Below are 57,671 nucleotides of genomic sequence, written 5' to 3'. Positions count from 1 at the left end.
TGCATTCTTTGTATTTTTATCTAATAGTAGTGAGAATGTTGCAAGAGCTATGGAAAGAATACCTGTTATAGGAAAGACAGTGAATGTAATTACATTTGGAAGATTTGATTTTAATGATGAAAATCACCATGCAAGTGTAGTCACACCACAGATTAAAGTAGAAGACGACAAATCTATGACAGAAGGCATAAAAATCACTAATGAAAAAGCTAAAGAGTATACATCAATGCTTATTAATAAATTTGATAAAGACATAGAAACAAAAGGTGGAAAGCAAGGACTTGATGTATCTTATGATGTTGTTACGGATAATGAAAATTGGTTTACACTTTGTATCAATGTATCTGAAACAGAAGCTAGTGGAAATCAGTATTCTAAATACTATAATATAGATAAGAGAACTGGTGATATTGTAGAACTTAAGGATATATTTAAGAAGGATACTAATTATATAGATATAATAACTAAAGACATAAAAAATCAGATGAATGAGCAAATGAATGATAATTCTAGTGTGTCTTACTTTATAAATGATCCGGTTGATAATAGTGCCAATTTCGAATCTATTAAAAAAGATCAAAATTTCTACATGGATAAAAATGGGAAACTAGTAATTGTGTTTGATGAGTATGAAGTAGCGCCAGGATCTATGGGATGCCCACAGTTTACAATAAATGATAAAGCAATAAAAGATATACTTAAGTAATAGTTTATAAGTATAAGAATATGCCTTATAGTAGAGGGTTTTAATAGTTTAAATAACTATACCTTTACTATAAGGTGTTTTTTTTATAATAATTAGGAAATTTGTATAGTATATAGAAAGAGTTTTGTATTGATGGGTTGTGTTTATTAAACATATGTATGGTAAAATATAAAATAATATTTCTATTTATGAAATATACTGAAATAAAGTTATCACGATTGATAATTTATCACTGAAAAGGGGGAATAGTGTTTTGAAAAATATAGAATATAGTACTTATTTATTTGACTTTGATTATACGTTAGCTGATTCGGAAGTGGGAATAGTAACTTGTTTTCAATTTGTATTAAACAACAATGGTTTTAAAAATATATCTGATGAAGTAATAAAAAAAACAATAGGACTGACATTAGAACAGGCATTTATTGAAATGACAGGTATAGAAGATAGTGGGGTTATCGAGAGATATAGAAAAGAATACGTAGATAAAGCCAATGAAGTAATGACAGCAAATACAAAGCTATATCCAGAAACTATCCCTATGATAAAAAAATTAAAGGAACAAGGGAAGAAGATAGGAATTATATCTACGAAATATAGATATAGAATAATGGAAACCTTAGAAATGTACAATATAACTTCTATGGTTGATATTATTATTGGTGGTGGCGATGTTAAAGTTGCCAAACCAGATCCAGAAGGACTTTTATATGCAATTGAAAAACTTAATGAGGATAAAACAAGAGTCTTGTATATTGGAGATAGTTTGGTGGATGCTAAGACAGCACTAAATGCAAATGTTGATTTTGTTGGTGTGACAACAGGGACTACAACATTCGATGATTTTAAGGATTTTCCTTATATTAAAATAATCAATAATTTAGGAGAATTAATACAGGAAAGCTATGCATAATGCTTATTTTAAAAAAGGAGTGAAAATTATAATGATTTTCGCTCCTTTTTACTCTTCTCAAAAACGGTCAATAGGTTTAATATTAATATAAATTGACTGGTATGGTCTATAAAGGGGGTATTAAATGAATAACAAGTTTTACAAAATGCCAAGGGAAAAAAGGGATGTGATAATTAACGCTGGGTTTGAGGTGTTTTCTAAAAACTCATATAAAAAATCACCTATGCAAGAGATAGCTTAAATATTGATATTCTAGAAGATAAGTTTATAAGGTTGATTGAGTTTTGGAGAAAAAGTTATTACAAGGAGGAATATCTATGAAGGATATAATTCAAATAAAAAATCTTACCAAAGACTATGGGAGTGGTAAAGGAATTTTTGATATAAATCTAGAAGTAAAGCAGGGTGAAGTGTTTGGATTTTTAGGACCAAATGGAGCGGGAAAAACTACAACTATTCGTAATCTAATGGGCTTTATAAGGCCATCTAGCGGAGAGTGTAAAGTTATGGGGATGGATTGCTATAGGGATGCAGAAAATATACAAAAAAATCTTGGGTATTTGGCAGGAGAGATTACATTTTTAGATGACTTAAATGGAGAACAAATGCTTGAATTTATAGCCTCAATGAAAGGACAAAAAGATAAGTCAAGAATGCTTGAGCTTATGAATCGTTTTGAATTGGATCCAAAGGGTAAAATTAAAAAAATGTCTAAGGGTATGAAACAAAAAATAGGAATTATATGTGCATTTATGGATGACCCCGATGTTATTATTCTTGACGAGCCAACTAGTGGATTAGATCCCCTTATGCAAAACAGATTTATTGATCTTATACTAGAAGAAAAGAAGAGAGGAAAAACTATATTTATGTCTTCTCATATATTTGAGGAAATAGAACGTACTTGTGACAGAACGGCGATTATTAAAAATGGTAAAATAGTTGATGTTGAAGATATGAAAAGTTTGCAACAGAAAAAGCAAAAATCGTATATTATTACATTCTCGGATGAAAAAAAAGCTATAGATTTTACTAAGTCTAGAAATGATGTCATTGAACAAAATTCGCAAAAGGTTATAGTTGCTGTTAGAGGAGAGGTCAATGAATTTTTAAATGAACTTACTCAGTACTATATAAAAGATTTAGATGTTAGAACACAGTCCTTAGAGGAAATTTTTCTACATTTTTATGGAGGTGAGAACTAATGATTTCTTTACCGCTTTTCAAACGTAATATGATAGCATCGATAAAATTTATGTTAATATTTTTGGCTGTTCTTGCGATGTATACATCTATAATTATTTGGATGTTTGATCCAGAAATGGCTGATTTACTTAATCAGTACTCTGAAATGATGCCAGGATTTATGTCGGCAATGGGAATGTCTGGAGGTGTTGGAACTTTAATAGAGTTTATTAACACTTACCTATATGGATTCTTGATGATAATAGTGCCGATGATTTTTGAAGTTATGTTGGTAAATAAGCTAATTATGAAATATGTGGATAATGGATCTATGGCATGCCTTTTATCAACACCGAACTCGAGAAAAAAGATTATATTTACTCAGTTAGTATCTATTGCGATTAGTGTAGTAGTTTTGATTGTACTTGTAACATTAATAGGCTTAGCTTGCAGTGAGATAATGTTTCCCGGAAAACTAGATATAGATAAATATATATCGTTAAATTTCAGCACTGTATTATTACACTTAATGGTTAGCGGAATTGCAGTATTTTCAGCTTGTTTTTTCAATGAATCAAAGGGGTATGTATCAGTTGGTGTTGGTTTACCGATAGGTTTTTATTTGATTGAGATGCTTTCTAATATGGGAGGAGATTTAGAAAAGTTAAAATACCTAACTATTTATACGATGCTGCCAGGGGAGTCTATTGTCAGTGGTTCAGGAGATGTTATTTTAGCAAATATAGCTATGCTTATAATAGCTTTTGTACTTTATGTATCTGGGGCTATATGGTTTATAAAAAAAGATTTACCGTTGTAAAAATAAATTAGGATATGTGATCTTTATGATAAATCAAATTGAAATTTGTAGAGGAGAGTTATTATGAAATGTAAAAATTTAGAAGAAGTTAGAGAAAATATTGATAAGATTGATAGTGAAATTATTAAACTTATTGCTGAAAGAGGAGATTATGTATTACAAGCATCATCTTTTAAGAAAGATGAAGAAGGTGCAAAGGCTCCAAAGCGAGTAGAAGAGGTAATCAGTAAAGTTCGTGAAAAATCGGAAATGTATGGTGCAAATCCAGATATTGTAGAAGCGGTATACCGTGAAATGATATCCAAATTTATAAATATAGAAATTAAAGAATTTTATAAATAAAAGTAGTGTTTTTTATTTAGTTTATGGGGCTTTGTTTAAAGCAAAGTACTATAAAAGCTTATAATGTATCTTAAAGCATGAAAATATCTTCCAACTGTGTTACCATATATATAGATGGAAATGCTGTACTATCATAATGGGGGTGTAAATTTGGGATTTTGTGGAGAAATAGTAAGACATAGGACATTTGGAAGAGGAAAGATAGTAAAGTTTGAAGATAACCGCATCACAGTACTATTTGACAACTATGATGAAGAAAAAACATTCCAGTATCCTTCTTCATTTGGTAAGTTTTTAGAAATAGAAAATAGAGCTTTTATAGATCAAATAGAAGTAGACAAAGAAGATGAAGTTAAAAAGGAAAATGAACTTAAAAAAGCTGAAAAACAACGAATAGAGGATATAGTAGAAGCTAAGAAAAATAGCAGAACGAGAAAGAGCTCTACACCAAGGAAAACGGATGGATTAAGCAACATAGCTTTTAAATGTAATTATTGTGATGGTGGAGCAGGTGAGGACAGAGTAGGTTTTACAAGTCCATGTACAAAGGAAACCATAGAATACAATATTTACAAGGCAAAGCATGTATGGTGCGGTGGAGAAGATTCACCATGCTATCGTTATTTAAATGGAGATTTAACAAGGGAAGAGCTTGTAAATGCTTACGAAGACGATGGATTTGTATGTTATGAGAGCAAAGTACTAAATGAGTGGCGTGCCTATGCTGGGATAGTACAAACAGGAAAAAGAAAAGGCAGCCCAATGACACTAAGAAATGCCAGAGGGAATAGTTTAGCTCTGCTTACAACGCGACTTCCACATGCAAAAGATAAGGATAGATTTATTTTTGCAGTATTTCTAATTGATGAAGATTATAGAGGAGATAGAGATTCAGAAGGATGTGTCGGAGCCAACCCTAAGTATAGGATAAAACTATCTCCATTAGAGGCTAAGAAACTTAAATTCTGGAATTATTATTTTAACCCTAATAGACCAGAGAAAATAGTTTTTGGCAGTGGATTACATAGATATCTAAGTAACACTCAATCTGCACAAATTCTAAGAGATATTTGTGAACTCAAAAAGGGTACTAATGAAGAGGACCTAGCAAGAGAATTTTTTGAACACTATTGTGATATAAAAAAAATAGATATAGAAAACTTACCTCAACCAGAAGGTGGATTAAAGAGAGCAAAGGATACAGTTTAGACTATATTAAATAACAATTAAATAATGAATGACAAAATGACCTAATTAAAATCAATATTGATTTTGATAGGTCATTTTGTCATTTAATAGATTATTTTTATTTATCAAGAGGAATATTCATACAAAATTTATGAATACTATGAAAAAATTAACTTTAATTCAAATATGTGTAAAATTAATTTAATAATAAATATGATATTATATATTTAAATATATTAAGTCTGGGTATAAGTCAACTATACAAAACTTAACAAGATGGGGGTGGATATTAAAAAATGAGAGTCTAATGGAGGAGATGGAAAATTCATTAGAAACGACAAAAAAATCTAAAGGACTGTATATTTCAGTTCATGCTAAGTTTTATATAAGTATATTAATTGCATTACTATGGGTACTTATATCATTTGAGGTATCCAGAAATTGGATAGAAGATTTAAGTAAAATCACATCACCTATGATTGCATATATTGTAATTGCAGGAGTTGCATATGTGCCTGGGTTTATGAATGCTTTTCTAGTAAGTAGTTTAATCTTAGATAGGCAGCCCAAGGTTAAGAATCAAAATCCAACGGATAGCGTAACTTTATTAATAGCCGCTTACAATGAAGAGGCGGGTATATTTGATACATTGAATTATATAAAAAAGCAGAAATATAATGGATATATAAAAACTATTGTAATAGATAATAATTCTACAGATAATACAGCTAAAGAGGTAGGGCGCGCGATTGATGAATTGAATATGGACATACTTTTGTTACATGAACCTACACCAGGTAAGTTCAATGCTCTTAATCATGGTCTAAACTTTGTAGATACAAAATATGTTATAACCTTGGATGCGGATACACTTATTCACAAAGATGCAATAAATTTTCTGGTTTCAAGAATGAATAGTTCTCCCGAAGATGTTGTCGCTGTTGCGGGTTCTATGCTTGTTAGAAATAGTAGGGACAATTTATTAGCAAAGGTACAAGAGTGGGATTATTTCCTAAGTATAGCATCGATAAAAAGAATGCAAGGTTTATATCAGGGAACTTTGGTTGCTCAGGGAGCTTTTTCTCTTTACAAGACCGATACTGTAAAGAGATTAGGAGGTTGGTCTGAGAGGATATAGTTTTGACATGGAAAATGTTAAAAGAAGGAAATAGGGTTTACTTTGAACCAATGGCTGTAGCTTTTACTGATGTACCGATAAAATTATCACACTTTGTAAAACAGCGATCGAGGTGGGCAAGAGGAATGATAGAAGCTCTAAGAGAAGTAAAGCCTTGGCAACAACCGCTTGTATTTTATAAATTCTTGACAGGGATAGATTTAATTATACTATACATGGATTTTAGCTATACATTCTTTTGGATACCAGGATTAATTTTAGCCTTATTTTTCAAAAAGTATTATATAGTAGGACCTATGATGTTATTAGTACTACCATTGACCTTAGCTAGTTTTTGGATTTTGTATCGTTTTCAATCTAAAGTAGTATTTAAAAATTTAAACTTAAGAGTTAGAAAAAACCACATCGGATTTATTATATTTATATTAGCTTATCAGATGATTATGTCTCCTGTATCGCTATATGGATATGTTCAGGAATTGGTGGGAATAAAAAGAGTATGGGAATAGATAAAAGAGGCTGTAACCAATGATTTAAATTACTGGTTACAGCCTTTTTTATCTATTTTAACTTGTGTAAATTGATTTTTTAATGAGAAAAAGTCTTTAATATGCTAAGATAAAAGTAGGCAGAATAAAATAAATTTTTGGAAGTTTTGGTATAAGAAATTATTTTAGATTAAATTAAAGCAACTTAAATAATATATATAAAGTAGAGAGGTATAAAATATGGAGGAAAAAAGGTTTGCATTATTAATTGATGCGGATAATATTTCAGTAAAATATGTCAAGTATATTTTGGATGAGATTTCACAGTATGGTGTAGCCACTTATAAAAGGATATATGGTGATTGGACTGAGACGACTTCGTCTAGTTGGAAAGACGCGTTACTTGAAAATTCCATAAACCCAGTTCAACAGTTTAGTTATACTAGAGGGAAAAATTCAACAGATTCGGCGATGATTATTGATGCAATGGATATACTTTACACTAAAAGCGTTGAGGGATTTTGTATAGTATCTAGTGATAGTGATTTTACAAAGTTGGCTAGTAGGTTAAGAGAAGACGGCATGTTAGTAATAGGAATGGGAGAAGAGAAAACACCTAAACCATTTAGAGTGGCTTGCGATAGATTTATATCACTAAATTTATTGATGGACTCTGATATAGGTGAAGAGGGTATTTCTCCAAAAGAATTAGGATTATCAAATTGTAATAAAGAAGAAAAGAATAACAATTTATCTGTAGGAACTATAATAACAAAGGAGACGATTGAAGAGGAAATTATAAAAATAATCTCATCAAAGGAAAATGGCGTAGTTGGGTTAGGAGAAATAGGCAGTACACTATTAAAAAAGTACCCTGATTTTGATGTTAGAAATTACGGATACAGTTTACTATCTAAGTTTTTAGTAGAATTGCCAAGGTTAAAGATGATTAAGAGAGGCAAATCTATTAGTGTAGAAAGAAATGATAACAGGATTAATAAAAATGAAATCGATACTTATACAATCAATATAGTGAAATCACAAGGAAGAGATGGAATATTCTTAGGTGAACTTGGAAATAGAATTCATAATAAGTATAAGAACTTTAATGTAAGAGATTATGGGTATTCAAAATTCTCAAAATATATAGAGGAAATAGATTGTCTTAGTATAAAACAAGATAGTAATCGCCAAAAAAAGGTATTTATAAAAGGGCCTGAAAAGTAAAAAAACCTGAACACAGGAGGGTATTAAATGGCATTGGAAAACGTTAAGAATTACTTGAAACAGTGGGATTTGATGAAAGGGTAAGAGAATTTCAAGGATCTAGTGCTACAGTGGAGCTAGCTGCGAAGGTAGCGGGGGTTGTACCTGGTAAAATTGCAAAAACTCTATCATTCAAGGTAGATGATAAGTGTATATTAGTAGTGGCAGCAGGTGATACGAAAATAGACAATAAGAAGTACAAAGAAAAGTTTAAAACTAGAGCTAAAATGCTTTCACCTGATGATGTAATTAAATATACTGGACATGCTGTTGGTGGGGTTTGTCCATTTGATATAAAAGATGAATCTACTAAGGTATACCTTGACATATCTATGAAAAGATTTGAAACAGTACTACCAGCAGCAGGGAGTAGCAATAGTTGTGTAGAACTGACATTAGATGAATTAGAAGTTGCATCTAAATTTACAGAATGGGTGGATGTTTGTAAGTTATAATATTTAGAAAAATAGCTTGGTATCTTCTGATACAGGGCTATTTTTTTATATGAATTTATAATTTATTATAAGTAACTAAAAATATAGGATATGGGGGATTTGATTTTGTTGCTGGTGTAATTATTTAATTGTATAATTATACTTAGGTCAGAGGAAATATTTATTTGTCAATTGATATACTAGTAATTATATATGCTTTAAATGTATTAAATTTATACTGTCTAAAAAAATAGAGTACTGATATAGGGGTTTTGAATCTAGAAATAAAAACTATAACAAATAATATACAAAGTTAATGTGGGGGAAGCTTATGAAAAAATGCAAAGTTATATTAGTACTGCTTAGTTTTGTTCTAATATCAGGTGGGTTTACAAAAGTAGTGTTTGCAGATGATGTTATTAGAGTTGGTTATATAAATTATAATGGATTCATCGAAAAGGACAAAAATAAAAAATTTGATGGGTACGGCGTAAAGTACTTAAATGAAATATCAAAATATACAGGGTGGAGATATGAATATGTATATGATACATGGACAAACTGCCTTGAAAAGCTAAAGACAGGAGAAATTGATCTTATATGTACATCCCAGTACACTGAGGAAAGAGATAAATTATATAAATTTTCAAAGTATCCAATTGGATATGAATTAAGCATTCTATATGTATCAAAAGACAATAAAAATATCTATTATGATGATAAAGAAGCATTCAATGGGATGAGAGTCGGAATGATAGATGGCAGTTTTCAAAATAAACTATTTGAAAAGTATGCAAAGGAGAATTCGTTTACTTATGATGCTGTAATGTACAAATCAGATAGTGAAGTGACAAAAGCATTAAATAAGGGGGAAGTAGATGCAATTGCAGTTGGCAATTTATCATGGCACGATGACTTAAAAGTAGTCGCCAAGTTCGGGGTAGATCCTTTCTATTTTATAACATCTGAAAAAAATAATGCGATAATGAAAAATATTGATTTGGCAATTGATAAGATTAAAATTGACAATCCTTACTTTGAATCTGAATTATATAGAAAATATGATTCAATAAGTATAATTGAATCAGTCGATAGTGTTGAACAAAAATTTAATTGGAGTCTGTTTTTTGAGGAATATATTTTTATAATAACAATAATTTTATTTATAATTGTAGCTTTGGTAGTTCGTCTATGGGAAATTAATAGAAGAAAAGTTATTAAAGCTAGACACTATGACACGTTGACAGACAGTTACAATTTAAATTATTTAGAAGAAGAAGGACCCAAGATACTAAAAAAGTATGGAATAGATGGATATTATTTTATTAAGTTTGATATAAGTAGGTTCAAAAGTATAAATCATTATTATGGAGTAAATATTGGAGATGATGTACTTAAAAAGATTGCATCAGAAGGACGGAAGAAGACAAAGGACGGAGAGATTTTCGCTAGAATATCTGAGGATAATTTCATCGTGCTTGCAAAACTTGGAGAAGATTTATCTGATTTAAGTGAATTCTTAAAAGGATTAGAAGGAATAAAATTTGGAGTTAATTTGGGCTTGCAGCTAAAGTTTAAAGCTGGGCTTTATAAGGTAGAAGACAAGGACGAGCCTATTTCTATAATGATTGATAAGGCATCTATGGCCCATAGAAGTATAAAAGGAAACCATAAGTTAAATTATGCTATTTATAATGATAAAATAGAGAAAAAAGTTTTACTTGAAAGTAAAATAGAAGTTGAAATGGAATCTGCACTACAAAATAAAGAGTTTCAGGTATATTTACAGCCAAAGGTTGATCTAAGTACACTTAAGATACTTGGTGCAGAAGCTCTAATACGTTGGGTAAAGAAGGATGGGACTATAGTCTACCCAAATCAGTTTATACCTATATTTGAAACCAATGGATTTATAGAGAAGATAGATTTGTTTGTATTAGAGGAGGTATGTAAGTATTTATGTTGTAGAAAGGAAAATCGGGAAAGTCTTTGTTCAATTGCAATAAATCAGTCTAGACAACTTCTAACTAATCCTAACTATATAAATTTGATTTTTGAAATATTAGATAAGTACGAGATAGATAGTTCATTGATTGAAATAGAGATTACCGAGACACTTTATATAGAAAATAAAGATATATTGTTAAAAGCTATAGAAAAGTTGCACGAAAGAGGAATAAAGTTATCTATTGATGACTTTGGAAGTGGATACTCATCACTTAATCTTATTACTGAGATACCGGCTGATATTCTAAAAATAGATAGGGCATTCCTCGTTTATAGTGAAGAATCCGAGGTTAAGAATAAGGTAATAAAAAAAGTGGTTCAGTTAGCACATGAATTAGATATGAAGGTTGTCTGTGAAGGGGTTGAAACCAGTAAACAAGAGGAGTTTTTATGTGATATAGGATGTGACATGGCACAGGGATATTTATATTCAAAACCAATACAAATTCCGGAGTTTGAAAGTTTAATATTATTGTAATATATAGACATTTTACAATATACAGAAAGATCTTAATAGATAATTTATATATGTATTTACTTATTCCCTTTTACAATATATACTTTTGAGATGTAGTGTATTATTTAGCATATATAAATTATCATTCAAAAGTACTAGAGAGGTGATGAAAGACATTATATTTAATCTAAGCTAGTTTAAGGACATTATTTAAAATCACAAGAAAATTGCGGGGGAAGAAAGATGGTAACAATATTAAGAGGATTACTTATAGCATTTGGAGCTCTTTTTGGAGGAGCGTATGTAAAGGACTATGCAAAGTCTAGAAAACAAAACAAATTAGGAGAAGAAAACATTTTCAAGGCGATTGGAATTGGACTTGGAACCGATTTTTTTGATACCTTAGGTATAGGAGCGTTTGCACCAACTATAGCCTGCTTAAAGGTTTTCAAACAAAATGTAGATGATAGATTAATTCCAGGAACATTAAATGTGGCTCACACGATTCCTGTTATTATAGAAGCATTAATATTTACTACTGTTATAAAGGTTGACCCTGTTACACTACTTAGTCTATTGGGAGCAGCGGTATTGGGTTCTTATATAGGAGCAGGTATAATATCAAAAATGGACGAAAGAAAAATTCAGTTGGTTATGGGAATAGCATTAGCTATAACAGCTGTACTGATGCTTTTATCACATCCATCAATAAACTTAATGCCTGGTGGAGGAGAAGAAACAGGTCTAACAGGTATAAAGCTAATTGCAGGTATAATTGGAAACTTTATATTAGGAGCATTAATGACAGCAGGTATAGGCTTATATGCACCTTGTATGGCCATGGTTTATTTCTTAGGAATGTCATCTAAGGTTGCCTTTCCTATAATGATGGGATCTTGCGCATTATTAATGCCAGTTGCAAGTATTAAGTTTATAAAAGAGGAAGCTTATTCTAGAAAAACTGCCATGGGTATAACAATAGGTGGGTCAATAGGTGTTTTTATAGCAGCATTTTTAGTTGGTAATATGCCTATGAACTTATTAAAATATTTAGTTATATTGGTTATTGCTTATACTTCTATTCAGATGTTAAAATCAGCTTTAAAATCAAAAGAGGAAGTAAATGAAAAACTTTCTGCATAAATAAATAAAAGATTCCTAAACATAATAAGAAGATTAAATAATAAGCTTGTTTGTTTAGGAGGAATATATAAAATGAAAAAAAGATTATTTTCAAATATACTAATGCTGGGGATTTTATTGGGATCGCTGGCATTAGTGGTTACAAAGACTGATATTTTAAAAGTGCGAAGCTCATTACAAACAAACATATCTGGAGGTTTAAGGGTTATAAAGATAACTGAGGAGAAGTATAATATAAATGATAAAAACATATCTATAAATATAAAAATGCCTCAGATTCACTATTACAATAAAGAAATAGAGAGATATATGAATTCATATATAAGAAAGAATATAAATCAATTTATAAACAATCAAAGACAGATTAAAGATACTTTAGAGAAAAAGGACAAGTCAGTTATAGATATAAATTACTATGTTGCATTTGAGGATAGCAACTTACTGAACATAGTTATAACTAGAGATACAAAATCCAGTAAAAACAATACTAAGTTTGAAAAAGATAGTTACATTTTTGACCTCAAGACAGGACAAAGAATATTTTTAGATAATTTTTTAAAAAATAATGAAGACTATAAAGAGGTAATTAAGAATCATATAATTAAAACCAAAAAAGATAATAAAGAAGGACTAGATATGTCCAGAATTAACATAGATAAATACACAAATTATTCGATAATAGATGGAGGGATAAGTGTTTATTTTAATCCATACAAAGAAAGTGGGAAAAATATAGCATATGAATTTAAAATACCGCACTCTATATTTAAAAATAAAATAAGTGTGGCGGATACAGATTCTATAGAAGCGAATATAGACACACAAACAATAACAGAAAATAATGAGTATATAAACAGTGTGATAAATATACCTATAATAACCACATCAAATAAGACCATTGAAAAATCAATAAATGATAAGATTAGAAATGATATTATGAGCTTTTATAACAATGCCCAGGAAGAGGCTAAAAAATATTTAGGAGATAATAAAGAAAATAAAAATAAATTCGTAGTAAACATAAACTTTGATGTTGAGAAAAATAGCAATAATATGTTGAGTATAAAGGTTAGATATTATCAATATAGTGGTGGAGCTCATGGAATGTATGAGGATATATCTTACAACATAGACATGAGAGATGGAAAGTTTCTAAATTTAGATGATTTTTTTAAGGATGGTTCAGATTATAAAATAGTCATAGATAAAGAGATAAGAAAACAGATAGAAGAATTAGTTAAGGAAAACAAAGAAAATGAAGGTATATATCAATTTTCTGGAGTAAAGAAAGGTCAAAAGTATTATGTACGAGATGATAGCCTTGTTATCTATTTTGATTTGTATGATATAGCACCGTATGCAGCAGGTATACCCGAGTTTCCAATAAAAGTGGACGTTATAGATCATATACTAAAGGAAAAGTATTTAGATATATTTAAATAAATAGAAAAATTATTAAATAAATAGAAAACTCATTTTAAAATTTTAGTATATACAAAAAGAGTCAACTTCAAGAAAATGTGATGGTTGACTCTTTTGTATATATTAAACTAATTTATATGTTAGTATTGTATAGGGTTTATATAACAGGGTTTAAAGAAGCAATTTTTGTAGTTGCCACATACACCCTAGATATCTCATACCAAGTTTTAAAATCAACTATGCCACTTTGAGGTAATCCAAATATTTGCTGGAATGTTTTTACAGCTGCAGAAGTATTCTCACCATATATACCATCTTCTTTAACTTTAGGTATAGCAGGGTATGAATTTGATATAGCATTAAGTTGATTTTGTATAGTCTTAACATATTTATTATATAAACTAGCCTGTAGTGGATACCCAGGGTATGAAACAGGTACACCGCTTACAATAGGTGCTTTTTCAAAAACGATTTCATTTCCATAGAAGTGTCTTAGTATAGCTTTGAAATCATATCCTTCATCTCCTAAATCTTTGCTACCCCACTGAGTCATTTGACCAGGACACTGTGATTTTATGCCATCGCAGTACTGTGCTAGAAGTGGCTGTCTAGCTGTAGGAGGTCTTTTTATATACGTATTAAAAATATCATCTACCGCTACAGATATAGTGTTGAATATATTTCTATTATATATAAATTTATGATCATAAGCAGTTGATGAAGTTATTGTAAAATTGTACCCTTTATTTCTGTACCATTCAGTAAAAACTCTGTTTAGAGTAAATGAGATAATAGCTACTATATTTGAGTAAATAGTTTGTTGGGGCCAAGTTGAATATATTTCAGAAGAAGCTACATTTTTAATATAATCCTTAAAAGGAATCCAGTAGTTTTTTGCAGAAGTATCTTCTGGAAGACCGTCATGTACAACTATAAACTCAGGTACCACAGCATTATCAAGAACTACAAATCCTGTAGGAGGAGGCAGTGGTTTCAAACTGCTTTCGGGTATCTTTGGAGGATATGTTCCGTATAATGTATTTTCCTCAATTCTAAAAACAACCTCATTTTGTCTAGAGTATGACATTCTGCTTCTCGTCTTGGGTGGTAGGGGCATATTTTGTCTAGCTTCTATAGTTGGGAAAAGCTGAGTACCTTCTACAACGACCGTCTCATATCCGTCTATAATAGCCTCTACAATATACTGACTATACGGTCTGACATCAGAAGGCTCCTGAGAATATGATATATCCGGAGCTGGAAGTTTTAAATCTACGACTTGACCGGACTCATTACTCTTTAAATTTTGATATAAAGCAGAAGAACTTTCTCCATTCTCCGGAACAGAATACACGTTTACAGTGGCATCTTTTATAGGTCTGTTGGTAGCAGAGTCAATTACGCTAACCGTTAAAAAACCATCTTGCATAAAATCACCCTTTCTATAAATAACTTTAAAATGCTAGTATATTCTATTGTATGAATATAACTATTCTATTGTATGAATATAACTATTATTTTGTTAAGAAAAATGGAAATAATATATATTGAAAATATAAAAGAGAGGAATTTTATTTTATGGCGATAGATTTATTAGTATTAGCGTTAGCTCCAGTGGTGGCATTTGTATTTTGGATATATCTAAAAGATAAATATGAAAAGGAACCGATAGTAATACTGGTTAAGTACTTTGTTTTAGGTGCAATTTTAAGTGTATTTGCAATAATTATAGAAAGATTTTTAGTTAAAATAAATATTTTAGATGGATGGTACAACTATATATATATAGCATTTATAGTTGCTGGTCTTACAGAGGAAGGTTTGAAGGCTTTGATTTTGATACCTATACTATTCAAAGAAAAACACTTCAATGAAAAGTTAGATGGAGTTATATACTCTATATTTTTATCTCTTGGATTTGCAAGTATAGAAAATTTAATATATATAATGTCTGAGAGTAGAGACTTTGTATTTGAATTAGGTCTAAGTAGGGCGATAATATCTATACCTGGTCATATAATGTTTGCAATTACTATGGGATATTATATATCAAAATACAAGTTTTCAGATGATAAAATAAAAAAAAGAGAGTACTTTATAATGTCAATAATATTACCTATTTTACTTCATGGCATTTTCGATTTTATATTGATAATAGAATATAGATGGGCTATTATATTATTTGTAATTTATATAGTATTTTTATGGAAAAATAACTTAGATAAGTTAGAGTACTATACAAATATTTCAAAAGTAAGATTTTTTAAGAGAAAAAGGTTTAAACTTAGAAAAACTAAAAAAATGTAGACATTAAAAAGAGACATAAGACAGAAGGGAAGATGGAATTTGATCGACTTACCAGAAAAATTTTTAGACGATATGAAAGAATTACTTAGAGAAGAGTATGACGATTTTATAGAAAGTTATAAAAGCCCAAAAACAACTGGACTAAGACTTAACACTTTAAAAATAGGAAAAAAAGAAATGTTAGATTTGAATTTATTTGAATTATCTCCTATAGAGTGGACAGAAGATGGTTTTTATTATCATGAAAGTAATTCCAAACCTGGTAAAAATCCATTGCATGAGGCAGGAGCTTATTATATACAAGAGCCCTCAGCTATGAGTGTTGTACCCAAATTAGATATAGAGGAGGGCGACATTGTACTTGATATGTGTGCCGCTCCTGGAGGAAAGTCCACATACATATTATCAAGATTGAACAATACAGGACTCCTTGTATCAAATGAAATAAATTCTACAAGAGTACGAGCTTTGGGAGAGAATTTAGAGAGATTTGGGGCAAAAAATTGTATAATAACTAACACAGATTCAGAAAGACTAAATAAGGTATTTCGAGGTTATTTTGATAAGGTTTTAATAGATGCACCTTGTTCTGGACAAGGGATGTTTAGAAAGGACGAGGTTGCAATTAAAGATTGGAGTTATACAAAGGTTATAGAATGTCAAAGTATTCAAAGACAGCTTATAAGAGATGGATATGATATGCTAAAAAAGGGAGGAACCTTAGTGTACTCTACATGTACTTTTTCTAGAGAAGAAAATGAAATGGTAATAGAGGAGTTTATAAAAGAGTATCCAAATGCTAAACTAATAGATATAAAGAGACTATGGCCTCACAAAATAAAAGGAGAAGGCCACTTTGTAGCTAAAATACATAAATTAGATGAAGAAAAAAGTAAAGTTAATACTATTAATATTAGGAAAATGGGAAAAGAGTTGAAATATTATAGAGAATTTGAAAGTAAGTTCTTAAATATAAAACTAGAAGATAGATTTAATTTAAGGGGAGAAAACTTATATTTAATTCCTAATAATGCACCTGACACTAATGGATTGAAAGTGTTAAGATGTGGTCTTCATGTAGGTATATTAAAAAAGAATAGATTTGAGCCATCTCATGCTTTGTCTCATTATATAAAGAAATGTGATGCAAAATATACAGAAGATTTTAGTGTAGATAGTCAGGAGGTATATCAGTACCTTAGAGGAAACACTATAAACACTAATCAAAGTAGAGGATGGGTACTTGTAACTGTAGAAGGAATACCACTAGGCTGGGGCAAAGAATCAAATGGCGTTTTAAAAAATCATTACCCAAAAGGTCGTAGAATAACTTATTAAGTAATAAAATTCATGATACTGTATAATACTAAAACATGAAATGTTTTAGGAGGTGTATTGTGGGAAATTTAAATAAGCAACAAGAGTATATAATTTTTAAATTTTTGCAGAAATACGATTATTGTACAGTTTTGGATATATTAGAGGATGCAGATATATTGGAAGGTGATTTATACTTCCTTATAAAGTCTTGTAAATACGCTATCAATTTCGATTTTAAAAGAGCTGAGGAATTTATAAACCAAACAAGCAGGGATTTGTTATCTACAAATGAAATAAAAAAATTAACTCAAAATCTAGTGCATTTAAATTCAGGGGAACCAGAGGATATACTATCTGAATTAATAGAAAATATCAAAATACAGATTGTAAACGAAGAGTATATAGATTTCTTAGGGAGGCTATATAGGTTAAAGGAAGCTTTGTTTAAGTATATTTTTGTCAGTACGAAAGAGTCTAAAAAATACAGGGTGTGTATGTATGGTCACATGGTGTCAAAGAAAAACATATTATATGTATTGAAAAAGAAGTATAATATATATAATGGAAATTTAATACATGGTGTTACCCACTATATTAATAAATACTTAAATAAGACAAAGAGAATGGAAAAGGTAATAGAAATTTTAAATGGTGAAAGACTAGAAAATTTAATTAGACTTAGAAATGAATGTCCAGTAGGGCATGGTTTTAGAGGTGTAAGCAAAGAAGATATTGAAGAAATATATGGAGATCCTATGGAGGTAGTTCAGGATTTAATAAAGGTCTGTGAATTGTTAGACCTAGGAATTTCTAAAAATAAATATGACAATATCAATGAAATAGCTACTCAGCTTATAGGAAACTACACAGTTTAATTATACTTATTAGGTAAGGCTTGTTGTAAAGGAGATGGTATTCGTGAGTGAAAAAATAAAAAATGAGATACTGGAGTGGATAAAGGTAATTGCAATAGCACTTGTAGCAGCTTTTGTAATTACTAGATTTGTAAGACCTACGTTGGTAAGAGGGGAATCGATGTTTCCTACTTTAGACGAAAATGATTATTTAGTAATAAATAGAACAGCATACAAAATTGGAGAGCCAGAACATGGAGATATAATAGTATTTGGTACAAATTTAGAACAAGATGACGGTAAGAAAAAAGACTTAGTAAAGAGAGTTATAGCAGTAGAGGGAGATCATATAAAAATACAGGACTCTAAAGTTTATGTAAATGATAAATTAATAGAGGAGCCTTATATACATGATAATTACACAGATGGAAATATTGATATAACTGTACCAGAAGGAAAGGTATTTGCTATGGGGGATAATAGAGAAGATAGCTTGGATAGCAGATATGATCAAGTTGGGTTGATAGATGAAAAAGATATAATGGGAGAAGTTGTAGTTAGATTATTTCCATTTTCAAAAATAGGAGTAGTTAAGTAGGTATCCTTATGAAAATTGGGGTATCAGCACTTTTATTTAATATAGATGATGTCTTAGAAGTATGTAAAAAATCAAGGACTATAATCCATATAGAAATAGGAATAGACAATATAGAGGACTGCGAAGAATTATACAAATACAAAGATATAATTTCTAAGCTTGGACTATCTGTTGGAATTCATTTACCCATGGAACTAAATACTTGTGATAATATAAAGTATATAAGACATAACTGGGTTCAATTTATAGTTGAGGTACACAGCAAACTTTTAGGATTTGATATTAAGTATTTCAACATTCATCTAGGTTATGCTATAACAGATAGGTTGACAATGAACAGATACAAATACCTAAAAAATAGTATCGATTTTTTAAATCAGATTTATTTAGATGGAGATATAACTATTTCAATAGAGAATACATATTCTAAAGGTGGGGATATCTCTAATGTTGGGAATAAAGTATCTGATTTTGAATACATATTTAAAAATATAGATAACTCCAAGGTGTGTTTTTGTTATGATACAGGTCATTATTTAATAAGTAAAGACGACTATATTTCTAAGTTAAAAAAAAGAATAAATATAGTTCACCTTAGTGATAATAATGGATTTGAGGATAGTCATCTTGGAGTAGGTATGGGGATTCTGCCAGAAAGTCATATATATGATGTATTAAACCTTGGACCAGAATACCTAGTATTAGAAGTTGGTTATGAATATATTGAGGATTCTATAAACAAATTAAATTTTATCAAGGAAGAGGTTTAGTCACCTCTTTTTCCTATATAAGGGGAAAGGAAAATGCTATGAAAAAGTTAAATTTAAATGTTAATGGAAAGCAAAAGCAATATGAACTAAAAGATAACTCTACAGGTATAAAATTAGAAGAGATTTCTAAAGATATTTATAACGATTATAAGGGATTTATAACTCTTGCAATTGTAGATAGAAAAATTAGAGAGTTAAATTATGAGGTTGAAGAAGAGTGTGATATAAAGTTTTTAGATACCAATAACCCAGATGGTCTTAGGGTATATTTTAGGGGAATATCACTTATATTTATAATGGCATGTAAAGAGTTGTTTAACGAGTGTGATGTAGTTATAGAACACTCTTTATCAGGAGGGTTGTACTGCGAAGTTCATGGAGAGAGAACTTTAAATGAAGAAGATATAGATAATATTAAGAAAAGAATGGTTGAAATAGTTGAAAATGACTATACTATAGAAAAGATAGAGACTACAAGACAAAAAGCCATAGAATTATTTGAGCAAGAGGGAAGATATGAAAAGGCAGAATTATTAAAGTATAAAGAGTATGATGATACTAAGGTTTATAAATGTAATGATTATATAGACCATTTTTATGGGTATATGGTCCCATCAACTGGCTATATAAAAACATTTGACTTAAAATTGTATAACAAAGGTGTTGTAGTTTTAGGACCGAGTAAGGAAGACAAGAATGTTCCTAGAAAGTTTATGCCAGATGAGAAGTTGGCCAATATATACTATGAGGCTGAGCAGTGGTCAAAACTTATGGGTGTAGACAAGGTTTTATCTCTTAACAAAATAATAGAAAACAAAAAATATGGAGACATGATCAGAACAGTTGAGGCCCTTCAGGAAAAGAAGATATCTCAAATAGCTGATATGATAAATGAAAGAAAAAGTAAGCTTATATTAATAGCAGCACCTTCTTCATCTGGTAAGACTAGTTTTGCTCATAAACTATGCATACATTTAAGGGTTAATCACCTAAACCCTATATCAATATCTTTGGATGATTATTTTGTAGATAGAGAACACACTCCCAAAGATGAGTTTGGTAAGTATGACTTTGAATCTATATATGCTATTGATTTGGATAAATTCAATAAGGACCTTACAAGTTTGTTTAACGGTGATGAGATAGATATTATAAAGTTTAACTTTAAAACAGGAAAAAGAGAGTATACAGGTGAAAAGCTTAAAATCGAAAAGAATCAACCTGTTATATTAGAAGGTATACACGGATTGAACCCTATTTTGACATCATCAATACCTGATAAAGATAAGTTTAAAATATATATAAGTGCACTAACTCAAATAAATTTAGATAATCATAATAGAATTCCAACCACAGACTTAAGATTAATAAGGAGAATGGTTAGAGACAGCAATTTTAGAGGGTATGATGCAGAGAAGACAATAATGCAGTGGCCTTCAGTAAGAAGGGGAGAAGATAAAAATATATTCCCATACCAAGGTCAGGCTGATGTTATATTTAATTCAGCTTGTGTATATGAAATTGCAGTTTTAAAGAAATATGCCACGTCATTGTTGGAGGATATAGGTATAGATAGTCCTGCTTATATAGAGGCTAATAGATTGTTAAAGTTTCTTCAGTATTTTGTTGAATTAGAGGATACATCCGATATACCAAATACATCTATAATAAGAGAGTTTATAGGTGGAAGCAAGATAGTAGAATAACTTAAATGAATCTATTGTTAAAAACCTGATGTTGCATAATATCAGGTTTTTCTGTATTATATTCTTAATTGAAAAAAGAATAACAATTGAATTTTAGGAGGTGATGGACTGTTGCAGTAAGAAAGTGCATTTATAAATTATTGGCAACAGAGTACTATGAACAATATGTTAAATGAAATCGTGGAAATAAATAGAAGACATACAAGTAATGGAAATGTAGCTAGCTATATACCGGATTTAGGCAAGGCCTGTAAAGAAGATTTAGGAATTTGCATAATAGATAAAGATAATAAGATATATACAGCCGGAGAATACGATACTAAATTTACTATACAAAGTGTATCAAAACCAATAGTTTTAGCTATGGCTCTTATGGATAATGACTGGTCACACGTTTTTTCGAAGGTTGGTATGGAACCAAGCGGAGACCCATTTAATTCTATAATGAAATTAGAGATGAATGATACAAAAAAACCATGCAATCCCATGATAAATGCTGGGGCTATAGTTACTACCTCTCTTATAAAGGGCGATAGTGTTGAAGAAAAAGAGGAAAGAATGTTGAATTTTTTTAGAAAGATTGCCAAGAATGATAAGCTTTCAATAAATTATGATGTCTATAATTCGGAAAAAAGGACGGGAGATAGAAATAGGGCGATGGCATATCTGCTTAAAAATGACGGATTTATAGAAGGAGATGTAGAAGAAGTATTAGATCTTTATTTTAAACAATGTTCTATAGAGATAGATACGGTTGATTTAGCTAGGATAGGGACAAACCTTGCTACTTATGGTGTAGATATAGAGACTGGAGAGAGAGTACTGAGCGAAAGTGTTTCTAGGATGGTAAAAACATTTATGGTAACTTGTGGTATGTACGATGCATCTGGAGAATTTGCTATAAGGGTTGGAATTCCTGCAAAGTCCGGAGTTGGAGGAGGCATTTTAGCATCTGTTCCGAATCGTATGGGTATAGGGGTATATGGACCCTCACTAGATAAAAAAGGAAATAGTATAGCAGGTCTTAGGGTATTAGAAGACCTATCTAGGATGCTTAAATTAAATATTTTTTAAAATACCGAATTTTTTGACAATAGTATATTCTTTAATATATAATAGTATTGAAGTGAAATAATCTTTTTAGGGGTGGGGGTAATGAGAGAGGTATTAGTATTAAGAGATTTGGAGTGTATAAAGGCTATAGTACATCCCCGTAGAATTGATATTCTAAAAACATTTGGTGATTTACCGTTGTCGGCAAAGCAGTTATCGCAGTTATTAGATGAACCTCATGCTAAAGTAAACTATCACATAAAAACTTTATACAGGGTAGGTATTTTGGAACTTGTTGAGGAAAAAATTAAATCGGGTATTGTGGAAAAATATTATTACCCAAGTGCAAAAAATATAATTATAAGCAAAAAAATATTGGATTTTTCTGTGGAGGGTGAGTCTGAGGAGGAAAGGTTAAATATATCTAAGTTCGAAAACATAAGTGAATTATTTTATAAGGCGGCAGAACAGGAAAATATAACTAATCAAAACATAGTAGAGTACCGTGATGTTTGCATTACAAGTGAGGAATTATTAGAGTTGAATCGTGTATTAAAATCTAAGTTAGATGAAATTATAAATAAAAGAAATTTTGATATAGAAGATAGCGACATGGATAACGATAGACATAAAGTAGTGTTGCTTAGTATTCCTACAGAAAAAAAGAGTGAGTCTTTGGCAGAATAATAATTTAGCTATAAATAATAATAAGTATCGACATTTGTTGATACTTATTTTAATTGAGAAAATAAATTATAAACAACTTTACATAGACATAGATGAATTTTTTACCTGTTATTATGTATAATATTGATAGTGGAGTAAGTTTAGGGTTATTATAATCGTTATTGGGTATATAAATATAAAAAGAAAAAGGAGTTTATAGAGATGTCATTTGAAAATATGAAGGAAACTAAATTTAAAAATACACACGACAGAAGTTGTGCTATAATTGTAAATTTCAATAAAAAAGAACAACTGCTTGTAAAAAATATATGTAATCTTTTTGGGTTAAAGGACCTAATAGTATTAGACTATAAAAATAGTAACAATGTAGTGAGAGATATATTAGATGGAAATAAAGAGGATATAAGTGAAGATGGTTTAAGAAACAAGGCTATTTTATTTAATAACCTACACCATACTATGATAAATTCCCTACTACAAAACCTTAAAAAAGTAAAAATAAAGAATGTACTATCGGCAGTAGTTACAGAAACATCAGTGGATTGGACTATTGATAACATATTAAAGAATCTAATAGAGGAAAGACAGGCTATAAAAAATGGAGAAACAATAGATCATAAAAAGTAAAATTTGTTATCAAAAGTACAACATAAATAAGGAAGAATAAGGAGATAAATATGCTTGTAATAGGACCACATATATCAATAGCAAAAGGATTTAAAAAGGCGGCTGAAACTGCTGTAGAAATAGGAGCAAATACTTTTCAATTTTTTAGTAGAAACCCAAGAGGTGGAAATGCTAAAGTATATGATGAAAAGGACATAGTAGGCTTTGAAAAAATCAGAAGGGAAAGCAACTTTGGTCCCCTTTTAGCCCATGCACCATATACTATGAACTTGGGAGGAAACAAAGATGAGGTATATGAGTTTGCAAGAAGGGTAATAAAAGAGGATATAGAGAGAATGGACAATCTAGGTATAGAGTATCTGTGTTTTCACCCAGGTAGCCATGTTGGTGGTGGAGTTGACTTTGGTATAGATAGAATAATAGACGGATTAAATGAAGGAATAACTGGAAATGAAAATATAACAGTTCTTTTGGAAACTATGTCAGGTAAGGGAACTGAAATAGGAAGAGGTTTTGAAGAATTAAAAAGGATAATAGATAATGTGCAGTATAAGGATAGAGTAGGGGTATGTCTAGATACCTGCCATATATTTTCAGCTGGGTATGATATAGTTAACAATTTAGATGCTGTATTAGAGGAATTTGACAAAACTATCGGGATAGATAAACTAAAGACGATACACCTAAATGATAGTATGATGCCTTTTGGAAGCAATAAAGATAGACACGCTGCAATAGGCGAAGGAGAAATAGGGTTAGAAGCTATTCTTAATTTTATGACTAATCCTGCTATAAAGGATTTACCGTTTTTCTTGGAAACGCCTTTTGACGATCAAGGCCATAAAGAAGAAATAAAAATGATAAAAAAAGCACTTAACGGCAGATAGGATGTATAATTATAATAAAAACATATAAATTGGGTGGGGAAAGATATGATGCAAATGCAGCAAAACCTAGTGAATGTGAAGACTGTGGCCTGTGTGAAACTAGATGCCCATATGAATTACCAATAAGAAAAATGTTAAAAAATGTAGTTGAAAAACTTGGATAGAGTATATAAGTACATTAAAAAGGGCTGGTTGAATATTCAACAGCCCTTTTTGAAAACGTCGTATTTAATATCGTATTCTGATATAGGATAAAGTTCTATTTCTACACGGGGATTTTCTTTATCTATAAAATCAAATAACAAAACAGGTTTAAGCTGTTTGTCATTTTTTATAATTCCGCTTTTTTCTATACCATCACAGATACTTTTAGGATAATTGTGCAGATCACCTATTCGTTTATCTGGGAAGTATAACTTTAAAATAGTTATTAAATTTTCCTCTATAGCTTCACCCTGGTACTGTCTATTTATGTGACCAGCAACCATATTTTCATATGCTAAGTATTTAGAATGTTTGCCTTTTGAAGGCATCCATGCTTGACCGTGGACATTATGAAGCTTAAAGTTAGATTTACTAATAGGTCTACCTGGTATTACAATTTTAATCAAATTATCACCATCTTTCACTCTAGTTATTATAATCATAATATATCATTAATGGAAGGAAATTTTATGGATAAATTAAAATTAAGAGAGTTTTGCAACTCAATAGGACTTAAATGTATGGGCATAGCTGGAGTAGGTCCATACTACGATTTAGAAAAAAAATTAATTGATAGAATAGAAAAAAACTATATTACTGGAATGGAAGAAGAGGCATTGGAGAAAAGAATAAATCCAAAACTCACACTTGAAGATGCCAATTCAGTAATTGTAATAGCATTTCCATATTATATAGGAGAGTGTGGAAATTCAAATATATCTAAATATTGCTATGGCAAGGACTATCATATCGTGGTGAAAGATAAGCTTCAACAAATATGTGACTATATAGATAAAGAAGTAGAGGGCTTTAACTACAAGATATTTTCAGACAATGGGCCACTAGTGGATAGATATATGGCATATTTATCGGGGATAGGATATTTTGGGATAAATAACAACATAATAACAGATCAATATGGTTCATATGTTTTTATAGGATATATTATAAATAATTATGAATTTGTTTTGGATAAACCTACAGACAAAACCTGTCTAAAGTGTGGAAAATGTGTAAAATATTGTCCGGGAAATGCTCTTTTGGGAAATTATAATATGGATCCTAGAAAATGCTTATCATATATATCGCAGAAAAAGGGAGATTTATCAAAAGATGAGGAGAAAAAATTAAATAAAAATAAAAAAGTATTTGGGTGTGATATATGTCAAGAAGTTTGTCCTCATAATATAGGTATAAAAACAACTGACATAGATGAATTTAAAGAAGACTTAATAAAAGTCATAGATCATGAAGAAATAAATAATATATCAAATAAAGAGTTTAAAAGAAGGTATAAGGATAGGGCATTTAGCTGGAGAGGTAAAAATATAATAAAAAGAAATTTAGAAATAATATCAAAAGAGTTTGAGTAAAAGTAAAATAAAACGACCCCGTTTCATATACTTTAATATGTGTTGTTATTTCCGAAATAGAATTACTATGAAGTTGAGATATAGTAGATAGGGGGCGTATATTATGTTGAAGTACAATAATACATCTGAGATAGAGCCGCTAAAAAAGACGCTAGGTCAGCAAAGAGCAGTGGAAGCTATGGAAATAGGGTTGAGTATAGATAATCCAGCCTACAATATATATGTAGCTGGAGATGCTGGTACAGGGAAAGGCACATATGTACTAGAAACTTTAGGTAAAAATGCAAAAAATAAAAATACACATAAGGACTGGTGCTATGTATATAATTTTGTAGATCAGAGAGAGCCCATAATAATAGGGCTGAAAAGAGGATTGGGAAGAGAATTTAAAAATGATATAGAAAAATTAATAGAAAATCTTTTGGATGAGATAAAGGATGCATTTGAAAGTGAAGATTTTGAGTTAGCCAAAAATCAGCTTATTGAAGATTATGAAATTGAGAAAGAAGAACTATTAAAAAGAATAAAAAAATATGGGGAAGAAAAGGGCTTCAAGTTAAAAAGCAGCAAAGTTGGGATAGTGTTCGTACCGATGGATGAGGAACAAGAGGAAAGTGAACCATCAGAAATAGAATTCTATAAGTCAAAGAGAGAGTTAGAAAGTATGGCTATTCAATTAATCTATAAGATTAAGGATTTAGAAGAAGCTGCAAAAAAAGAAGTTATAAGGCTAGAAGACGAGATAGCTAAATTAGTTCTAGAGCCACATATAGAAATACTGACTGAAAAGTATAAAGACTATCCAAAAGTTATAGAGTATTTAAAAAAAATAGAGATAGATATATTGGAGTATATTTATCTGTTTTATATGGAAGAAGATGAATTAAAGGAAAAGTATGATAAAGAACACTTTATTAGATATAGGGTAAACTTGTTTGTGGATAATGGTGCTGAAGAATATAAAGATAAAGCACCTGTTGTTGTAGAAACTAACCCTACACCATCAAACTTGTTTGGCAAAGCTGAGTATGATTACTATAACGGAAGCATAAAAACTGACTTTACAAAAATAATGCCAGGGTCTGTCCATAAAGCAAATGGTGGCTGCTTAGTAATATACATGGATCAAATATTGAGATACGCAACATCATGGGATATGCTAAAAAGAGTTATTAAATCTAAAAAAATAAGTGTAGAGACTCAAACTTGTATAAAACCAGAACATATGGCAGTTGATTTTAAAGTTGTACTTATAGGAAGTAATTATATTTATAATTTGCTATATAAATATGATAATGAATTTGCTAAGTACTTTAAAATATTTGTGGATTTTGATAACATAATGGATAAAACAGAAGAAAATGAATATGGAGTAGCCCAATTTGTGTCATATCAGTGTGACAAAAATAACCTTAAACATTTCACTTATGATGCAGTTCAAGAAATAGTTAAATATAGCACCAGATTGGCTGGCGATAAGTATAAATTATCTACTGAGTTTAACAAGATAATGGAAATATTAATAGAGGCTGATGCCTATAGTAAACTTAGGGATAATAAGTATGTAGACAGGGAAGATGTAAAGAAGGCTATATCACAGAGAAGAAAAAGATTGAGCAAGATAGAAGATAAAATGGAGGAATCGATAAAAAAAGGTTTTACTCTTATAGAGACAGAAGGAAGCAAAGTAGGAGTTATAAATGGATTATCAGTTTTAAATGTAGGAGAGTATTCGTTTGGTAAGCCATCTAGGATAACTGTGACTACAAGTCATGGAAATAAAGGGATAGTTAATATAGAGAGAGAAGTAGATATGAGTGGTTCCATACACAGCAAAGGAGTTATGATATTAGGTGGATACTTGGCAGAAAACTTTGCTCAGAAGTTTCCTCTATCCTTAAATGCGTATATATGTTTTGAACAAAATTATGGTGGTGTTGATGGAGATAGTGCTTCTGGAGCAGAGTTGTACGCACTAATATCATCACTTAGCGAGGTCCCTTTAAAACAAAACATAGCAGTAACAGGGTCTATAAATCAAAAAGGAGATATACAAGTAGTAGGTGGAATTAATGAAAAAGTAGAGGGATTTTACTCTCTATGCAATAAAAGAGGCTTGGAAAATGATTACGGAGTTATAATACCAAAAAATAATAAAAGAAACTTGGTTTTAAATGATGAAGTAAATGAAGCTATTGAGGCTGGAAAATTTAAAATCTATGAGATAGAAAGAGTAGAGGAAGCAATTGAGATTCTAACTGATAAACCTTTTGATGAGGTTAAGAAATTAGCTGAATACAAGTTATTTAGTTTTAGTGAAATTCAAAATACAAAAAATAAATAAAGATTTGCTAACTTAACCAAAAGCTATCTCAAAGTCAGAAATTAATCAGCATCTTAAAGGAAAATTTGAGGTAGCTTTTTATGTAAAAAATAAAATTTGAGGAGATTCTAATGAAAAAAATAAATGAAATACTTGATAGTTTAGAAAAACTTTACCCAGATGCAAAATGTGAGTTAAACTATACAACTCCATTCGAACTTTTAATAGCTACAATATTGTCAGCACAATGTACTGATGTTAGGGTAAATAAGGTAACAGCAGAGTTGTTTAAAAAATATAATACAGCTCATCAATTTGCAAGGTTAACAGAAGAAGAAATTGGAGAGGAAATAAAAACTTGTGGACTTTATAGAAGCAAGGCAAAAAAAATAAGAGAAACATCAGAAAAATTGAGCACTCTTTATAATGGTGAAGTTCCAGATAAACTAGAAGAACTTATAGAGCTTCCAGGGGTAGGTAGGAAGACTGCAGGTGTAGTTCTTAGCAATGCCTATAAACAGCCATTTATAGCTGTAGATACTCATGTATTTAGAGTTTCAAATAGAATCGGTATAGTTGACACTAAGACGCCTGAAAAAACTGAGTTTGCCCTTATGGAAGTTATACCTAAGGAGAGATGGTCACATTCTCATCATCTTTTGATTTTTCATGGAAGAAGAATGTGTAAAGCTAGAAAACCAGAGTGTGATCAATGTCCTATAAAAAATGATTGTAATTATTACCAAGAAGGAAAAGAAAGTAAAAAATAGAATTAATATATTAATATTATTAGCATAGAAAAAGTTTTCCTACAGCCTTATATGAATTTATTATGAAGTTTAATAAAGAACGTTTTGTAGTGTAATGAATTTCTGTTATAATTATAGGTATATTCAAAAATGGTTAAAAGAAATCATACAATATAATATATAAGTACATATAGGTAAGAGCAGGACTAAGGAGGATATTATGTCTTTAAATGTAGTTTTAGTAGAACCAGAGATACCTCAAAATACAGGTAATATAATAAGAACTTGTGCAGCTACAGGAGCGACTTTGCACTTAGTTAGGCCGTTAGGATTTTCTTTAGATGATAAGCACTTGAAGAGATGCGGGCTTGACTATTGGGATATAGCTAATATACAATATTATGATAGTTTCGAAGAGGTAAAAGAAAAATATCCAGATAGTAAGTTTTTTTATTCTACAACTAAAGTTAATCAATCACATTCAGATGTGGAATTTGAGGATAACTCTTTTATAGTGTTTGGAAAAGAAACCAAAGGATTACCAAAGGAATTAATAGAAAAAAATTTAGAAACGTGTATAAGAATACCTATGATAGATATAGAGAAGGCTAGATCTTTAAATCTATCCAATTCAGTTGCCATAGTTGTTTATGAAGCATTAAGACAATTAGGGTATCCTAATATGAGATAATCTTAGTGAATATAAATAAGATTTAAGGAGGGGCGTATTAACAAATGGATGACTTAAAAATAATATGCGATAGTTTGTCAGATATACCACAGAGTTTTATTGATAAATATGATTTAGATATAGTGCCACTAACTGTTATATTAGAAGGAAAAGAGTACAGGGACGGTGTAGATATATCCAATGATGAGTTTTATAGAATACTTAGAGAGGGAAAAGTATACCCGAAAACATCTCAAGCTACTTATACTCAATTTAAGGATATATTTGAAAAGTATACAAATCAGGGAAAAAAAATACTTTACATAGCAGGTTCTGCAGTTGCAACTGGGACATACCAAAGTGCTGTTATGGCAAAAAATGATATAGACGGAGAAATATATGTATATGACTCTAATATGCTTTGTTTTGGGATAGGTATGATGGTCATAAAAGCAGCAGAGCTTTCAAGAGAAGGAAAAACTATAGATGAAATAATAGCTGTTTTAGATAAAATGAAAGAAGATGTATTCGTATTATTTTCGGTTGATACGCTAGAATATTTACAAAAAGGCGGAAGGATATCTTCTACAAAGGCGGCTATAGGTAGTATATTAAATATAAAACCGATACTTGAAATAAAAGATGGATTAGTTTCTCAGATATCTCAAGTAAGAGGAAAGAAAAATGTTGTATCAAAAATAATAGAACTACTAAAGGCAAATTGTGGAGAAGATTTATCTGATCAAGTTGTATACGTAGGCTATAGTGATGATTTCAAAGAAAAAGAACAGTTAGCTAAAGCAGCTAAAGAACAATTAAATCCTAAGGAAATAGTATTTTTCCAAATAGGAGCATGTATAGGTACTCATGGAGGTCCGGGAGTAACGGGGATTATGTGTTTAAGAAAATAATTAAAAGGGCTTAATAGCCCTTTTTTAAAATACATTAAGAATTGCGTTCTGTGTAGAAAAAATGGCAAAAATGATGTATTATAAAAAAGACCAGGTAATAAGATTATATAACCTACAATAATTTAAAAAAGGAGATAATATATGAAACTAAACAAGATATTGGTTTTAGGCCTAGTTACAGTTATGACTACATTGACATTAGTTGGATGTAGTACAGGCAAAAGCAATGAAAAAAATGAATCGACAAAAGAAAAAGATAGTTCTTCAAATATAAAGGTTGCAATGATTACAGATAGTGAAGAAGGTAATAATACCTTTATTAATAAAGGGGCTTTATCAGGATTAAATAAGGCTAAAAATGAATTGGATGTAGATGTACAAACATTAGATGTAAAAAAATCAGATGAAATCTCTAAAGAGCTAGAGTCTTTGTGTGAAGAAAAACCACAACTTATAATAGGTGTTGGGAGTAGGTTTGCCAATGATATAAAATCTTTTGCTTCAAAGTATCCAAAGCAACAATTCGCTATTGTAGACTATAAATATGAAGAACAACCATCAAATGTAACTTCTATTGTATTTGATGATAATATTTCAGCTTATTTAGCTGGATTTATAGCACAAAAAATGACAGAAACAGGTACTGTAGGTTTTATCGGTGGATTAGAGGGCGAAGTAAGATTGAAAAATGAGGCTGGATTTAAAGCCGGTGTTTTAGAGGCAGGAGAAAATGCTAGACCAGTTGTTACTAAATATGTAGATGTATTTTCAAATCCAGAGTCTGCTAAAGATGCAGCAAGAGATATGATTGAAAATGACGGTGTAGATGTAATATTTTCAGCAACAGAGGACGATGGAAAAGGAGCTATAGAAGTAGCTAAGGAAACTGGTAAAAAAGCCATAGGGTTTAATGGTGATCAAAGTTCATTAGATGCTGATAGAGTTTTGAGTTCAACAATTAAAAATGTAGATATACCAATATACAATTTGGTAAATTCTTTGGTAACTGGAGAATTTAAAGGTGGACAAGTCATAGAGAACACATTAGATATGAACGCTGTTGGAATATCTTCAAGTAGTGATAAAAATATACCACCAGATGTATTAGAAAGTATAAAGTCAATACTAGAAAAAGTAAAAGATGAAGAGATTGCTGTACCAGAAAAATAGATAAAAACCTCCATTTGATTTAAGTTTAAAACTTCCAAATGGAGGTTTTTTACTTATGCATAGGTATAGTTTCATAGCATTATAAATAAAATAATACTCCCTATTTAATAAATAATATAAATAGATTAAAAAACGATTAATTTTAATGGATAAAAATTAATTAATTGAGAAATATTATATATATACATAAATTAAATTAGAGGAGGATTATGATTATGAGATCAAAACTAGGATTTAAAAAAATCATTACAGTTGCTATGATTTTTGCAATGGCTACATCTATGATTGCTGGGTGTGCTAATAAGAATAAAGAAAATGAGGCACCAACATCCAATAAAGATAAAAAAATAAAAATAGCTATGGTAACTGATACAGGTGGCGTAAATGACCAATCTTTTAATCAATCAGCTTGGGAAGGTCTAAAGAAAATCCAAGATAAATATGGCAAAGATAAAGTACAAGTTAAATACTTAGAGTCAAAACAAGATGCAGATTATATAGCTAACATAGAAACACTATATGATGAAGGAAATGATTTGATTGTAGGAGTAGGATATAACTTAGCTAATGCAATAAAGGAATCTGCTGAGAATTATCCAAAACAAAATTTTGCAATAGTAGATTATTCTTATGGAAAAGAACAACCTAAAAATGTAAAATCTATACTATTCAACGATCAAGAGGCCGCTTACCTTGTTGGGGTTGTAGCAGGTAAAATGACGAAATCCAACAAAGTAGGGTTTATAGGTGGAAAAAAAGGAGACGTTATAAGTAGATTTGAATATGGATACAAGGCTGGCGTTCAATCTGTAAATAAGGATATACAGGTAATGGCTCAATATGCAGATTCATTTACAGATTCAGCAAAAGGTAAAGCAATAGCTAATCAAATGCACAAAAATGGAGTAGATGTAATATTCACAGCTGCAGGAGATGTAGGAACAGGAGCTATAGAAGCAGCTAAGGAAAGTAATAAATATGCAATAGGTGTGGATAGAGACCAAAGTAATTTAGCTCCAAAAAATGTTATCACTTCTTCAATGAAAAGAGTAGACAATGCAATATATTCAATAACTGAAGAAGTAATCAATGGTAAATTTAAAGCAGGAGATACTGTAGTATATGGTCTAAAAGACGATGGTGTAGGAATAGCTTCTACAACTGATAAATTAGTAGATTCTAAAATATTAGATGAAGTAAATGCTACAAAAGAAAAGATTGTAAAGGGTGAAATAAAAGTACCTGGAAGTGAAAAAGAATTTAATGAAATTAGCAAATAGATATTTATATATATAAATAAGTATGGGCATAGAGATTAATCCTTTTTATAGGTCTATTAAACTCTATGCCTTTTATAATATAATCGATATTTCTATTTGTTTTGGAAATAATAATATTTGATAAATAAAAAAGTTATTGTTCTATTTAGAAAACTAAATTTATAATTATAATTGCCTAAATAATTTGGTATAATAAGGTGAAAAACGAAAATGTCGAAAAAAATTGTTATATTGAGTATATTTTAGTATAATAGAAATACTGAATAAATATAAATGAGGAGGGTGATGAAGATCAATGAATAATAGTAACATCGATTACAGCAAAAAAGTTGTAGAGATGAAAAAAATAACTAAGAAGTTCGGAGATTTTGTTGCTAATGAAAATATAGACTTAACTGTACATAAAGGTGAAGTACATGCCCTTTTAGGTGAAAATGGGGCAGGAAAGTCTACGCTTATGAATATATTATATGGATTATATCATCCAACTGATGGAGAAATATATATAAATAATGAATTAGTAAAAGTAGACAATCCTAATATAGCTATATCAAAGGGAATAGGAATGGTGCATCAGCACTTTATGCTTGTTCAACCATTTACAGTAGCTCAAAACATAGTTCTTGGAATAGAACCTACGAAGGTTGGGGGAACTATAGATATGAAAAAAGCTATTGATGATGTAAAAGAATTGTCGGATAGATACGGATTATATGTAGACCCTATGTCTAAGGTTGAAGATATAACTGTTGGGATGCAACAAAGAGTAGAAATATTAAAGGCTTTATATAGAGGTGCGGAGATATTAATACTTGATGAGCCTACGGCGGTTCTTACACCACAGGAAATTCAAGAACTTATACAAATTATAAGAAATTTAACAAAAGAAGGAAAATCAGTAATTATAATAACTCATAAACTAAAAGAAATAAAAGCGGTGGCTGATAATTGTACGATAATAAGAAGAGGTAAATATATAGATACAGTTAAAGTTTGCGAGACTAGCGAGGACGATCTAGCGGCTATGATGGTAGGTAGAGAAGTAAGCTTTAAGGTAGATAAAGCTGAGGCATCACCTAAAGAAACCGTTTTAGAAATACAAAATTTATTAGCTAAAGACAATAGAAAGATAGATGTTATAAACAATTTATCATTAGAAGTTAGGGCAGGAGAAATATTAGGAGTTGCAGGTATTGATGGAAACGGTCAATCTGAACTAGTAGAAGTTTTAACGGGCCTTAGAAAAGCTGAGTCAGGAAGTATAAAGGTAAATGGTAAGGAAGTTATAAACAAAACACCTATAGAAATATTCAAAACTGGGATAAAAAATATTCCAGAAGATAGACAAAAAAGGGGTCTAGTACTAGACTTTAGTGTTTCGGAAAATATGATATTACAAAATTATAAAAATGAGAAATTCTCTAAAAATGGAATATTAAATCATGATGCAATATCTGAACATGCAAAAACTATAGTTGAAAGATTTGATATAAGACCTACTGATTATACAGTTCAAGCAAGAGCTCTATCTGGTGGTAATCAACAAAAGATTATAATAGGTAGAGAAGTTGACAATATAGAAACATCAAAAAATAGAGAAAACGAACCTCAGGTATTAATTGCAACACAACCGACAAGAGGTCTAGATGTTGGGGCAATTGAATTTGTACACAAAGCATTGATAAAACAAAGAGATGAAGGAAATGCAGTTTTATTAGTATCTTTAGAACTAGATGAAGTTATGAATGTATCTGATAGAATAGCTGTTATATATGAAGGTGAAATAGTAGGAATAGTTGATGCTAAGGATGCAGATGAAAATACATTAGGTTTCATGATGGCAGGAGGTAAAAAGGATGAGCAATAAAATAGAAAAATCAAAGAAAAAATCCTCAGCTGGCAGCACTATATTATTTTCAGTTATATCAATAATATTAGGACTAGTAGTTGGAGCGATAGCACTAACTATGGCAGGATTTAGTCCTTTTGAAGCTTATGGAGCGATGTTAAAGGGTATATTTGGCAAGCCTAAGTTTATAGCGTGGACTATTATAATGTCTACACCATTAATACTAACGGGTCTTTCAATTGCCTTTGCATTTAAGACGGGACTATTTAATATAGGTGCAGAGGGACAATTTATAATAGGTGCTCTTGTTGCAACTATGGTTGGAGCAGGATTGGATTTACCAGCAATAATACATGTACCATTAACTCTTATAATGGCAGCATTAGGAGGAGCAATATGGGGTGGATTTGCAGGATGGCTTAAATCTAAATTTGGAATAAATGAGGTAATAGCTACTATAATGCTTAACTGGATAGCATTCTATTTAAGCAACTTTATGGTAAAGACTACATGGTTAGCTAAACCAAATAGTGAAGCTTCCCTTGATATACATGAATCAGCAAGTATAGGTATTGACTGGATGAAGGGACTAGTAGGTCCAGCAACTAAGGTAAACTGGGGTATAATTATATCTATAATACTTGTTCTTATAATTGCTTTTATATTAGTTAAAACAACTCTAGGATTTGAATTAAGAGGAGTAGGACACAATAAAGATGCAGCGGAATATGGCGGAATAAATGTTAAAAGATCTATACTTCAATCTATGGCAATAGCTGGATTACTTGCAGGGATTGCTGGTGCAATACAAGTAATGGGTGTATCTCATAATATAACTATACTAGCAGCACAAGAAGGGTATGGATTTGACGGGATAGCTGTAGCCTTAATAGCAAATAGTAACCCTATTGGTGTAGTATTCTCAGGATTATTATTTGGAGCATTTAAATACGGCGGAACTAAAATGCAAGCCATGGGAGCTCCATCTGAAGTAATAAATATAGTTATAGGTTCGATAGTTTATTTTATAGCACTAAGCAGTGTTTTAAGAATTGTATATACAAAAATGCAGCAAAAAAGAGCTAAAGGGGGGAATGAATAATGGAAGATTTAGCGTTAATACTTAGTACAACATTGATGTATTCTACTCCCCTTATATTCGCAGCGCTAGGAGGAGTATTTTCAGAAAACTCAGGAATAGTTAACATAGGAATAGAAGGTATGATGACTATGGGTGCGTTTGCGGGGGCAACAGCAGGATATATGTTAGGAAATCCTTGGCTTTCATTTTTAATAGGAGGATTAGCAGGAGCATTATTTGCTTTGATACATGCGATTGCAACGGTAAGCTTTAATGCAGATCATACTATATCAGGTGTTGCACTAAACTTATTAGCACCTGGGGTGGCGTTATTTGCCTCAAAAATAATATTTGATGGGGCAACTATGACTCCTACAATATCTATGGAAAATAAGATTCCAAGACCATTAGCTGGTGTATTTGAAGGTGGAGGAATACTTGATACTATATTTAATACTTATGCCACAGTGTATATAGCATTTATATTGGTGGCTATAGTATGGTATGTACTATACAAAACTAAATTTGGTCTTAGAGTAAGAGCGGTAGGAGAGCATCCAGGTGCAGCAGACACATTAGGTGTTAATGTTTCAAAAATAAGATATGCAGCTGTTATTATATCAGGACTACTAGCTGGTTTTGGTGGAGCATCTTTAAGTTTAGCAGTTGTATCATCATTCAGACCTACTCTTATATCTGGACAAGGATATATAGCAATGGCAGCTGTAATATTTGGTAAGTGGAGACCTCAATGGGCTATGGTAGCTTGTTTATTATTCGGTTTTTCTACGTCATTATCGGTATACTTTGGAAATCCACAGTTACCATTTTCTATAAATGAAAACCTACTATCTATGATTCCATATATAGTAACATTAATAGTACTTGTACTGTTTGTAAAAAGTTCTAAAGCTCCAGCGGCTCTTGGAAATACTTACAAAAAAGGTGAAAGATAAATTTGTATTTAAAGTTAGTATATAAGACCTAAATACAATTAGATTAAAATAAAATAAATAAAGTAAAAAGGGTATGGATTTACTAAAATTCATACCCTTTTTGTTTAGAACCTTATATAGAGGAACGCATATAATATTATAATAAAAAATATGTGGGGGATTAAAATGTATAGAGAATTATCAAGTAAAAATAAGGATGAGTGACATATAAAATAACTAGAGTATTCTTGAATTTAACTGAGTTAAAAATTAATACATAAAAATTTAGTGAGAATATATAAAATAATAATACTAATAGTTGGATATATGTTAATAATATAAAGTATAGGGAATTTATAATTATAGTAGAATAAAATTTTTGAGTTTTGATAATATTAATATTTAGTGGCCATAATTTTTTTGGGGGAGGTGCAGAAGTGAATTTCACAGAAGAACCATTTATATTAACAGATGATCTTGCATTAGCATTAGTGGACAGAAGAATTACTTACCAAGCAGAAAATGAATTAAAAAAAAGGAATATTGAAATAATAAAGACTATAGCGTGTGATGAAGTATATAAAAGCATAAGATATCATCCGGATATATGTGTATGTAATTTAGGGAAGGGAGATATTGTTGTTGCACCGAATGTATATAGTGAATATAAAAAAATACTGAGTCCGTACAATTTTAATGTAATAAAGGGTAGGAGCGCTATACAGAATAAGTATCCATATAATATACAGTACAATGTAGCTATATTGGGCAAACATGCAATACATAACTTTAAATATACGGATGAAAGTATACTGAGTTACATAGATAAAAACAATCTAAATAAAATAAATGTACAACAAGGTTACTCTAAGTGTTCTATATGTATAGTTGATGATAATTCTATAATAACATCTGATGTAGGTATTTTTAATAGCGTAAAAGATACTGACATTGAATGTCTTTTAATAGAAGAGGGACATATAGAATTATTTGATATGAGCTATGGATTTATAGGTGGTTGTACAGGAATGATTTCAAAAAATCAAATAGCCTTTTATGGCGATATAAAGAACCATCCAGATTATGAAAAAATAAAAGGATTTATACAGAGTAGAGGGAAAGAGATAGTTATACTTAGCAGTGAGAAGTTATTGGATTTAGGTTCCATAGTTCCTCTTATGACTAGAAAGGAGCGATAAAATTGACGAAAAAAGATATTTGTGTAGGTTTATTACCGCAGTACAAAATTCCTGCAATGAAGTTTTTAAATAATAATAAATTCAACAAAAAATTGGTATGTAATGATGATATGATAGAAGTAATGATAAATGCAGATCAAAATGAGTGCTTAGGGACCAAGGTAATCAATAAAGATGAAGATGGAGCTAAATTACTAAGTATAGATGAAATATCAAAGGATATAACAGATTTAATAATAAATATAATGAAGGACAAACTATTAAAAGAATATATTTTAAAGCAGTATGGAAATGCATATAAAGACGATAAAGATAACATCTATATTTACTCCTTAAAAATATTTGAGCAAAAGGAAGTTTTTATAAGAGATACTATAGTGAATAGAGTATACAATTACATATTGAACAACAATTATATAAATGTAGATGGATTTGTCAAGTTTAGAATGAAAGAGTTTATGGGGTATATATCAACTATAGGTGACATAGCTCTGGAAGAGTACTTGATGGAAAAAGACCATGAGGAATTTATAAAAGTATTAAAATATTTTGTCGATATACAACAAGAAAAAATAGAGTTGTTAAGAGTGCATATATTAGATGATAATTCGTTTATTTTGTATGATAAAGATGGCAATAAAATAGAAAATATAGACGATGAAGATATCATAAATATGGTTATAAAAGAAAATTTAAATTATGAAGATTTTTTAATAAGCACGCTACTAACCCTATGTCCCAAAAAAATAGAAATAGTTAATTTACTAAATGACAATTGCTCTAAAGAAATAATAGAAACAATTAAGTCTATATTTGGTGATAGGGTAAAAATTATCTTGCCAAATTAATTTATTATAAAAAAGTCCTTTTTAAATTAGTATTTAAGCCTTATAATTAGTTATAGTGAAAATACATTATAATTAAAATAATTGAGAGAAGATATAAGGAGATACTGAGATGGACAACGTAATAAGAATATTAATTTTGGCTATTATTGGAGGGGCTATTGGATACATAACTAACGTAGTTGCGATAAAGTTAATATTTAGACCTATAGTACCAGTAAAGATACCTATTTTAAATATAGAGATATTAGGACTTATACCAAAGAGAAAAAAAGATATAGCCAAAAATATAGGTGAGGTAATTGAAGAAGAATTAATATCTATAGATGAGATACTAGAAAATGTAATAACAGAAGAAGATAAAGAAAACATTGTTACATATATAAAAGCAAGAATGAAGATCATAATAGGCGAGAAGGTACCATTTATACCTAGTGCAATAAAAAATATAATTGATGGTTATATGGGAGATATAATAGAGGAAGAAGTAAGAAAGAGTATAGATGAATTATCTGAAAAAATGGTTGAAAAGGCTAGTGACCGTATAAATATACAACAAATTATAGAAGAAAAAATCAATGAACTTGACTTATACAAACTAGAAGAAATAATAATTAAGATTTCAAAAAATGAGCTAAAGCAAATAGAGATATTTGGATTAATACTAGGATTTGGAATAGGTATAATTCAAGGATTAATTACTATATTTATATAGTAAATAATATTATTGATTGATGTATAATTGTCTGGTATAATGGTAATAAATTATTATATAAACATAAATTATATTAAATTGCTATGAAAAAGGAAGAGTAGATTAGCAGCCGTTTATAAGAGATTATGGGTCTTAGGCTGAGAGCCCATTTAAATAGGACTATTTGAAAACTACCTTTGAGCAGAACTTAGTAGCATACTATGTGAAAGTGTTCGGTTGACTACCGTATAGTCTTCAAGAGGGTGATATTTTATACACCAACTTGGGTGGAACCACGAATTAATACTCGTCCCAAATATTTTTATTTGGGGCGAGTTTTTAATTTTAAGGGAATAAAAAATATATTATACTTAGGAGGAAAAATCATGATAAAAGTTACTTTAAAAGATGGATCAGTAAGAGAATTTGATGAAGAAATTTCTGTTCTTGATATAGCGAAATCTATCAGTGAAGGTTTGGCTAGAGCAGTAGTTGCAGCATCAATAGATGGTAAAGTAGTAGGTTTAAATCATATAGTAAAAGAAGACTGTGAGTTAAATTTATTTAAATTTGATGATGCAGAAGGTAAGGATGTATTTAGACATACATCAGCTCACATATTGGCTCAGGCTATAAAGAGACTGTACCCGGAGGCTAAATTTGCTATAGGGCCAACTGTAGACAATGGATTTTACTATGATATAGATTTAGAGCATAGATTAACAAGTGAAGATTTAGAAAAATTAGAAAAAGAAATGAAGAAGATAGCTAAAGAAGACTTACCTGTTGAAAGATACGAATTGCCAAGAGAAGAAGCTTTAGCTTGGGCTAAAGAAAATGATGAAATATACAAAGTAGAACTTATAGAAGAATTACCAGAAGGAGAAATAATATCTTTTTATAAGCAAGGGGACTTCACAGATTTATGTAGAGGGCCACACCTTCCTTCAACTAAAAAGGTTAAGGCGGTTAAGTTATTAAGCGTAGCAGGTGCTTACTGGCGTGGAGATGAAAAAAATAAAATGCTTCAAAGAATATACGGTATAACTTTTGAAAAGAACAAGGATTTAGAAGAGTACCTACACATGTTAGAAGAAGCTAAAAAAAGAGACCATAGAAAATTAGGTAAGGAATTAGATTTATTCTTTATACCAGAGGAAGGCCCAGGGTTCCCATTATTCTTACCAAAAGGAATGGAATTAAAAAATGAATTATTAAAATTCTGGAGAGAAATACACAGAGAAGATGGATATGTTGAGATAGAAACACCTATAATATTAAATCAAAAATTATGGGAAACTTCAGGTCACTGGTACAATTACAAAGAAAATATGTATACTGTAAATATAGATGATGAATTATTTGCAATAAAACCAATGAACTGTCCAGGGTCTTTAATTTATTATAATTCTAAACCACATTCATATAAAGAATTCCCTATAAAGGCGGCTGAACTGGGTAGAGTTCATAGACATGAATTATCAGGAGCATTACATGGACTTATGAGAGTTAGAGCATTTACTCAAGATGATGCACATATATTCATGTTGCAAGAACAAATCAAAGACCAAATAAAGGGAGTAGTTGACTTAATAGATAGAGTTTATAAAACTTTCGGATTTGAATATCATCTAGAATTATCGACTAGACCAGAAAAATCAATGGGGTCAGATGAAGATTGGGAAGCAGCAGAAAATGGACTAAGAGAAGCATTAGAAGAATTAAATCTTCCATATATATTAAATGAAGGTGACGGTGCATTCTACGGACCTAAGATAGACTTCCACTTAAGAGACTGTATAGGAAGAACATGGCAATGCGGAACTATACAATTAGATATGCAACTTCCTCAAAGATTTGATATTACTTATGTAGGTCAAGATGGTGAAAAGCATAGACCAGTTATGATTCATAGGGTTGCATTTGGAAGTATAGAGAGATTTATAGGAATATTAATAGAGCATTATGCTGGTAAATTCCCAGTTTGGTTGGCTCCAACTCAAGTAAGAATACTTCCTATATCTGATAAATACAATGATTATGCTAATGAAGTTAAAAAAGTGTTATTCCAAAAAGGAATAAGAGTTGAGATTGATGATAGAGCAGAAAAAACAGGATTTAAGATAAGAGAAGCTCAACTTCAAAAAATACCATACATGATAGTTGTTGGTGAAAAAGAAGCTGGAGAAAATAAAGTATCTGTAAGATCAAGAGACAAAGGTGAGTTAGGAAGTCTTGAATTAAATGAATTTATAGATATTATATCAAAAGAAGTAGAAGAAAGAGTTAATGTAATACAAGCTTAATAAGTAAAACTTAACAAAAGAAGGTGAACCTAAGATAAAAATATCTTAGGTTCACCTTTTTAAGATTAAAGACAGGCTTTTAATTAGCAGCCTCTTTTCTTATAAGATCTTTTAGTTCTTCGTGTGACATAGTTTCATTAGTGAAAAGATGCTTAGAAACTATATGTAGGTCATTGATGTTTTCCTCTAAAAGAGATAGTGTTTCTTTGTAGCAATTTTCCACTATACTATTTGCTTCTTTTTGGATTTTATCTGAAAGAATAGTTTTTGATTTATCATCGATAGTCATAAATCCTAAATTACTCATACCGTACTCACAAACCATTTGATTAGCTATTTCTGTCACCTTTTTAAGGTCGTCTTTAGCTCCAGTAGATTTGTGATTAAAAATAAGTTCCTCAGCAGCCTTTCCAGCAAGAAGTACTTTTATTTTAGAAATAAGTTCTTCTTTTGTGTAAATATATCTGTCCTCATCAGGAAGCTGAAGTACATATCCTAAAGCTTCACCTCTAGGAACTATGGATATTTTTTGTATAGGGCAAACCCCTAGAATATTACTAACAATAGCATGACCTGATTCATGATAGGCTACGATATTTTTCTCTTTTTCTATCAACACAGAGTTTTTAGACTCCAGTCCTGCTATAACTCTCTCTAATGCTTTATCAAAATGCTCTGATGTAATAACATTACTGTTGTTTCTAACAGCGAATATAGCAGCTTCATTTGCTATATTTGATAAATAAGCACCATTAAATCCATGAGTTTTTTTCGCTAAAAGCTGTAAATCAACAGACTTATCTAAAGGTTTATTGTTAGTATGTACTTTAAGTATTTCATACCTAGTGTGGTAATTGGGAGAACCTATACGGATATGTCTATCAAATCTTCCTGGCCTTAATAAAGCTTCATCAAGTAAATCAAGCCTATTTGTAGCACCTATGATTATTACATTAGAGTCTTTATTAAAACCATCCATTTCAACTAAAAGTTGATTTAGAGTTTGATCCTTTTCGTTGTTGCTTTCAAGATGTCTTTTTGCACCTATAGCATCTATTTCATCTATAAATATGATACTAGGGGCTTCTTTTCTGGCTTTTTCAAAAAGGGTTCTAACTCTTTTGGCTCCTACACCAACGTATTTTTCAACGAACTCAGATCCCGTTACATTGAAAAATGAAGAATTACTCTCTCCAGCAACTGCTGATGCAAGAAGAGTTTTACCGGTCCCAGGAGGTCCATAAAACAGAACTCCTTTAGGAATTTTGGCACCCATCTTTTTGTATTTGTCAGGAGATTTCAGGAAATCTACTATTTCAAACAATTCTTCCTTAACTTCTTCAAGACCAGCTACATCGTCAAAAGTAGTTTTAGGCTTTGAACAAGGGGAGTCATCGCTTGGAGTATCTTTCTCAAGTTTTGTCTGTGCAAATACAGGGACAGGTTTATTTAATTTTTTAAATAAGTTATCTAACATTTTCATAGTCATACACCTCGGATAATAAAATTAATCTTTTACTTTATATTTTCCAATTTTGCTAATATTTATTATTCAAAAATTCAATATTTATTGTTTAGAGTATTCTGCGTTATCCTTAAAGGGGCTACATGTTTCACAAATAATAATGACTTTGTACTATGAATAAATATCTAACATTTTTAAGTATAACCATAAAACAGATAAATAATTACTAATATGATAAATTTTAGAAATAAAATTATAATATTGCTAGTTTTTATTAAATTACATGATAGGTTATATCACAGAAGGGCTAGATTTTCCTGAGTTATAAATTTAAAATTATTTTTAAAAAAAATTAAAATTAGGTTGCAAAAATAAACTAGTAGTGATATAGTATATAGAGTACTGAGAAACAAAGAAGAAGTCCGCTTCTCACCTTACGACGAAAGTTAGTAAGGTAAATATAAGTTAAGCTTATTTTTATAAGCGTATTTAAATTTGGTAACTTATATGGCGGATGATTGTATCATTCGCCTTTTTATTGTATAAAATTATTGAAAAATTTTTGGAGGTGTCCTACTATTAGCAAAGAATTAGTAATAAATGAAAAAATAAGAGATAAAGAAGTTAGAGTTATTTCCGACAGTGGAGAACAGCTTGGAGTAATGCCTACTAAGGAAGCACAATTAATGGCAAGTAGCAAGAGTTTAGATTTAGTTCAAATATCGCCTAACGCTAATCCGCCAGTATGTAAAATAATGGACTTTGGAAAGTATAAATATGAGCAGGCGAGAAAAGAGAAAGAATCTAAGAAAAAGCAAAAAATTATAACAGTAAAAGAAGTAAGACTTAGACCAGGAATTGAACAAAATGATTTAAATACTAAAGCTAACAATGCTATTAAGTTCCTTAAAAAAGGAGATAAAGTAAAAGTTGAACTTAGATTTAGAGGAAGAGAATTAGGACATAAAGATATAGGAAAAGAAGTAATGCTTAAGTTTTTAGATATCGTAAAAGAGTTTGGAGAACCAGCAAAAGCCCCTGCATTTGAGGGTAATAATATGGTTGTAATAATAGATCCAAAAAAATAGATGATTAACTGAGAGGAGGAATTTGTCATGCCTAAAATGAAAACTCATAGAGGAGCAGCAAAGAGATTAAAGAAAACTGGAAGTGGAAAGTTAAAGAGATCTAAAGCATATAAAAGACATATATTAACTAAAAAATCTGCTAAGACTAAAATGCAATTAAGAAAATCAGGATTGGTTAGTGAAGGCGATGCTAAGAGAATAGCACAATTACTACCATACTAAGAATCGGATAAAAATAGATAAATAATTATAGAGGAAAACAAAGGAGGTCATACCGATGGCAAGAGTAAAAAAAGCTATGAATGCTCGTAAGAAGCACAAAAAAGTATTAAAACTTGCAAAAGGATTCATAGGATCTAGAAGCAAATTATATAGACCAGCAAATACATTCGTAATGAAGGCATTAAACAATGCATATATAGGTAGAAAGTTAAAGAAGAGAGACTTCAGAAAACTTTGGATACAAAGAATAAATGCAGCTGCTAGAATGAATGGAATATCTTATTCTAGATTAATGAATGGATTAAAATTAGCAGGAATTGAAGTAAACAGAAAGATGTTATCTGAAATGGCTATACATGATCCAGAAGGATTTGCTAAATTAGTAGAAGCTGCTAAAGCAAAATTAGCTTAATATAATTGAGATTTAAAAGTTATAGTTCTTATCGAGGGCTATAGCTTTTTTTATAATGCATAGAAAATTATAAAACAAATACTTATTACTTTATAAATACATATGGTTAAAAAATTGATATAATAGCATAATACTCTATATAAGATTATGAAAAAGTACAGTTAATTTTACTGAAAATATAGTCTATTTTACTAAATGTAAAATCGATGTTAAAGATTATATATAAGGCGTATAATATTGTTTTTTATATAGAATTTGGGATATAATATAGAAATGATTATAAATGATTATTGCTGATAGAGAATTTAATAGCAAATATTTACAGCTATAATCACCGAAGGAGGTCTGTATTAATTTGGGTAAAATAACCAAAAAACTTATCAAGGTAGTAAATAATATGCAGTCAACGCAAATTATGGTGATAGGTTTTGCTAGTGTGATTATAATCGGGGCTCTTTTATTAAACTTACCTATATCTACAAGAAGCGGAGAAAGTATAGGCCTTTTGGATGCCTTATTTACATCCACATCTGCGGTTTGTGTTACAGGATTGATAGTTGCAGATACAGCAACATATTGGAGTTTATTTGGGCAGATTGTCATAATAACGTTGATACAAATTGGTGGGTTGGGTTTCATGACTATAACTACATTATTTGCACTCATAACTAAGAAAAGGATAAATTTAAAAGAAAGACTCTTGATTCAAGAATCTCTAAATCAAATGGATTTATCTGGTTTGGTAAAACTTACTAGGTATGTTTTATTGACTACATTTTTAATTGAAGGTACAGGTGCACTTATGTTGTCTACTGTATTTATACCTCAATTTGGATTTTTGAAAGGTTCTTGGTATAGTATATTTCATGCTATATCAGCTTTTTGTAATGCGGGGTTTGATTTAATGGGTTCTGTTAGTGGACCGTTTTCTTCACTAACATCTTATGTAAACAATTTTACGATAACAATTACAATATCATTGTTGATAATTTTAGGTGGATTAGGATTTCCAGTTATACTCGATATAATAAAAAACAAAAAATTATCTAAATTAAATATACATTCTAAGTTGGTACTATTTACGACGGCTATCCTTATAGCTATCGGGATGGTATTTATATTGGTTGTAGAGTATAATAATAAAAAGACCTTGGGATCATTAGGGTTCGGAGGAAAGTTACTGGCATCTTTATTCCAATCAGTTACAACAAGAACAGCTGGATTTAATACAATAGATTTGACTATGATGAAAGAAAGTACATTGTTTGTAATGATTAACCTGATGCTTATCGGGGCCTCACCAGCATCCACAGGTGGAGGTATAAAAACAACTAGCTTAGCTACAATTATACTTACTGTAAGATGTTTTATACTTGGAAGACCTGATATAGAGGTTTTTGAAAGAAGAATAGGGACTACTATTGCCAGAAAGGCATTGGGTATATTTTTTATAGGAATATCAGTTGCTGTTTTAGGAACTTTGCTTATATCTTTAACTCAACCTCAATTTACCCTACTAGAATCAGGATTTGAGGTAGCATCTGCTTTTGCTACTGTAGGATTAAGTATAGGAGGAAGCGCAACATTAAGCGGTATAGGCAAGATTTTAATAATGATGTTCATGTTTATGGGAAGAGTAGGTTCCTTAACAATATTTATGGCGCTATTATCTAGAAGCACTAAGAAAAATCAACCAGTTAGATATCCAGAGGGTAGAATAATTGTAGGGTAATATACAATATATTTGGATAGATTTCTAATATTTTTGAGATTTTATTAAAAGAATTAATAGGTATAGAGAGGAAGAAATATTATGAAGCAGTATATAGTTATTGGGTGTGGAAGATTTGGTGGTTCTGTAGCTACAACTATGCACCTTTTAGGTCATCAAGTTATGGCTATAGATAAAAGTGAGGAAATAATTCAAAGCTTATCATATAAGGTAACTCATGCAGCAATAGTAGATGTGACTGATGAGCAGGCCCTTAGATCATTAGGTCTAGGAAATTTTGATGTAGCTATAATAGCGATTGGTTCAGATATAAGAGCCTCTATAATGGCTACTCTTATAGCCAAAGAAATGGGAGTATCTCAAATAGTTTGCAAGGCTAAAGATGAACTACAGGCCAAAGTTCTGTACAAGATAGGCGCGGATAGAGTAGTATTCCCAGAGAGAGATATGGGTGTAAGGGTTGCACACAACTTGGTATCTGATAATATATTAGATCATATAGAATTGGATCCTGAGTACTCTATAGTGGAGGTAGTTACACCGAGTAGATGGGCAGGCAAAACATTGATAGACTTAGATTTAAGAGCGAGATATGGTATTACTGTACTTGCAATAAAATCAGGAAAATCAATAGATGTAACACCTTCTCCAACAGAAGAACTTAGAGCTGGTAGTATATTAGTTGTGATTGGAGAAAATACTAGTATAAGTGCTATAACATCAGAAAATAAAGATGTAAGTAGGAGAAAATAATGAGTATAATGATAACAAGTAAGGATAACGAGAAAATTAAATACACAAAATCCTTATTAAAATCTAAAAATAGAATGAAAGAGTCTAAGTTTATAATAGAAGGTTATAGAATACTTACATTAGCTTTAGAGTGTAATGCAGATATTGATTATGTATTTATAAATGAAGATTTTGAAATGAAAAATGAACATTTAAAACTTTTGAGAATGTTGGAAAATAATGAAGTAAAAGTATATAAAACAACAAATAAAAACTTTAAAGAATTGGTAGACACTGAAAATACCCAGGGTATTATAGGTGTTATAAACTTTAAGGAAAAAAATATAGAACAAAGCATAGACAGTAGTCAAAAATTTGTTCTTGTACTGGATAGAATTCAAGACCCAGGAAACATGGGTACAATAATAAGAACTGCAGATGCAGCTGGAGTAGATGCTATAATAGTGCTAAAGGGATGTGTAGATATATATAATCCAAAGGTTATAAGATCGACAATGGGTTCAATATTTGACATGAATATAATTCAGTGTACACAAGAAGAAGCGATAGAAAATCTTAAAGCTAATAGTTTTAGTATAGTATCTAGCTATTTAGACACAGATAACTTCTACAATACTGTAGATTATAACAATAAAGTGGCTTTAGTAATAGGGAATGAAGCTAATGGAATAAATGATGAATTAATATCTAAATCGGATATTCTAGTAAAGATACCTATTTACGGAAAAGCAGAATCACTAAATGCTGCAATAAGCTCAGCTATATTAATGTATGAGATAAAAAAGCATATAATTTAACTTAATGCCTTGTAGTATAAGGGCATTATATGTTATAATTATTTGACATTTTATAAAAATAATGTTAAAAATTCATAGTAAATATACAATGAAGGAGAAAAGTATTTTGGACAAATTTAGTTCAGAGAGAAGTACCTAGGCTGTAAGTACTTTCTAATTATTCAAAAGAAGTTCGCTCTGGAGTATTAAAGCTGAAATTACAGTAGGCTTTAACGTCAAAACGCGTTAAGTTTGTACGAGGTGGTTTAATATATTTTTATTAAACTACTAGGGTGGTACCGCGAATATAGTCTTTCGTCCCTAGATAGGGATGAAGGGCTTTTTTTATATTTTTTTAATAAAACGTGAAAGGGTGATTAGTAGTGCAAGAAAAATTACTTAATTTACAAGAAGTAGCTTTAAGTGAAATAAAAGATGCACAAAGCATAGAACAGATAGAAAACTTGAGAGTTAAATATCTAGGCAAAAAAGGTGAATTAACTTCTATACTTAAAGAAATGGGGAAGTTATCTAGTGAGGAAAGACCTATAATAGGTAAGGTGGCAAATGAGGTAAGAGAGGCACTGGAAACAGGGATAAGCAATAAAAAAGAAGAATTAAAGGCTTTAGAACAGGAAAGAAAGTTAGCAAGCGAGATTATAGATGTAACTATGCCAGGAAAAGTATTTACAGTAGGGAAAAAACATCCCATAACTCAAATAATAGATGAGGTTACAGAAATATTTATGGGACTAGGGTTCTCTGTTGCAGAGGGTCCAGAAGTTGAGACTATAGAAAATAACTTTGATGCACTAAATGCTCCTAAGGACCATCCATCAAGAGATATGAGTGATACATTCTATGTAAATAGTGAATTATTACTTAGAACTCAAACATCTCCAGTTCAAGTAAGAACTATGAAAAATGAAGAGTTACCAATCAAGGTAATATCTCCAGGAAGATGTTTTAGATACGACTCTCCTGATGCAACTCACTCACCAATGTTCCATCAAATAGAGGGATTAGTTGTAGGAAAAGACGTTACAATGGCACAACTTAAAGGAACATTAGACAATTTTGTCCAAAAACTATTTGGGGACAAAACTAAAACTAAATTTAGACCTCATAACTTCCCATTTACAGAGCCAAGTGCAGAGGTTGATGTTACTTGCTTTAAGTGCGGTGGCGAAGGATGTCAAATGTGTAAGCAAGAAGGATGGATAGAAATATTAGGCTCAGGTATGGTTCATCCAAATGTACTTAGAAACTGTGGAATAGATCCAGAGGTTTATAGTGGATTTGCTTTTGGTATGGGGGTTGAAAGACTTGCTATGCTGAAATATGAAATAGATGATATAAGATTATTATTTGAAAATGATATGAGATTTTTGGATCAATTTTAATTAGGAGGGATTTAAATGTTAGTATCTTTAAAATGGCTTAGAGATTATGTTGATATAGATATGGATACAAAAGAGTTCGCTGACAAGATGACAATGACAGGGACTAAAGTTGAAAAGGTAGATTTTTATGGTGAAGAAATAGAGAATGTTGTTGTTGGAAAAATATTAGAAATAACAGCACATCCAAATGCGGACAAACTTATAGTAACTAAAGTTGATGTAGGTAGTGAAGTTATACAAGTTGTTACAGGTGCAAAAAATGTATCTGAGGGAGATTATATACCAGTAGCAAGAGTAGGAGCTAAGTTACCTGGTGGAATAAAAATTAAAAAAGGTAAGCTAAGAGGAGAAACTTCTGAGGGAATGATGTGTTCTTCTGAGGAGTTAGGAATAGAATCTCAATATGTAGAAGAATACAAAAGAGATGGAATATATATTCTTGACCATGAAGATACTTTTGAACTAGGAAAAGATGTAAAAGAAGTTTTAGGAATAAATGATGCACTAATAGAATTTGAATTGACTTCAAATAGACCTGATTGTAAATCTATGGTAGGTATAGCTAGAGAAGCAGCTGTAACTATAGGTGCAAAATTAAAATACCCTGAAATAACAGTAAAAGAAAGTCAAGAACCAATAGATTTCAATATAAAAATAGAAAACACAGACCTTTGCGAAAGATATGCAGCTAGGGTAGTAAAAGATATAAAAATAGAGGAGTCTCCTTATTGGATGAGAAGAAAGCTTATGGAAGCTGGTATTAGACCTATAAACAATATAGTTGATATAACTAACTATGTTATGCTAGAACTAGGTCAACCGCTTCATGCTTTTGATCTAAATGATATAAAAACAGGGAAGATAGTAGTAAAAAATGCATCAGAAGGTGAAAAATTTACTACTTTAGATGAAGTTGAAAGAACACTTGATAAGGATATGCTAGTTATAACAAATGGAGAAAAATCACTTGCTATAGCTGGTGTAATGGGTGGTGCTAATTCTGAAATAAAGGGTAATACAACATCAATACTTATAGAGAGTGCAAACTTTAAGCAGGAAAATATAAGAGCGACATCTAAAAAATTAGGTCTTAGAACTGAAGCGTCATCAAGATATGAAAAAGGTATAGACAAAAATCTTGTAGAAGAAGCAGTAAATAGAGCTGCTCAGTTAATAGAAATGTTAGGGGCGGGAACTGTTCTTAAAGGTGTAGTAGATGAGTATCCAGTTAAGTCTGAAGTTAAGAAGATGTCTGTAAATCCACAAAGAATAAACAAACTATTAGGTGTAGATGTTTCTATGGAACAATTTATACAGATATTAGAGTCTTTAGAATTTAAGTGTGACTTAAAATCTAGTGATAGATTGGAAATAGAGGTCCCTAGCTTTAGATTAGATATAGAGCAAGAAGCAGATATACTTGAAGAGATAGCTAGAATATATGGATTTGAAAATATACCATCTGCCCAATTAGAAGGTAATGCAACAGCAGGTGCTAAGACTTCAAAGCAAAAATTTATGGATAGTATAAAAAACAATGCAACTTCCATAGGACTAAATGAAATATTAACATATTCATTTGTAAGTCCAAAAGGAGTAGATAAAATAAGATTACCTGAAGGGGACCCAAAGAGAGAATTTATTAAATTAATAAACCCATTAGGTGAAGAGACATCAGTAATGAGAACTACTATGATGCCAAATATGTTAGAAGTTTTATCAACTAACATCTCTCGTAAGGTGGATGAGGCATTAGCATTTGAGTGTGGACATACTTTTGCTACAAAGTCAGGTATTCCAGTAGAGGAGACTCATCTATGTGTAGGAATGTATGGTAAAGATGTAGATTTCTTTGTGCTTAAAGGGGCTTTAGAAACTATACTTGATAATGTAGGATTTAAGGGATATGAAATACTACCAGAAAACAGTAATTCAACATTTCATCCTGGCAGATGTGCAAAAATAATGTATAATGATATATATATAGGTACTTTGGGAGAACTACATCCAAGTGTGATAGAAAATTATGACTTGGGTCAGAGAGTTTATGTTTCTGAGATAAACTTGGACTTAGTATTTGAAAATTGTAATAGAACTGTAGTATACAATCCATTGCCAAAATATCCATCTACATCAAGAGATATAGCGCTGATAGTTAAAGATGAAGTTTTCGTTAAACAAATAGAAGATATAATAGAACTAAACGGGGCTGGTCTTGTGGAAGGATACAAATTATTTGATGTATATAAAGGTTCTCAAATAGAAGAGGGGTATAAGTCAATAGCTTACTCTATAACATATAGAAGTAAAGACAAGACTCTAACAGATGAAGATGTAGCAAAAGTACATGAAAAGATATTAAGTGAGTTAAGTGAAAAACTAAACGCTAACTTAAGATCAAACTAACTAAACTGATAAGGGGGGGTTAGTATGAACAGAGTAATGGTAAAAATCCATGGATCAGAGTATCCAATGGTTGGCGATAAGCCAGAAGAGCTTATGATAAAGGTGGCTTCTTTTGTTGACAAAGAGATGACCAAGGTAACAGAAAGTAATCCAAGACTTAGTTTGTCTGTTTCTGCAATACTGACTGCATTAAACATAACAGATCTCTTGTTTGAATGTTCAGAAGCTAATGATCAACTGACTAAGGAAAATGAGGCTTTAAAAAACAACACTGTGACTCCAGATGAAGAATTGAAGCTACAACTAGAAGAATTAAAAAAATCATTAGAAATGAAAGAAAAGGAACTATCTGATAGTAAGGCAAAGATAAATGAATTAACTCAAATAATAGATAAACAGAAAAATGAAATATTTGGGTTAAGCGATACAGCAGAGAAATTTCAAGAAGAAGTTGACAAGCATAAACTTGAGGTAGAAGAACTATTATCTAAGATAGAAGAGGCAAACGAGAGAGCATCTATAGCGGAAAGTTTGTCATCTGAATTCCAAAATAAGGCTTATGACCTACAGTTAAAGTATACAGAACTTAAAAACAAAGTAGACAATCTAAAGGAATAACTAAATTAAAATAAAAAACGGGTAGGCCTAAGTAAATTAGCCTATCCGCTTTTTGTCCTTGTATATCAAATTATTATAATAGCTAAAAACTTATTAATAATATTTACAAAATAAACTAGAGTCTTGCTTTTGTATAATTATAAAGTATAATTAAAGGAACTAATTAAATAATTTAATTAAAAAATGGTTCTTCTTTAAGTTTAAATTCATTTACTAACTGTTTTAATATTTGAGCCTGTCCACTTAATTCTTCTGAAGAGGCTGCACTTTCTTCTGAAGTTGCTGAATTTGTTTGAATTACAGATGATATTTGGTCTATTCCTATTGTTACCTGAGTAATCGCAGCAGCTTCTCTATCTGTAGCATCTGAAATTTCTTGAACTTTTTTAGATACAGCTTCAACTTTTTCGACCACATCATTTAGAGATAGGGCAGTTTCATCAGCAATTTTTGTTCCAGAGTCTATTGCCTTCATAGTATTTTCAATAAGTAGTGTTGTATTTTTTACAGCCTCTGAGGATTTTTGGGCTAAATTTCTCACTTCATCAGCTACAACTGCAAATCCTTTTCCAGCATCTCCAGCTCGTGCAGCTTCTACTGCGGCATTCAGAGCTAGGATATTAGTTTGGAATGCTATGTCATCTATAGTTTTAATTATTTTTTCAATTTCATTTGATGTAGTAGTAATTTCGTTCATAGCACGAGTTAATGCTACCATTTGTTCGTTGCTAGTAATCATTCCTTCGCTCATACCCCTTGAAATTAGGCTAGCAGTTTGGGCATTGCTGGCAGTTTCTTTTATTTCAGTAGATATATCTGATATTGTAGCAGATAATTCCTCTATAGAAGATGCCTGTTCTGTTGCACCTTGAGATAGAGCTTGGGCTCCCTCTGACATTTGATCGGCTCCAGCAGATACTTGATCAGATGCTTGGTTAATTTGAGCTAATGTTACATTAAGAGAATCTATAATAGTTTCCATTGCATCTTTTATTTCAGAGAACTCGCCAATATATTCTAAATCTATTTTTAAGTCCATATTTCCAGAGGCCACTTGAGCCAGTTTTTCTTTTATATCGTTAATATATTTTTTTAATTGACCCTTTGTTTCCATTAATGAGAATACTAGCATACCAAGTTCAGATGTATCAGGTTCTAGGTCTGAGTCAGAGGATAAGTTCCCCTTAGAAAGCTCTTCCATTTCATTTTGAACTTGTTTAATAGGTATAATTATTTTTTTCTTTGTTATGATTGCAGTTAAAACTTGAGATAAAATTACTAATAAAACAAACGTATATGAAATTACTTCTAGTATATTTATTAACATTTTTTGTTTATTAATGGTATTTTGCATCCTTGACTCAATCTCATTTAAAAAGTCATTTTGTAATTCTCTAATTTTGATTAAATTTCCTTGATAATCTTTTCCAAAAACATATGATATAGCATCTGAGTTTTTGCCATCTTCCACCATTTTCATTGCATTTTGTTCTAATGGAACAAGGTTATTGGATAACTGTGACATTTCTTCAATTTTGTTGGCTTCGCTTGGAGTAATACCTATTTCTTTCATATTTTTTACTCCAGTTTCTCGATTTTTCAAATTATTAATTTCGTTGTAGTAATTGTCATAGTGCTCTTTATCACCAGTTGCAGCATAGCTTCTAACTTCATCTGTCAAATAAGCTGATCCGTCTATAAAACGTTTTGCATTTTCTGTAAGGTTATACTTATCTTGTTGCATAACAACTATTTTGTTGTTATAAGATGTTACGATAAAAAAGAAAATTGCTAGAAAAACTGTAAGTATAACGGCTGTCAAATTTAGAATTGACATAAGTGTTGACTGCTTTATTGCCTTTTTCATTGGTAGGCCTCCTTATAAAGAGATAATAATTTATTTTTAATCATAGACCGCATGTCTATAATTAATATATCGACATGTTCTTTAAGAACTAAATAGCTTTGAATAATTTTATTTTTGACATAGTTTTATTAGATTTATTTATCTACAAATAATATTAAATTGCACCAAACAATGTTTATATATAGTAAAATTAGTTATAGTATGTAATACTTTATTAGTATAGTTACAAGGACTTATAGACATTAATAATGGATAACATAAATAATGTAGAGTAGATAAGAGTAGATAAAAATAGATAAAACCTTGAAGGAGGATGTAGATGAAAAATATAGAATTATTAGCTCCAGTTGGTTCATTTGAAGCACTAAAAGCAGCAGTTCAAAATGGGGCTAACGCAGTATATTTAGGAGGAAAGGATTTTAGCGCAAGGGCATCAGCGAATAATTTTGACAGAGAAGAATTAAAGCAGGCAGTTGCCTACGCACATATAAGAGATGTAGAGGTATTTGTAACGGCAAATACACTAATAAAACAAAATGAAATAAAAGATTTTATAGAGTATGTAAAATTTTTATACGATATAGATATAGATGCCATAATACTTCAGGATGTAGGTATGGCTAAACTAGTAAAAAACTTGCTTCCAGACTTTGAAATACATGCAAGTACGCAGATGGTAGCCCATTCTCTAGAAGATGTAAAATACCTTCAAAAATTAGGATTTGACAGAGTAGTATTAGCTAGAGAACTAAATGTAGGAGAGATTAAATATATTTGCGATAACACAGATGTAGATATAGAAGTATTTGTGCATGGGGCATTATGTGTGTGCTACTCAGGTCAGTGTTTGATGAGTAGTATGATAGGAAACAGATCGGGAAATAGAGGAAGATGCGCCCAACCATGTAGACAAAAGTATCAACTTGTAGATGTAAATACAGGTGAAATAATAAACAATAATGGGGACTACTTGTTAAGCCCTAGAGACTTATGCACAATAGATGATATTGATAAGATAATAGACGCAGGAGTTTTATCTCTAAAAATAGAAGGTAGAATGAAAAAGCCAGAGTATGTAGCTACAGTTATAGGAAGCTATAGAGAGGCTATTAATGATTATTTAAACACAAATAAACTCTATGTATCAGATGAAACTAAAAATGATTTATATACTATTTTTAATAGAAAGTTCACTAAAGGATATATATTAGGTGAAGTTGGAAAAGATTTAATGAACTCTGAGATTCCAAACAACCAAGGCCTTTATGTGGGAAGAGTATTAGATTATAACAAAAAAGCTAAGAGATTAAAAATCCAATTAGAGAATACCCTTAAAAAAGGAGACGGGATAAATCTAGGCGGAGGTACTATAGGAAGAATTATAAAAGGCGGAGAAATAACTACAATTGCACACAAAGGTGATTTAATAGAATTAGATTTTATAGGAGAGGCTAGAAGAAATCAAATTGTATTTAAAACATCGGATTCTGAGTTAATGAATAGAGTTCAATCGACATTTAAAAATGACAAAGAATTTATAAAAGCAGGTATAGATGCAGATATAAAGATAAAATTAGGCAAAAATCCAATTCTTCAACTAAAAGATGAACATGGAAATAGAGTAATAGTTGAGGGAGAAAAAGAGGTAGAAAAGGCGTTAAAGGTGGCCCTATCAGAGGAAAAAGTTAAACAACAACTACAAAAGTTTGGCAACACTCCGTATGAATTAAGAAATATAAAAATAGAACTAGACGATAATGTAAGTTTACCTATAAGCATTTTAAATCAAATGAGAAGAGATGCAATAGACAAACTAAGTGAAGAAAGAGTAAAAATAAAAGATAGAGGCTATAAACAAAATAAATTAGAATATAATCCTAAAAAAGTTAGAATAGGTACCACTTCAAAACTTAGAGCTAAAGTAAAGAATATAGAACAATTGGAGGCCATCTTAGATTTAGAGATAGATTCAATTTATTATGAAGATATAAACAGCATAGATAGGGCTATAGAACTAGGAATAAAATACAATAAAAAAATAATATACTCCGCTCCAAGAATAATTAGAAATAAAGAGTACACTCAATTAGAAAAGCTAGACAATACAAAGTTAGATAAGATTCAAGTTGGAAGCTGGGGAGCAATAGAGTACTTTAAAAACCAAGATATAAATTTAAATATAGATTACTACTTAAATGCTTTTAATAGTGAGAGTATAAATTACTTTAAAAGTATAGGAGCCGGGACTGTGTGCATATCTCAGGAGTTAAATCTAAATGAGATAAAAGAAACTCTGTTATATACAGATGTAGAGGTTGAATCGGTTGTATATGGATATACCCCTATGATGATAACTGAATATTGTCCAATGGGAGTAATAGTTAGAGATTGTAAAAAGGATAAAAAAGTAGCAAAATGCAAAGAAAGTCAGTATTTACTAAAAGATTTCAGAGGAGAAGAATACAGGATATCTCAAGATATGTTTTGTAGAAGTACAATATATAACTCTAAAGTTACAAGTATGTTAGATAATCTATACGAATTAAACGATATAGGTGTAAATATATTTAGATTAGATTTTACACTAGAGGATGCCGAAATTACCAAAGAAGTTGTACAAGCATATATAGAAGTATTAAAAAATAATTATAGATTGGGAAGCAAAGCGCAAAAATTATACTCAAAGCTAGAACAAATTGGAGTAGGGGCAGGACATTTTTATAAAGGTGTCGAATAATTAAACTATATTACATTTGGAGGTATATTTATGAGAGACAGAGCAGAAGAAATACTTAAGAAATACCTAAAGTCAGAATATTTAATTACACATTCTTATGCAGTTGAAGCTGTCATGAGGGCTTTAGCCAGAAAACTAGAGCCAGAAAAAGAAGAGGAATGGGCAATAACAGGTCTACTTCACGACCTAGATGCAGATATGCTAAATTATAAGGAAGACCCAGAAGAGGAAAAGCTACATGCCCTTAAGGGGGTAGAACTTCTTAAAGAAGAAGGTTTTGGAAAT

Annotated in this window: 53 protein-coding genes and 2 other annotated features (2 of these 55 cut by a window edge); of the genes, 49 read left to right on the top strand and 4 right to left on the bottom strand. The window is 30.6% G+C overall.

All coding sequences use genetic code 11. From position 1 onward, the window contains the following. The 13 genes from BUB34_RS00780 to BUB34_RS00725 form a co-directional block, all read left to right on the top strand. Positions 1 to 706 carry the 3' portion of an RsiV family protein gene (locus BUB34_RS00780; protein WP_073123273.1) on the top strand. It extends 188 nt beyond the left edge of the window, so 706 of the gene's 894 nt are visible here — the last part of the coding sequence; its start codon lies beyond the left edge, outside the window; its stop codon occupies positions 704 to 706. A 253-nt stretch (positions 707 to 959) separates the two neighbouring features. Further along, a complete protein-coding gene (locus BUB34_RS00775) occupies positions 960 to 1,619 on the top strand; it encodes an HAD family hydrolase (RefSeq protein WP_242948791.1) in 660 nt (219 codons plus the stop codon). Positions 1,620 to 1,936: 317 nt separating this feature from the next. Beyond that, positions 1,937 to 2,824 carry an ABC transporter ATP-binding protein gene (locus BUB34_RS00770; protein ID WP_073123271.1) on the top strand — a complete coding sequence of 296 codons (888 nt, stop codon included), beginning with the start codon at positions 1,937 to 1,939 and terminating at the stop codon, positions 2,822 to 2,824. Next, positions 2,824 to 3,624, top strand: a complete 801-nt coding sequence (locus tag BUB34_RS00765; RefSeq protein WP_073123269.1) for an ABC transporter permease subunit — start codon at positions 2,824 to 2,826, stop codon at positions 3,622 to 3,624. The genes BUB34_RS00770 and BUB34_RS00765 overlap by 1 nt, the downstream gene beginning before the upstream one ends. Positions 3,625 to 3,687: 63 nt before the next feature. Further along, positions 3,688 to 3,966, top strand: a complete 279-nt coding sequence (locus tag BUB34_RS00760; protein WP_073123268.1) for a chorismate mutase — start codon at positions 3,688 to 3,690, stop codon at positions 3,964 to 3,966. 150 nt (positions 3,967 to 4,116) lie between these two features. Next, positions 4,117 to 5,175, top strand: coding sequence for a hypothetical protein (locus BUB34_RS13465; RefSeq protein ID WP_242948790.1), 1,059 nt, complete (start codon positions 4,117 to 4,119; stop codon positions 5,173 to 5,175). A gap of 295 nt (positions 5,176 to 5,470) precedes the next feature. Beyond that, the gene (locus tag BUB34_RS13460) at positions 5,471 to 6,292 is read left to right on the top strand and encodes a glycosyltransferase family 2 protein (protein ID WP_242948789.1); all 822 of its coding nucleotides are present in this window, start codon (positions 5,471 to 5,473) and stop codon (positions 6,290 to 6,292) included. 2 nt (positions 6,293 to 6,294) lie between these two features. Next, positions 6,295 to 6,801 (top strand): glycosyltransferase, encoded by a 507-nt coding sequence (locus BUB34_RS13455; protein ID WP_242948788.1) that lies wholly within the window; start codon positions 6,295 to 6,297, stop codon positions 6,799 to 6,801. A 219-nt stretch (positions 6,802 to 7,020) separates the two neighbouring features. Beyond that, complete coding sequence (locus BUB34_RS00745) at positions 7,021 to 8,007, top strand: NYN domain-containing protein (protein WP_073123266.1); 987 nt, start codon at positions 7,021 to 7,023, stop codon at positions 8,005 to 8,007. Positions 8,008 to 8,069: 62 nt separating this feature from the next. After that, the gene (locus BUB34_RS00740) at positions 8,070 to 8,501 is read left to right on the top strand and encodes a YbaK/EbsC family protein (protein WP_143153275.1); all 432 of its coding nucleotides are present in this window, start codon (positions 8,070 to 8,072) and stop codon (positions 8,499 to 8,501) included. Between the two features lie 310 nt (positions 8,502 to 8,811). Next, the gene (locus BUB34_RS00735) at positions 8,812 to 10,965 is read left to right on the top strand and encodes an EAL domain-containing protein (RefSeq protein ID WP_073123264.1); all 2,154 of its coding nucleotides are present in this window, start codon (positions 8,812 to 8,814) and stop codon (positions 10,963 to 10,965) included. 222 nt (positions 10,966 to 11,187) lie between these two features. Further along, positions 11,188 to 12,087 (top strand): sulfite exporter TauE/SafE family protein, encoded by a 900-nt coding sequence (locus BUB34_RS00730; RefSeq protein ID WP_073123262.1) that lies wholly within the window; start codon positions 11,188 to 11,190, stop codon positions 12,085 to 12,087. Between the two features lie 72 nt (positions 12,088 to 12,159). After that, the gene (locus BUB34_RS00725; protein ID WP_073123260.1) at positions 12,160 to 13,530 is read left to right on the top strand and encodes a DUF3298 and DUF4163 domain-containing protein; all 1,371 of its coding nucleotides are present in this window, start codon (positions 12,160 to 12,162) and stop codon (positions 13,528 to 13,530) included. Between the two features lie 136 nt (positions 13,531 to 13,666). Here the strand turns inward: BUB34_RS00725 and sleC are convergent, their stop codons facing one another. Further along, positions 13,667 to 14,938: a spore cortex-lytic germination protein SleC gene (gene sleC, locus BUB34_RS00720; RefSeq protein ID WP_073123259.1), complete on the bottom strand. Its 1,272-nt coding sequence runs from the start codon at positions 14,936 to 14,938 to the stop codon at positions 13,667 to 13,669. 149 nt (positions 14,939 to 15,087) lie between these two features. Between sleC and BUB34_RS00715 the strand changes: the two genes are divergently transcribed. The 11 genes from BUB34_RS00715 to BUB34_RS13000 all read left to right on the top strand — a co-directional run bounded on the left by BUB34_RS00715 (position 15,088) and on the right by BUB34_RS13000 (position 24,482). After that, the gene (locus BUB34_RS00715; protein ID WP_073123257.1) at positions 15,088 to 15,816 is read left to right on the top strand and encodes a PrsW family intramembrane metalloprotease; all 729 of its coding nucleotides are present in this window, start codon (positions 15,088 to 15,090) and stop codon (positions 15,814 to 15,816) included. 39 nt (positions 15,817 to 15,855) lie between these two features. Beyond that, the gene (locus BUB34_RS00710; RefSeq protein WP_084120054.1) at positions 15,856 to 17,154 is read left to right on the top strand and encodes an RsmF rRNA methyltransferase first C-terminal domain-containing protein; all 1,299 of its coding nucleotides are present in this window, start codon (positions 15,856 to 15,858) and stop codon (positions 17,152 to 17,154) included. 59 nt (positions 17,155 to 17,213) lie between these two features. Continuing rightward, positions 17,214 to 18,011, top strand: coding sequence for a hypothetical protein (locus tag BUB34_RS00705; protein ID WP_073123253.1), 798 nt, complete (start codon positions 17,214 to 17,216; stop codon positions 18,009 to 18,011). A gap of 34 nt (positions 18,012 to 18,045) precedes the next feature. Continuing rightward, positions 18,046 to 18,588, top strand: a complete 543-nt coding sequence (gene lepB / locus BUB34_RS00700) for a signal peptidase I (protein WP_200787821.1) — start codon at positions 18,046 to 18,048, stop codon at positions 18,586 to 18,588. An 8-nt stretch (positions 18,589 to 18,596) separates the two neighbouring features. Further along, a complete protein-coding gene (locus BUB34_RS00695; RefSeq protein ID WP_073123249.1) occupies positions 18,597 to 19,358 on the top strand; it encodes a sugar phosphate isomerase/epimerase family protein in 762 nt (253 codons plus the stop codon). A gap of 38 nt (positions 19,359 to 19,396) precedes the next feature. Beyond that, positions 19,397 to 21,064, top strand: a complete 1,668-nt coding sequence (locus BUB34_RS00690) for a nucleoside kinase (protein WP_073123247.1) — start codon at positions 19,397 to 19,399, stop codon at positions 21,062 to 21,064. A 156-nt stretch (positions 21,065 to 21,220) separates the two neighbouring features. Next, on the top strand, positions 21,221 to 22,138 hold the full coding sequence (gene glsA, locus BUB34_RS00685) for a glutaminase A (RefSeq protein ID WP_073123245.1): 918 nt from the start codon (positions 21,221 to 21,223) through the stop codon (positions 22,136 to 22,138). Positions 22,139 to 22,219: 81 nt separating this feature from the next. Beyond that, the gene (locus tag BUB34_RS00680; protein WP_073123243.1) at positions 22,220 to 22,804 is read left to right on the top strand and encodes an ArsR/SmtB family transcription factor; all 585 of its coding nucleotides are present in this window, start codon (positions 22,220 to 22,222) and stop codon (positions 22,802 to 22,804) included. A 201-nt stretch (positions 22,805 to 23,005) separates the two neighbouring features. Beyond that, positions 23,006 to 23,431: a DUF3783 domain-containing protein gene (locus BUB34_RS00675; RefSeq protein WP_073123241.1), complete on the top strand. Its 426-nt coding sequence runs from the start codon at positions 23,006 to 23,008 to the stop codon at positions 23,429 to 23,431. 50 nt (positions 23,432 to 23,481) lie between these two features. After that, entirely contained in the window at positions 23,482 to 24,318 is an 837-nt protein-coding gene (locus tag BUB34_RS00670; RefSeq protein ID WP_073123239.1) for a deoxyribonuclease IV, read from the top strand. A 29-nt stretch (positions 24,319 to 24,347) separates the two neighbouring features. Continuing rightward, entirely contained in the window at positions 24,348 to 24,482 is a 135-nt protein-coding gene (locus tag BUB34_RS13000; RefSeq protein WP_242948787.1) for a 4Fe-4S dicluster domain-containing protein, read from the top strand. 36 nt (positions 24,483 to 24,518) lie between these two features. On the opposite strand, the gene BUB34_RS00665 is transcribed toward BUB34_RS13000, so the two are convergent. Next, a complete protein-coding gene (locus BUB34_RS00665) occupies positions 24,519 to 24,929 on the bottom strand; it encodes a RusA family crossover junction endodeoxyribonuclease (RefSeq protein ID WP_073123237.1) in 411 nt (136 codons plus the stop codon). Positions 24,930 to 24,992: 63 nt separating this feature from the next. Between BUB34_RS00665 and queG the strand changes: the two genes are divergently transcribed. The 14 genes from queG (at position 24,993) to thrS (ending at position 41,907) form a co-directional block, all read left to right on the top strand. Beyond that, positions 24,993 to 25,895, top strand: coding sequence for a tRNA epoxyqueuosine(34) reductase QueG (gene queG, locus BUB34_RS00660; protein ID WP_073123235.1), 903 nt, complete (start codon positions 24,993 to 24,995; stop codon positions 25,893 to 25,895). 103 nt (positions 25,896 to 25,998) lie between these two features. Beyond that, entirely contained in the window at positions 25,999 to 28,239 is a 2,241-nt protein-coding gene (locus tag BUB34_RS00655; protein WP_242948786.1) for a Lon protease family protein, read from the top strand. Between the two features lie 110 nt (positions 28,240 to 28,349). Then, positions 28,350 to 28,988 carry an endonuclease III gene (gene nth, locus BUB34_RS00650; RefSeq protein ID WP_073123234.1) on the top strand — a complete coding sequence of 213 codons (639 nt, stop codon included), beginning with the start codon at positions 28,350 to 28,352 and terminating at the stop codon, positions 28,986 to 28,988. Between the two features lie 199 nt (positions 28,989 to 29,187). Beyond that, positions 29,188 to 29,658, top strand: coding sequence for a tRNA (uridine(34)/cytosine(34)/5-carboxymethylaminomethyluridine(34)-2'-O)-methyltransferase TrmL (gene trmL, locus BUB34_RS00645; protein ID WP_073123232.1), 471 nt, complete (start codon positions 29,188 to 29,190; stop codon positions 29,656 to 29,658). 44 nt (positions 29,659 to 29,702) lie between these two features. Beyond that, complete coding sequence (locus BUB34_RS00640; protein ID WP_073123230.1) at positions 29,703 to 30,548, top strand: DegV family protein; 846 nt, start codon at positions 29,703 to 29,705, stop codon at positions 30,546 to 30,548. A gap of 141 nt (positions 30,549 to 30,689) precedes the next feature. Beyond that, a complete protein-coding gene (locus BUB34_RS00635; protein ID WP_073123228.1) occupies positions 30,690 to 31,718 on the top strand; it encodes a BMP family ABC transporter substrate-binding protein in 1,029 nt (342 codons plus the stop codon). A 215-nt stretch (positions 31,719 to 31,933) separates the two neighbouring features. Then, positions 31,934 to 32,998 carry a BMP family lipoprotein gene (locus tag BUB34_RS00630; RefSeq protein WP_073123227.1) on the top strand — a complete coding sequence of 355 codons (1,065 nt, stop codon included), beginning with the start codon at positions 31,934 to 31,936 and terminating at the stop codon, positions 32,996 to 32,998. A gap of 295 nt (positions 32,999 to 33,293) precedes the next feature. Then, on the top strand, positions 33,294 to 34,865 hold the full coding sequence (locus tag BUB34_RS00625) for an ABC transporter ATP-binding protein (RefSeq protein ID WP_073123225.1): 1,572 nt from the start codon (positions 33,294 to 33,296) through the stop codon (positions 34,863 to 34,865). Next, positions 34,855 to 35,949, top strand: a complete 1,095-nt coding sequence (locus BUB34_RS00620) for an ABC transporter permease (RefSeq protein ID WP_073123223.1) — start codon at positions 34,855 to 34,857, stop codon at positions 35,947 to 35,949. The genes BUB34_RS00625 and BUB34_RS00620 overlap by 11 nt, the downstream gene beginning before the upstream one ends. After that, complete coding sequence (locus BUB34_RS00615) at positions 35,949 to 36,884, top strand: ABC transporter permease (protein ID WP_073123221.1); 936 nt, start codon at positions 35,949 to 35,951, stop codon at positions 36,882 to 36,884. The genes BUB34_RS00620 and BUB34_RS00615 overlap by 1 nt, the downstream gene beginning before the upstream one ends. Positions 36,885 to 37,300: 416 nt before the next feature. Next, positions 37,301 to 38,062, top strand: a complete 762-nt coding sequence (locus BUB34_RS00610; protein WP_073123219.1) for a DUF6873 family GME fold protein — start codon at positions 37,301 to 37,303, stop codon at positions 38,060 to 38,062. 2 nt (positions 38,063 to 38,064) lie between these two features. Continuing rightward, a complete protein-coding gene (locus BUB34_RS00605) occupies positions 38,065 to 38,910 on the top strand; it encodes a putative sporulation protein YtxC (RefSeq protein WP_242948785.1) in 846 nt (281 codons plus the stop codon). Between the two features lie 109 nt (positions 38,911 to 39,019). Continuing rightward, a complete protein-coding gene (locus tag BUB34_RS00600; protein WP_073123217.1) occupies positions 39,020 to 39,622 on the top strand; it encodes a DUF445 domain-containing protein in 603 nt (200 codons plus the stop codon). Positions 39,623 to 39,696: 74 nt separating this feature from the next. Then, positions 39,697 to 39,919: a binding site (T-box leader), on the top strand. Between the two features lie 68 nt (positions 39,920 to 39,987). Beyond that, entirely contained in the window at positions 39,988 to 41,907 is a 1,920-nt protein-coding gene (gene thrS, locus BUB34_RS00595; protein WP_073123215.1) for a threonine--tRNA ligase, read from the top strand. A gap of 79 nt (positions 41,908 to 41,986) precedes the next feature. Here thrS and ftsH read toward each other — a convergent pair whose 3' ends face one another. Beyond that, on the bottom strand, positions 41,987 to 43,390 hold the full coding sequence (gene ftsH, locus BUB34_RS00590; RefSeq protein ID WP_073123213.1) for an ATP-dependent zinc metalloprotease FtsH: 1,404 nt from the start codon (positions 43,388 to 43,390) through the stop codon (positions 41,987 to 41,989). Between the two features lie 533 nt (positions 43,391 to 43,923). Between ftsH and infC the strand changes: the two genes are divergently transcribed. From infC to BUB34_RS00545, 9 genes are all read left to right on the top strand, one after another. Next, a complete protein-coding gene (infC, locus tag BUB34_RS00585; protein ID WP_242948784.1) occupies positions 43,924 to 44,460 on the top strand; it encodes a translation initiation factor IF-3 in 537 nt (178 codons plus the stop codon). 27 nt (positions 44,461 to 44,487) lie between these two features. Then, positions 44,488 to 44,682: a 50S ribosomal protein L35 gene (rpmI, locus tag BUB34_RS00580; RefSeq protein ID WP_073123212.1), complete on the top strand. Its 195-nt coding sequence runs from the start codon at positions 44,488 to 44,490 to the stop codon at positions 44,680 to 44,682. Between the two features lie 55 nt (positions 44,683 to 44,737). Next, positions 44,738 to 45,094, top strand: a complete 357-nt coding sequence (rplT, locus tag BUB34_RS00575) for a 50S ribosomal protein L20 (protein WP_073123210.1) — start codon at positions 44,738 to 44,740, stop codon at positions 45,092 to 45,094. A gap of 355 nt (positions 45,095 to 45,449) precedes the next feature. Continuing rightward, a complete protein-coding gene (locus BUB34_RS00570) occupies positions 45,450 to 46,826 on the top strand; it encodes a TrkH family potassium uptake protein (protein WP_242948783.1) in 1,377 nt (458 codons plus the stop codon). An 81-nt stretch (positions 46,827 to 46,907) separates the two neighbouring features. Further along, entirely contained in the window at positions 46,908 to 47,579 is a 672-nt protein-coding gene (locus tag BUB34_RS00565) for a potassium channel family protein (protein WP_073123208.1), read from the top strand. Continuing rightward, complete coding sequence (locus BUB34_RS00560) at positions 47,579 to 48,376, top strand: TrmH family RNA methyltransferase (protein ID WP_084120052.1); 798 nt, start codon at positions 47,579 to 47,581, stop codon at positions 48,374 to 48,376. The genes BUB34_RS00565 and BUB34_RS00560 overlap by 1 nt, the downstream gene beginning before the upstream one ends. 79 nt (positions 48,377 to 48,455) lie before the next feature. Then, positions 48,456 to 48,681: a binding site (T-box leader), on the top strand. Positions 48,682 to 48,738: 57 nt separating this feature from the next. Then, positions 48,739 to 49,758 carry a phenylalanine--tRNA ligase subunit alpha gene (pheS, locus tag BUB34_RS00555; protein ID WP_073123206.1) on the top strand — a complete coding sequence of 340 codons (1,020 nt, stop codon included), beginning with the start codon at positions 48,739 to 48,741 and terminating at the stop codon, positions 49,756 to 49,758. A 15-nt stretch (positions 49,759 to 49,773) separates the two neighbouring features. Beyond that, complete coding sequence (gene pheT / locus BUB34_RS00550) at positions 49,774 to 52,164, top strand: phenylalanine--tRNA ligase subunit beta (RefSeq protein ID WP_073123204.1); 2,391 nt, start codon at positions 49,774 to 49,776, stop codon at positions 52,162 to 52,164. Positions 52,165 to 52,188: 24 nt separating this feature from the next. Continuing rightward, a complete protein-coding gene (locus BUB34_RS00545) occupies positions 52,189 to 52,782 on the top strand; it encodes a cell division protein ZapA (protein ID WP_073123202.1) in 594 nt (197 codons plus the stop codon). A gap of 172 nt (positions 52,783 to 52,954) precedes the next feature. Here BUB34_RS00545 and BUB34_RS00540 read toward each other — a convergent pair whose 3' ends face one another. Beyond that, the gene (locus BUB34_RS00540) at positions 52,955 to 54,649 is read right to left on the bottom strand and encodes a methyl-accepting chemotaxis protein (RefSeq protein ID WP_073123201.1); all 1,695 of its coding nucleotides are present in this window, start codon (positions 54,647 to 54,649) and stop codon (positions 52,955 to 52,957) included. Between the two features lie 319 nt (positions 54,650 to 54,968). Between BUB34_RS00540 and BUB34_RS00535 the strand changes: the two genes are divergently transcribed. Continuing rightward, positions 54,969 to 57,386 (top strand): DUF3656 domain-containing U32 family peptidase, encoded by a 2,418-nt coding sequence (locus BUB34_RS00535; protein WP_073123199.1) that lies wholly within the window; start codon positions 54,969 to 54,971, stop codon positions 57,384 to 57,386. A 30-nt stretch (positions 57,387 to 57,416) separates the two neighbouring features. Further along, positions 57,417 to 57,671, top strand: partial view of an HD domain-containing protein gene (locus BUB34_RS00530; RefSeq protein ID WP_073123197.1) — the start only. 315 nt of this gene lie beyond the right edge of the window; 255 of the gene's 570 nt are visible here — the first part of the coding sequence; its start codon is at positions 57,417 to 57,419; its stop codon lies beyond the right edge, outside the window.

It is taken from the genome of Asaccharospora irregularis DSM 2635 (assembly GCF_900129815.1).
GTDB lineage: Bacteria > Bacillota > Clostridia > Peptostreptococcales > Peptostreptococcaceae > Asaccharospora > Asaccharospora irregularis.
The sequence above is the reverse complement of the archived record's forward strand: the minus strand, read 5'-3'. Positions and strand labels throughout refer to the sequence as shown.

Excerpts from the sequence above, each read along its gene's own strand:
- BUB34_RS00770 (WP_073123271.1), top strand. The coding sequence starts at position 1,937 with ATGAAGGATATAATTCAAATAAAAAATCTTACCAAAGACTATGGGAGT.
- BUB34_RS00560 (WP_084120052.1), top strand. The coding sequence starts at position 47,579 with ATGAGTATAATGATAACAAGTAAGGATAACGAGAAAATTAAATACACA.
- BUB34_RS00725 (WP_073123260.1), top strand. The coding sequence starts at position 12,160 with ATGAAAAAAAGATTATTTTCAAATATACTAATGCTGGGGATTTTATTG.
- BUB34_RS00540 (WP_073123201.1), bottom strand. The coding sequence starts at position 54,649 with ATGAAAAAGGCAATAAAGCAGTCAACACTTATGTCAATTCTAAATTTG.
- sleC (WP_073123259.1), bottom strand. The coding sequence starts at position 14,938 with ATGCAAGATGGTTTTTTAACGGTTAGCGTAATTGACTCTGCTACCAAC.
- BUB34_RS00630 (WP_073123227.1), top strand. The coding sequence starts at position 31,934 with ATGAGATCAAAACTAGGATTTAAAAAAATCATTACAGTTGCTATGATT.
- BUB34_RS00655 (WP_242948786.1), top strand. The coding sequence starts at position 25,999 with ATGTTGAAGTACAATAATACATCTGAGATAGAGCCGCTAAAAAAGACG.
- BUB34_RS00535 (WP_073123199.1), top strand. The coding sequence starts at position 54,969 with ATGAAAAATATAGAATTATTAGCTCCAGTTGGTTCATTTGAAGCACTA.
- BUB34_RS00690 (WP_073123247.1), top strand. The coding sequence starts at position 19,397 with ATGAAAAAGTTAAATTTAAATGTTAATGGAAAGCAAAAGCAATATGAA.
- BUB34_RS00675 (WP_073123241.1), top strand. The coding sequence starts at position 23,006 with ATGTCATTTGAAAATATGAAGGAAACTAAATTTAAAAATACACACGAC.
- nth (WP_073123234.1), top strand. The coding sequence starts at position 28,350 with ATGAAAAAAATAAATGAAATACTTGATAGTTTAGAAAAACTTTACCCA.
- BUB34_RS00640 (WP_073123230.1), top strand. The coding sequence starts at position 29,703 with ATGGATGACTTAAAAATAATATGCGATAGTTTGTCAGATATACCACAG.
- BUB34_RS00695 (WP_073123249.1), top strand. The coding sequence starts at position 18,597 with ATGAAAATTGGGGTATCAGCACTTTTATTTAATATAGATGATGTCTTA.
- BUB34_RS00625 (WP_073123225.1), top strand. The coding sequence starts at position 33,294 with ATGAATAATAGTAACATCGATTACAGCAAAAAAGTTGTAGAGATGAAA.
- BUB34_RS00600 (WP_073123217.1), top strand. The coding sequence starts at position 39,020 with ATGGACAACGTAATAAGAATATTAATTTTGGCTATTATTGGAGGGGCT.
- glsA (WP_073123245.1), top strand. The coding sequence starts at position 21,221 with ATGAACAATATGTTAAATGAAATCGTGGAAATAAATAGAAGACATACA.
- BUB34_RS00545 (WP_073123202.1), top strand. The coding sequence starts at position 52,189 with ATGAACAGAGTAATGGTAAAAATCCATGGATCAGAGTATCCAATGGTT.
- BUB34_RS00680 (WP_073123243.1), top strand. The coding sequence starts at position 22,220 with ATGAGAGAGGTATTAGTATTAAGAGATTTGGAGTGTATAAAGGCTATA.
- trmL (WP_073123232.1), top strand. The coding sequence starts at position 29,188 with ATGTCTTTAAATGTAGTTTTAGTAGAACCAGAGATACCTCAAAATACA.
- BUB34_RS00620 (WP_073123223.1), top strand. The coding sequence starts at position 34,855 with ATGAGCAATAAAATAGAAAAATCAAAGAAAAAATCCTCAGCTGGCAGC.
- ftsH (WP_073123213.1), bottom strand. The coding sequence starts at position 43,390 with ATGAAAATGTTAGATAACTTATTTAAAAAATTAAATAAACCTGTCCCT.
- thrS (WP_073123215.1), top strand. The coding sequence starts at position 39,988 with ATGATAAAAGTTACTTTAAAAGATGGATCAGTAAGAGAATTTGATGAA.
- rplT (WP_073123210.1), top strand. The coding sequence starts at position 44,738 with ATGGCAAGAGTAAAAAAAGCTATGAATGCTCGTAAGAAGCACAAAAAA.
- BUB34_RS00715 (WP_073123257.1), top strand. The coding sequence starts at position 15,088 with ATGGCGATAGATTTATTAGTATTAGCGTTAGCTCCAGTGGTGGCATTT.
- BUB34_RS13460 (WP_242948789.1), top strand. The coding sequence starts at position 5,471 with ATGGAAAATTCATTAGAAACGACAAAAAAATCTAAAGGACTGTATATT.
- BUB34_RS00735 (WP_073123264.1), top strand. The coding sequence starts at position 8,812 with ATGAAAAAATGCAAAGTTATATTAGTACTGCTTAGTTTTGTTCTAATA.
- pheT (WP_073123204.1), top strand. The coding sequence starts at position 49,774 with ATGTTAGTATCTTTAAAATGGCTTAGAGATTATGTTGATATAGATATG.
- BUB34_RS00670 (WP_073123239.1), top strand. The coding sequence starts at position 23,482 with ATGCTTGTAATAGGACCACATATATCAATAGCAAAAGGATTTAAAAAG.
- queG (WP_073123235.1), top strand. The coding sequence starts at position 24,993 with ATGGATAAATTAAAATTAAGAGAGTTTTGCAACTCAATAGGACTTAAA.
- BUB34_RS00730 (WP_073123262.1), top strand. The coding sequence starts at position 11,188 with ATGGTAACAATATTAAGAGGATTACTTATAGCATTTGGAGCTCTTTTT.
- rpmI (WP_073123212.1), top strand. The coding sequence starts at position 44,488 with ATGCCTAAAATGAAAACTCATAGAGGAGCAGCAAAGAGATTAAAGAAA.
- BUB34_RS00745 (WP_073123266.1), top strand. The coding sequence starts at position 7,021 with ATGGAGGAAAAAAGGTTTGCATTATTAATTGATGCGGATAATATTTCA.
- BUB34_RS00760 (WP_073123268.1), top strand. The coding sequence starts at position 3,688 with ATGAAATGTAAAAATTTAGAAGAAGTTAGAGAAAATATTGATAAGATT.
- BUB34_RS00765 (WP_073123269.1), top strand. The coding sequence starts at position 2,824 with ATGATTTCTTTACCGCTTTTCAAACGTAATATGATAGCATCGATAAAA.
- BUB34_RS00565 (WP_073123208.1), top strand. The coding sequence starts at position 46,908 with ATGAAGCAGTATATAGTTATTGGGTGTGGAAGATTTGGTGGTTCTGTA.
- lepB (WP_200787821.1), top strand. The coding sequence starts at position 18,046 with ATGGTATTCGTGAGTGAAAAAATAAAAAATGAGATACTGGAGTGGATA.
- BUB34_RS00615 (WP_073123221.1), top strand. The coding sequence starts at position 35,949 with ATGGAAGATTTAGCGTTAATACTTAGTACAACATTGATGTATTCTACT.
- BUB34_RS00635 (WP_073123228.1), top strand. The coding sequence starts at position 30,690 with ATGAAACTAAACAAGATATTGGTTTTAGGCCTAGTTACAGTTATGACT.